The 54,287-nt window shown below is 69.8% G+C and carries 40 protein-coding genes and 1 pseudogene; 21 read left to right on the top strand and 20 right to left on the bottom strand.

Annotated elements, in window-relative coordinates; all coding sequences use genetic code 11:
- Nucleotides 1-386 precede the first annotated feature (386 nt).
- Nucleotides 387-1,565 (top strand): benzoate/H(+) symporter BenE family transporter, encoded by a 1,179-nt coding sequence (locus tag FHR66_RS20630; RefSeq protein WP_160968487.1) that lies wholly within the window; start codon nucleotides 387-389, stop codon nucleotides 1,563-1,565.
- Between the two features lie 21 nt (nucleotides 1,566-1,586).
- Here FHR66_RS20630 and bphP read toward each other — a convergent pair whose 3' ends face one another.
- From bphP to FHR66_RS20600, 6 genes are all read right to left on the bottom strand, one after another.
- A complete protein-coding gene (bphP, locus tag FHR66_RS20625; protein ID WP_160968489.1) occupies nucleotides 1,587-3,497 on the bottom strand; it encodes a bacteriophytochrome BphP in 1,911 nt (636 codons plus the stop codon).
- Nucleotides 3,494-4,093 carry a biliverdin-producing heme oxygenase gene (locus tag FHR66_RS20620; protein WP_160968491.1) on the bottom strand — a complete coding sequence of 200 codons (600 nt, stop codon included), beginning with the start codon at nucleotides 4,091-4,093 and terminating at the stop codon, nucleotides 3,494-3,496. The genes bphP and FHR66_RS20620 overlap by 4 nt, the downstream gene beginning before the upstream one ends.
- 156 nt (nucleotides 4,094-4,249) lie before the next feature.
- Nucleotides 4,250-5,500, bottom strand: a complete 1,251-nt coding sequence (locus FHR66_RS20615; protein ID WP_160968493.1) for an MFS transporter — start codon at nucleotides 5,498-5,500, stop codon at nucleotides 4,250-4,252.
- A 425-nt stretch (nucleotides 5,501-5,925) separates the two neighbouring features.
- Nucleotides 5,926-8,229 (bottom strand): lytic murein transglycosylase, encoded by a 2,304-nt coding sequence (locus FHR66_RS20610; protein ID WP_343160679.1) that lies wholly within the window; start codon nucleotides 8,227-8,229, stop codon nucleotides 5,926-5,928.
- Nucleotides 8,230-8,396: 167 nt separating this feature from the next.
- Nucleotides 8,397-10,118 carry a GGDEF domain-containing protein gene (locus FHR66_RS20605; protein WP_160968495.1) on the bottom strand — a complete coding sequence of 574 codons (1,722 nt, stop codon included), beginning with the start codon at nucleotides 10,116-10,118 and terminating at the stop codon, nucleotides 8,397-8,399.
- A gap of 78 nt (nucleotides 10,119-10,196) precedes the next feature.
- Nucleotides 10,197-10,589: a YchJ family metal-binding protein gene (locus FHR66_RS20600; RefSeq protein WP_160968497.1), complete on the bottom strand. Its 393-nt coding sequence runs from the start codon at nucleotides 10,587-10,589 to the stop codon at nucleotides 10,197-10,199.
- Between the two features lie 96 nt (nucleotides 10,590-10,685).
- Between FHR66_RS20600 and FHR66_RS20595 the strand changes: the two genes are divergently transcribed.
- Entirely contained in the window at nucleotides 10,686-11,459 is a 774-nt protein-coding gene (locus FHR66_RS20595; protein WP_160968499.1) for a sulfite exporter TauE/SafE family protein, read from the top strand.
- On the opposite strand, the pseudogene FHR66_RS20590 reads toward FHR66_RS20595, so the two are convergent.
- The 5 genes and pseudogenes from FHR66_RS20590 to FHR66_RS20570 all read right to left on the bottom strand — a co-directional run.
- A pseudogene (locus FHR66_RS20590) lies at nucleotides 11,383-15,356 on the bottom strand (ATP-binding protein); the annotation flags it as partial. The gene FHR66_RS20595 and the pseudogene FHR66_RS20590 overlap by 77 nt on opposite strands.
- Before the next feature lie 95 nt (nucleotides 15,357-15,451).
- Nucleotides 15,452-16,135 carry a DUF4194 domain-containing protein gene (locus tag FHR66_RS20585; RefSeq protein ID WP_160968503.1) on the bottom strand — a complete coding sequence of 228 codons (684 nt, stop codon included), beginning with the start codon at nucleotides 16,133-16,135 and terminating at the stop codon, nucleotides 15,452-15,454.
- Nucleotides 16,122-17,591: a DUF3375 domain-containing protein gene (locus FHR66_RS20580; protein WP_160968505.1), complete on the bottom strand. Its 1,470-nt coding sequence runs from the start codon at nucleotides 17,589-17,591 to the stop codon at nucleotides 16,122-16,124. Before FHR66_RS20580 ends, FHR66_RS20585 begins: the two co-directional genes overlap by 14 nt.
- A 31-nt stretch (nucleotides 17,592-17,622) precedes the next feature.
- A complete protein-coding gene (gene folE, locus FHR66_RS20575; protein WP_017909619.1) occupies nucleotides 17,623-18,222 on the bottom strand; it encodes a GTP cyclohydrolase I FolE in 600 nt (199 codons plus the stop codon).
- A 167-nt stretch (nucleotides 18,223-18,389) separates the two neighbouring features.
- Nucleotides 18,390-19,739 (bottom strand): MFS transporter, encoded by a 1,350-nt coding sequence (locus FHR66_RS20570; protein WP_160968507.1) that lies wholly within the window; start codon nucleotides 19,737-19,739, stop codon nucleotides 18,390-18,392.
- 542 nt (nucleotides 19,740-20,281) lie between these two features.
- Here FHR66_RS20570 and FHR66_RS20560 point away from each other — a divergent pair.
- The 4 genes from FHR66_RS20560 (at nucleotide 20,282) to FHR66_RS20545 (ending at nucleotide 26,470) form a co-directional block, all read left to right on the top strand.
- A complete protein-coding gene (locus FHR66_RS20560) occupies nucleotides 20,282-22,390 on the top strand; it encodes a methyl-accepting chemotaxis protein (protein WP_160968509.1) in 2,109 nt (702 codons plus the stop codon).
- Between the two features lie 232 nt (nucleotides 22,391-22,622).
- Nucleotides 22,623-23,528 carry a type II toxin-antitoxin system RelE/ParE family toxin gene (locus FHR66_RS20555; protein ID WP_167088067.1) on the top strand — a complete coding sequence of 302 codons (906 nt, stop codon included), beginning with the start codon at nucleotides 22,623-22,625 and terminating at the stop codon, nucleotides 23,526-23,528.
- A gap of 628 nt (nucleotides 23,529-24,156) precedes the next feature.
- Nucleotides 24,157-24,612, top strand: coding sequence for a hypothetical protein (locus FHR66_RS20550; protein ID WP_160968513.1), 456 nt, complete (start codon nucleotides 24,157-24,159; stop codon nucleotides 24,610-24,612).
- Between the two features lie 595 nt (nucleotides 24,613-25,207).
- Nucleotides 25,208-26,470, top strand: coding sequence for an alpha/beta hydrolase (locus FHR66_RS20545; RefSeq protein WP_160968515.1), 1,263 nt, complete (start codon nucleotides 25,208-25,210; stop codon nucleotides 26,468-26,470).
- 287 nt (nucleotides 26,471-26,757) lie between these two features.
- Here the strand turns inward: FHR66_RS20545 and FHR66_RS20540 are convergent, their stop codons facing one another.
- On the bottom strand, nucleotides 26,758-27,459 hold the full coding sequence (locus FHR66_RS20540) for a DUF2306 domain-containing protein (protein ID WP_160968517.1): 702 nt from the start codon (nucleotides 27,457-27,459) through the stop codon (nucleotides 26,758-26,760).
- 341 nt (nucleotides 27,460-27,800) lie between these two features.
- Between FHR66_RS20540 and FHR66_RS20535 the strand changes: the two genes are divergently transcribed.
- From FHR66_RS20535 to FHR66_RS20525, 3 genes are all read left to right on the top strand, one after another.
- Nucleotides 27,801-28,037, top strand: coding sequence for a hypothetical protein (locus FHR66_RS20535; protein WP_160968519.1), 237 nt, complete (start codon nucleotides 27,801-27,803; stop codon nucleotides 28,035-28,037).
- 192 nt (nucleotides 28,038-28,229) lie between these two features.
- Nucleotides 28,230-29,513: an AAA family ATPase gene (locus FHR66_RS20530; protein ID WP_160968521.1), complete on the top strand. Its 1,284-nt coding sequence runs from the start codon at nucleotides 28,230-28,232 to the stop codon at nucleotides 29,511-29,513.
- A complete protein-coding gene (locus FHR66_RS20525) occupies nucleotides 29,510-30,040 on the top strand; it encodes a hypothetical protein (RefSeq protein WP_160968523.1) in 531 nt (176 codons plus the stop codon). The genes FHR66_RS20530 and FHR66_RS20525 overlap by 4 nt, the downstream gene beginning before the upstream one ends.
- A gap of 44 nt (nucleotides 30,041-30,084) precedes the next feature.
- Here the strand turns inward: FHR66_RS20525 and FHR66_RS20520 are convergent, their stop codons facing one another.
- Both FHR66_RS20520 and FHR66_RS20515 read right to left on the bottom strand, forming a co-directional pair.
- A complete protein-coding gene (locus tag FHR66_RS20520) occupies nucleotides 30,085-30,348 on the bottom strand; it encodes a type II toxin-antitoxin system RelE/ParE family toxin (protein ID WP_202394863.1) in 264 nt (87 codons plus the stop codon).
- A gap of 111 nt (nucleotides 30,349-30,459) precedes the next feature.
- Nucleotides 30,460-30,804, bottom strand: coding sequence for a type II toxin-antitoxin system Phd/YefM family antitoxin (locus FHR66_RS20515; protein ID WP_160968525.1), 345 nt, complete (start codon nucleotides 30,802-30,804; stop codon nucleotides 30,460-30,462).
- 279 nt (nucleotides 30,805-31,083) lie between these two features.
- On the opposite strand from FHR66_RS20515, the gene FHR66_RS20510 reads away from it, so the two are divergent.
- Nucleotides 31,084-31,416 carry a hypothetical protein gene (locus FHR66_RS20510; protein WP_160968527.1) on the top strand — a complete coding sequence of 111 codons (333 nt, stop codon included), beginning with the start codon at nucleotides 31,084-31,086 and terminating at the stop codon, nucleotides 31,414-31,416.
- A gap of 227 nt (nucleotides 31,417-31,643) precedes the next feature.
- Here the strand turns inward: FHR66_RS20510 and FHR66_RS20505 are convergent, their stop codons facing one another.
- The gene (locus FHR66_RS20505) at nucleotides 31,644-32,210 is read right to left on the bottom strand and encodes a TetR/AcrR family transcriptional regulator (protein WP_160968529.1); all 567 of its coding nucleotides are present in this window, start codon (nucleotides 32,208-32,210) and stop codon (nucleotides 31,644-31,646) included.
- Between the two features lie 85 nt (nucleotides 32,211-32,295).
- Between FHR66_RS20505 and FHR66_RS20500 the strand changes: the two genes are divergently transcribed.
- Nucleotides 32,296-33,039 carry an SDR family oxidoreductase gene (locus FHR66_RS20500; RefSeq protein ID WP_160968531.1) on the top strand — a complete coding sequence of 248 codons (744 nt, stop codon included), beginning with the start codon at nucleotides 32,296-32,298 and terminating at the stop codon, nucleotides 33,037-33,039.
- Between the two features lie 301 nt (nucleotides 33,040-33,340).
- Here the strand turns inward: FHR66_RS20500 and recD are convergent, their stop codons facing one another.
- Genes recD through recC form a run of 3 tightly spaced genes read right to left on the bottom strand, consistent with a single transcriptional unit; the run spans nucleotide 33,341 to nucleotide 42,617 of the window.
- A complete protein-coding gene (gene recD / locus FHR66_RS20495) occupies nucleotides 33,341-35,359 on the bottom strand; it encodes an exodeoxyribonuclease V subunit alpha (RefSeq protein ID WP_160968533.1) in 2,019 nt (672 codons plus the stop codon).
- On the bottom strand, nucleotides 35,356-39,213 hold the full coding sequence (recB, locus tag FHR66_RS20490) for an exodeoxyribonuclease V subunit beta (RefSeq protein ID WP_160968535.1): 3,858 nt from the start codon (nucleotides 39,211-39,213) through the stop codon (nucleotides 35,356-35,358). Before recB ends, recD begins: the two co-directional genes overlap by 4 nt.
- Entirely contained in the window at nucleotides 39,210-42,617 is a 3,408-nt protein-coding gene (recC, locus tag FHR66_RS20485; protein ID WP_160968537.1) for an exodeoxyribonuclease V subunit gamma, read from the bottom strand. The genes recB and recC overlap by 4 nt, the downstream gene beginning before the upstream one ends.
- A 214-nt stretch (nucleotides 42,618-42,831) precedes the next feature.
- Between recC and FHR66_RS20480 the strand changes: the two genes are divergently transcribed.
- The 6 genes from FHR66_RS20480 (at nucleotide 42,832) to FHR66_RS20455 (ending at nucleotide 47,067) form a co-directional block, all read left to right on the top strand.
- Entirely contained in the window at nucleotides 42,832-43,623 is a 792-nt protein-coding gene (locus tag FHR66_RS20480; protein ID WP_160968539.1) for an ABC transporter ATP-binding protein, read from the top strand.
- Entirely contained in the window at nucleotides 43,623-44,372 is a 750-nt protein-coding gene (locus tag FHR66_RS20475) for an MlaE family lipid ABC transporter permease subunit (RefSeq protein ID WP_017909945.1), read from the top strand. Before FHR66_RS20480 ends, FHR66_RS20475 begins: the two co-directional genes overlap by 1 nt.
- A 103-nt stretch (nucleotides 44,373-44,475) precedes the next feature.
- On the top strand, nucleotides 44,476-45,015 hold the full coding sequence (mlaD, locus tag FHR66_RS20470) for an outer membrane lipid asymmetry maintenance protein MlaD (protein WP_017909944.1): 540 nt from the start codon (nucleotides 44,476-44,478) through the stop codon (nucleotides 45,013-45,015).
- The gene (locus FHR66_RS20465; RefSeq protein WP_160968541.1) at nucleotides 45,012-45,677 is read left to right on the top strand and encodes an MlaC/ttg2D family ABC transporter substrate-binding protein; all 666 of its coding nucleotides are present in this window, start codon (nucleotides 45,012-45,014) and stop codon (nucleotides 45,675-45,677) included. Before mlaD ends, FHR66_RS20465 begins: the two co-directional genes overlap by 4 nt.
- Complete coding sequence (locus tag FHR66_RS20460) at nucleotides 45,667-45,984, top strand: STAS domain-containing protein (protein ID WP_160968543.1); 318 nt, start codon at nucleotides 45,667-45,669, stop codon at nucleotides 45,982-45,984. The genes FHR66_RS20465 and FHR66_RS20460 overlap by 11 nt, the downstream gene beginning before the upstream one ends.
- A gap of 3 nt (nucleotides 45,985-45,987) precedes the next feature.
- Nucleotides 45,988-47,067 (top strand): MlaA family lipoprotein, encoded by a 1,080-nt coding sequence (locus FHR66_RS20455; protein ID WP_160968545.1) that lies wholly within the window; start codon nucleotides 45,988-45,990, stop codon nucleotides 47,065-47,067.
- A gap of 1,133 nt (nucleotides 47,068-48,200) precedes the next feature.
- Here the strand turns inward: FHR66_RS20455 and FHR66_RS20450 are convergent.
- Both FHR66_RS20450 and rmuC read right to left on the bottom strand, forming a co-directional pair.
- Entirely contained in the window at nucleotides 48,201-48,743 is a 543-nt protein-coding gene (locus FHR66_RS20450; RefSeq protein WP_160968547.1) for a glutathione peroxidase, read from the bottom strand.
- A gap of 405 nt (nucleotides 48,744-49,148) precedes the next feature.
- A complete protein-coding gene (gene rmuC / locus FHR66_RS20445) occupies nucleotides 49,149-50,750 on the bottom strand; it encodes a DNA recombination protein RmuC (RefSeq protein ID WP_160968549.1) in 1,602 nt (533 codons plus the stop codon).
- A 384-nt stretch (nucleotides 50,751-51,134) separates the two neighbouring features.
- On the opposite strand from rmuC, the gene FHR66_RS20440 reads away from it, so the two are divergent.
- The 4 genes from FHR66_RS20440 to FHR66_RS20425 all read left to right on the top strand — a co-directional run bounded on the left by FHR66_RS20440 (nucleotide 51,135) and on the right by FHR66_RS20425 (nucleotide 54,051).
- Nucleotides 51,135-51,461, top strand: a complete 327-nt coding sequence (locus FHR66_RS20440; RefSeq protein ID WP_160968551.1) for a hypothetical protein — start codon at nucleotides 51,135-51,137, stop codon at nucleotides 51,459-51,461.
- Nucleotides 51,462-51,589: 128 nt separating this feature from the next.
- Nucleotides 51,590-52,318, top strand: a complete 729-nt coding sequence (locus FHR66_RS20435; RefSeq protein WP_160968553.1) for an MgtC/SapB family protein — start codon at nucleotides 51,590-51,592, stop codon at nucleotides 52,316-52,318.
- 45 nt (nucleotides 52,319-52,363) lie between these two features.
- The gene (locus tag FHR66_RS20430) at nucleotides 52,364-53,434 is read left to right on the top strand and encodes a sensor histidine kinase (RefSeq protein ID WP_160968555.1); all 1,071 of its coding nucleotides are present in this window, start codon (nucleotides 52,364-52,366) and stop codon (nucleotides 53,432-53,434) included.
- Nucleotides 53,431-54,051, top strand: a complete 621-nt coding sequence (locus FHR66_RS20425; protein WP_160968557.1) for a response regulator transcription factor — start codon at nucleotides 53,431-53,433, stop codon at nucleotides 54,049-54,051. Before FHR66_RS20430 ends, FHR66_RS20425 begins: the two co-directional genes overlap by 4 nt.
- The last annotated feature ends 236 nt before the right edge of the window (nucleotides 54,052-54,287 follow it).

The following is a 54,287-nucleotide window of genomic DNA, read 5'->3' as shown; positions in this document are numbered from 1 at the left end:
TTTCGTCGAACCGAGCCGCCCATCATAGCGGCTTTTTTCTTGCCGTCAACACCTTGTTGATCAAGGCCTTGACGCCGCTTCTTCGTCCAAACCCGTAGGCTTTTCCTCGAAGCGAGCCGGCCATATTAGCCGACTTTTTCACGCTGTCAACACCCGATGTTCGCTAGGTGTTTCCGGCCCCACCTGCCTCTGTCGTGCCGAAGCTCGGCAGTTGCGTAGCGGGCCGCGCAGTTTAATGGCACGGGAAAAAAGGTCAACCGTTTTTTGCGGCTGCCCTGCAGCGCCGCGTCCCTGCCGCGCTCTTCTCTCTATTAGTGCGGACTTGGCGCGGCCGACCGCCGGCATTTGGCCGAGAATGCAGCCTGCGCTCCACCACAGGGTTCCGCATGACCGCTGCTGCACGCTCGCTCTGGCGCGACGCTTCACTGCCCGCGCTGATCGCCGGCTTCGTCACCGTCCTGGTCGGCTTCACCAGTTCGGCGGCGATCGTGTTCGAGGCCGCGCGCAGCGTCGGCGCCTCGCAGGCACAGATCGCCTCGTGGATGTGGGCGCTGGGTCTGGGCATGGGCCTGACCTGCATCGGCCTGTCGCTGCGCTACCGGATGCCGGTGGTCACCGCTTGGTCCACGCCCGGTGCCGCGCTGCTGATCGGCAGCGGCGGCGGACTGCCGTTGTCCGATGCGATCGGTGCCTTCGTGGTGGTGGCGGTGTTGTCCACGCTCGCCGGCTTCTCCGGGCTGTTCGAACGCCTGCTGCGGCGCATTCCGCTGTCGCTGGCTTCGGCGATGCTGGCCGGCGTGCTGCTGCGCTTCGGCCTCGACGTATTCGTGGCGATGCAGCACCAGCTCGGCATGGCGCTGGCGATGTTCGCCACCTACCTGCTCGGACGCCGCGCCTTCCCGCGCTATGCGGTGATCGCCACGCTGCTGGTCGGCATCGCGGTGGCCGCGGGCAACGGCGCGCTGCATCTGGAGGCGGCGCAACTGCGCCTGGCACAGCCGGTGCTGGTGTGGCCGACGCTGTCGTGGCAGGCGCTGTTCGGGATCGCACTGCCGCTGTTCGTGGTGACGATGACCTCGCAGAACCTGCCGGGCGTGGCCGCGATCCGCGCGTCCGGCTATGCGGTGCCGATCTCGCCCACCATCGGCTGGATCGGCGTGGTCAACACGGTGTTGGCGCCGTTCGGCGCCTACGGGCTGAACCTGGCGGCGATCACCGCCGCGATCTGCATGGGCCGCGAGGCGCAGGAGGATCCGCAGCGCCGCTACATGGCCGCGGTGTTCGCCGGGGTGTTCTATCTATTGATCGGCGTGTTCGGCGCCACCGTGGCCGCGCTGTTCGCCGCCTTCCCGAAGGAACTGGTGATGGCGATCGCCGGCATCGCCCTGTTCGGCACCATTGGCAACAGCCTGGCGTCGGCCTTGCGCGAGGAACACGAGCGCGAACCGGCGCTGATCGCGTTCCTGGTGACCGCCTCGGGACTGTCGCTGTTCGGCATCGGCGCGGCGCTGTGGGGCCTGCTGGCCGGCGCGGCGACACTGGCGCTCTGGCGGCGCAGCCGCTGAGGCTGCGCTGCCGGACAGGACTCAGCGCGGGTCGCGCAACTGCAGCAGCCAGTGGCTGGGCACGCCGGAGGGATCGGGCAGCGGTTCGAAGTCGAACTGACGGTGCACCGCGATGGCGCCGTCCACCCGCAGCGGCAGGGTGACGTAGGCCGCACGTCCCTGCCGCAGCAGGGTATCGATGCGCTGGGTCTCCGCCAGTACCGCGTCGCTGGCGTACAGCCGCTCCAGATCGCAGCCGATCAGCTCGGCGACCTCGCGCTCGAACAGCGCGGCGAAGGCCTCGTTGACGAAGGCCAGGCGGCTGCGCCGCAGGCCCTCGCCGCGCTCGACGATCGCCACCGGCTCGCGCAGCCGCGACAGCGACGTTTCCAGCAGCGCGAAATCCTGCTGGAAACGCTTGCGTTCCATCAGCTCGATCAGCACCCGCAGGCTGCGTGCCGATTCCAGGCTGATCGGCGACCAGGGCTGCGCGCGCCCGCGCACGGTCTCCTGCCACAGGTCGAAGCTTTTGCGCGGCGACAGCCGCGAGCCGGCGATGTCCTGCAGCTTGGCCAACTGCGGGTTGCCCGCCCAGTTGACCGTGCGTACCTGTTCGCGACGGGTCCACAGCAAGGCACTGCGCGCCTGCGGCATCAGCGGCACGAAGATGAAGCCGGCCGCCAGCGGGGCCAGATCGGCCAGCGCCGGGAAGGTTTCGCCGATCTGGTCCGAGTGCAGGGCGCCGACCGCGTCGTGGCGCAGCGCTTCGTGATGGGTGGACTCGATCTGCTCGCGGATCCGCGCCAGATCCTCGGTCGCCGGCAGCATGCCGTGGCGGGTGACGTGATCGCCGTGGAACACCGCCACGCCGTCGGCATCGACCACGTCGAGCAGGTCCGAGGCCATCTCGTCGAGCATCGGCGCGGTCAGCATCTCGGCGTCGTTGAAGTTGGTGATCAGCTTCTCGCGCACGGTCAGCAGCACCGACTCGGTGCGCGCGCGCGCCACCGCGGTGATCGCGCCGATGCGCCCGGCCAGCGCGCGGCTCAATGCGTCGGCGACATCGCGCATTTCGTGGTTGCAGAAGTACGGGCGGTAGTGGTGGCAGGCGATCAGCCCCCACAGCGCGTCGTTGACCACGATCGAGGCCACCAGGGTGGCGGTGACGCCCATGTTGGCCAGGTATTCCAGGTGCACCGGCGAGACGCTGCGCAGGCTGACGTCGCTCAGGTCCACCGGCGCGCGCAGGCGCGGATGCAGGGTGGGCTGGATCGGCGACGGCACGTAGCCGACGTTGGCGATCTGCCGCACGCGGTTGCGCAGGTACAGCGCGCGGGCCTGCGCGGGAATGTCGCTGGCCGGATAGTGCAGGCCGAGATACGGCTCCAGTTCCTTCGCGCGCGCCTCGGCGACCACATCGCCGTTCCAGTCGTCGTCGAAGCGGTAGATCATCACCCGGTCGTAGCCGATCAGGCTGCGCAGGCTCTTGGCGGCGCGGTGGCAGGCATCCTCGATGCTGTGTTCTGTCTCCAGCCGGCGCAGCACCGGCAGCGCTTCGCGCAGGGTGGCGTCGGCCAGCGGCGCGTCGCGCGGCTCCAGTTCCAGCAGCCACTGCTCCGGATACAGATGCCAGGCGCCGACCCAACGCTGCGTCGAGGCCGCGGCGGTGACCTTGAGTCCGATTTCGACATAGGCCAGGTCGCTGCGCTCTGCTCCATCCGACAGCCGCCGCGTGCGCGGATCCTCCAGCACGAGCAGGGCGTCGTAGCGCTGTCCGAGCAGTTCGTCCAGCGGCCGGCCGAACAGGTCGGCGGCACTGGCGCTGGCCTGGACGATGCAACCGTCCTGCGGCTCGATCACCAGCAGCACACCGTGCGGCTGTACCGAGCCGGGGATATGGATCGGCTCGCGCGCGCATGCGTCCATGTCCAGGGGCACGACGATGTCGCTCATGCGGCGATCTCCAGGGCGAAATGGGTATGGAAGTGCGCGAACATGGCACGGGCGCCGTCGACCGCGGCCTGGCGCAGCGGCGCACTCGGCAAGGCCCGCTCCAGGCGCTGCTGGAAATGCCGCCAGGCGGCCGGATCGGCATGGCCGAGTTCGAAATAGGACAGCGCCGGCACGGCCGCGGGGAGGGTCTGGCGCAGTTGCCGGGCGATCACCCGCCCGCCCAGGCGCGAGCCCTCGACGACATAGAGCATGCCCCAGCGGGTACCGGCCTCGGCTGCCGGCGGCAGCGGTTGCGGCGCCGGCGGGGATGCCTGCAGCGCGTGCAGATCCTGCGCCAGCAACGGCGTGCGTGGCTGGTACTGCCACTGCGCATCGCCGCAGTCACGCAGCCAGGCCGCTTCGCGCTGCTCCCAGCCGGCCAGCACCGCGTGATGGCGACGCAGCACCTGCACGTAGTCGGCCAGCGACAGCGCCGGGTCCATCAGCGTGCGCATCGCCGGCAGGTCTTCCACGGCCTGATGCTGGTGCGCAGTGGCCTCGCGCAGCAGGCGCGCAGCGGTCAACGGCAGGGCGGTTCCGTCGGGAGGAGACATCATGCAGGCGACTGGTACAGCAGCCGGCCGGCCGCGACGAAAGAGAGGGCACAGCGTAACAATCGCGACCGCGCGGTGCCAGGCGAGGCCGCATAGTCCATGCCGTCGGTGCCTGCGCAAACTGAGTCGTTCATTCCGTCCGCGCTGTCCGTGCCGCCCTCAGCGACCGGGAACAGCGGCGGCAGGCACGCGCGCGCGCCGCCAGGCCACGATCCAGCCGCCGCCCAGCAACAGCGCCGCCAGCAGCCAGGGCGCACCGGGAAAGTGCAGCAGCGCGCGCGGGCCGATGAAGGCGGCGAATACCCACGCGTAGAGCAGCGGCCCGATCACCCCGGCCAGGCTGACCAGGCTCATCAGCGCGCCCTGGACGCGGCCCTGCGCGTCGGCGCCGACGTGGCGGGTGACGATCGCCTGCGCCGCCGGTCCGGCCACCGCCCACAGTGCGCTGATCGGCACGCCCAGCAGGAACAACGCAGCGCTGCCGGCCACGCTGTAGATGGCGAAGCCGATCACGCCGCAGCCCAGGCCGAACAGCAGCGCCCCACGCTCGCCGAAGCGGCGCACCATCCGCGCCACCAGCACGGCGTTGACCACGATGCTGCACACGCCGACCAGGGCCAGCACCCAGCTGACCTGCTTCGGCCCCCAGCCGAAGCGGTAGTCGGCGAACAGCACGAAGATGCTCGGGTAGACGTAGTGCGCCAGGTTGGCCAGGAAGATCACCGCGGCCAGCGCGAACACCTGCGGATAGCGGCGCAGCAGGCGCAACGCGCCGAACGGATTGGCGTGCGCCCAGTCCACCCGCGCGGTGCGTCGCTCCGGCGCCAGCGATTCGGGCAGCACCCACAGACCGTAGAGGAAGTTGAGCAGAGCCAGCCCGGCGGCGAACCAGAACGGCGCGCGCAGGTGCAGGCTGCCGAGCCAGCCGCCGAGCAGCGGACCGACCACGAAGCCCACGCCGAACGCGGCGCCGATGATGCCGTAGGCCTGGGCGCGCTTGTCGGCCGGGGTGATGTCGGCGATATAGGCGTTGGCCGAGCTGAAACTGGCCGAGAACACGCCGGAGACCATGCGCGCCAGCAGCAGCACCGGCAGGCTCTGCGCCAATGCCATCACCATGAAGTCCACACCCAGTCCCAGGCACGAGGCCAGGATCACCGGGCGCCGGCCGTAGCGGTCGGACAAGGCGCCTTGCAACGGCGAGCTGACGAACTGCAGTGCGGCGAACAGGAAGCCGAACCAGCCGACCCACCTGGCGGCGGCGGCGAAGTCGCCACCGGTGAAGCCGCGCACCAGCGAAGGCAGCACCGGAATGATGACGCCGAAGGACAGCACGTCGATCAGCAGGGTGACGAAGATGAAGGCGACCGCGGCGCGGCGCGCGCGGACGGCGGGAGTCGGAGCGTGCACGGCAGGCCTCCTGGCGGACGCGGCAGTGTAATCGGCGCACCTGGTCAGCGGCGCACCGGCGGGTGTCGGAGGTGCGGGAGTGGACCGGGTGTGGTGTCTGCCACACCGTGGTGGCTTGGCGGTTGTCGCGAGAGCAGTTTCAACTGCGGCCGGTGGGGATCATCGCGTCGGGACTGAAGTCCCTCCCATAAAAAAAGCGTCGGGGCTGGCTGATTGCATCGGGACTGCACTTCACCCTGCACCAAGCGACTCCCCTCTCCCGCCGGGAGAGAGGTTGGGGGTGAGGGTCCGGCCCCAGCGACAGGGGTGAGTATGGCCGCGGCGACATCGGCCACCGCGCACCAGTCAGTGGCGCTGTCAGCAGCGGACCAGGGGAGTCGTCCACCCACCGAGCCGCAGCAGGCGGCACCCCCACCCACCAGCGATCACAACGCCGCGACGGAGATGGTCTGCTGCAGCACGTGCTGGGCACCGGGCGCCAGTTCGATCACCTCAGGCCCGGCATTGGCCGCTTCCAGGCACACGAACTGGCGCCAATGCGGGCCGACGTCGGCCATCTTCTGCGCGCCGGCCTCGCCCGGGTTCCACGCCACCAACGTGCGGCTGCCGGTGGTGGCGATCTCGATGCGGCGCTGCAGGCCCGGGTCCAGCAGGGTGTAGCGGCCGCCGGCCTCGGTGTAGATGCGGTCGCTGCGGCCGGGATCGCGCGGATCCTGCAGGCTCCAGTCGCCGTGCTGGCGATGCGGCGTGGCGTAGTTCTCGAACTTGTCCAGGTAGTCCAGGCCGTCCAGGCCCTGCACGCGCACCTGGGTGGCGTCGGCGACACGAAAATAGTTGTGCAGCGCCTGGGTGAAGCGGGCCGGTGCGGTACCGACATTATCGGTGACCAGGCGCTGCTCCAGGGTGGCGCCGATGCGCAGTTGCATGCGCAGGCGCAGCGGCAGGTCGTCGAAGTCGGGCGGCGCCAGGGTCAGGACCAGGCTGCCGTCGGCCTCGCGCCGCGCGTCCTGCAATTGCCAGGGCACGGTGCGCACGAAGCCGTGCGCAGGCACGGCGTCGCTCTGGCCCTGGCGACCGAAGTACGGCCAGCACACCGGGGTGCCGCCGCGGATCGGGGTCGGCGTGGGCTGCGCGCTCGGCGACAGCCACAGCGCGTCGGTGCCACCCTTGGGCACGAACGACAGCACCTGGCCGCCGAACAGGCTGATCGCGGCGGTGGACTGCGGGGTCTCCACCAGCAGCGAGGGGTAGCCGTGGAAGTCGCCTGTGCTCAGGCCGGGGACGTCGGACATGGGGTGGATGCTCCGTGGCGCGGGGGATTGGGCGAAGGCCGGGTAGGCGGCCGGCAGCCGGAACGCGGTGGGCGGCGTGCCGCCGAACGGCGTGGTTGCGGGCGGGGGTGTGGGTGCCGGCGTCGATGTGGGTGCGGGTGCGGGCGAAGAGGCCGGTGCAGGCGGCTGCGACTGCGGCGGCGTGGCCGGTGTCGGCGCGGGTGTCGCGGGCGCGCCGCCGGCCTCGCGGCGCAGCGCGTCGAGGATGCGTTGCCCGGCGCGGCCGTCGGCCGGCTGCAGGCCCAGGCGCTGCTGCTCGGCCTGGATCGCGCGACGGGTGGCGGTGCCGATGGCGCCGTCGGCCTGGCCGATGGCGTGGCCGCGCGCCAGCAGCAGGGTCTGCAGTTCGCGCCGCTCGGGGCGGCCCAGGCCGGGGTCGTCGGTCGGCCAGGCAGCGACCAGCCCGGGCTTGCCGCGCAGTCGGTCGGACAGCAGCGCGATCGCCAGCGCGTAGCTTTCGGCGGCGTTGTAGGCGTAGATCGCGTCGTAGTTGCGGAACACCAGGAACGCCGGGCCGTGCACGCCGGCCGGGATCAGCACCGCCGCCGGCGTCTGCGCGGCCAGCGCCGGCAGCGCGCTGCCGTCGGCGGCGGTCAGGCCGCGCGCGCGCCAGTCCGACAGCGGCCGGCGCTGGGTGCGCCCGGCCAACGCCGGGTCGAAGCCCGCCGGCAGCTTCACTTCCAGCCCCCACGGCTGGCCACTTTGCCAGCCGGCCAGCTTGAGATAGTTGGCGGTGGAGGCCAGCGCATCGGGGATGCTGGCGACCAGATCGCGGCGGCCGTCGCCATCGCCGTCCACGGCGACGCGGGCATAGGTGCTGGGCATGAACTGGGTATGGCCGAAGGCACCGGCCCAGGACCCGGTCAGGCCCTCGGGCCGCAGGTCGCCGGACTGCAGCAGCTTCAGCAGCGCGAACAGTTCGCTGCGGAAGAACGGCTGGCGGCGGCCTTCGCAGGACAGGGTCAGCAGCGACACCAGCAGCGGACGCTTGCCGGAGATGCGGCCGTAGTCGCTCTCCACGCCCCACACCGCGACCACCGTCTCCGGGTCCACGCCATATTTCTGCGCCACCTGCGCGAGCAGGTCGCGGTGCGCAGCCAGCATGGCGCGGCCGTCGTCGATGCGCTGGCTGTCGACCAGGCCGGCCAGGTAGTCCCAGATCGGCGTGGTGAACTCGGGCTGGGCGTCGAGCAGCGGCAGCACGCTCGGGTCCGGCTGCAGGCCAGCGGTGAAGCGGTCGAACGCGGCGGCGGTCACGCCGCTCTTGGCCGCCGTCGTGCGCAGCGTGGACAAGCAGCCGACGAACGCGGGGTCGGGCGCCACCGGCGGCGGCGCGGGCAGGGTCTGCGCGGCGGCGCAAGGCGCGGCCAGCAGCAAGGCCCAGGCGAAACGCTTCATCGGAGTTCCTCGCCAACAGCAGGCCGGACATCATAAACAACCGTGGGCAATGGCTGCTCACGTGGCCGGATGCGCCCGCGCGGTGGCGGTCTTGCAGGGGTCGCGGGCCGGTGTGGAGTACGGTCGCCACCCGCACCGATCCCGACGCGCTGCGACACGGCGCGCATTCAATGCACGGCGACCACGCGGTTGCGGCCGCCGCTCTTGGCCGCGTACAGCGCCTCGTCGGCACGCTGCACCAGGCCGTTGGCATCGTCGGCGGGGCGCAGTTGGACCACGCCGATGCTCACCGTCGGCTGCAGTTCGGGAAACGCCAGCGCGGCCTGGACACGGAAGCGCTCACGGATGCGTTCGGCGATCGGGGTGGCCTGCACCGCATCGAGGCCGGGCAGCGCGATCACGAATTCCTCGCCGCCGTAGCGGCCGATCAGGTCGTCGCCGCGCAGCTCCGCGCGCAGCGCCTGGGCCAGCGCGCGCAGGCCGTCGTCGCCGGCACGATGGCCGTAGCGGTCGTTGAGCCGCTTGAAGTGGTCCACGTCCAGGAACATCAGCGCCAACGGTTGCCGCCGGCGCCGGCTGGCCTCTTGCAGCGCGGTCAGGCGCTCGTGCCAGGCGCGGCGGTTGAGCAGGCCGGTCAACGGATCCAGGTCGGCCAGTTGCCGCGCCTGGTCGCGGTCGCGGCGCAGCGAGGCACTGCGCTCGGCCAAGCCCAGCGACAACACCAGTGCCTCGAACGCGCCGGCCGCCAAGGCGGCCTCTTCGCTCCAGGTCCAGTGCGCCACCATGCCGAAGCCCTGCAGGCTGCCGAGCGCGGTGACCACCAGCAAAGGCGTCCAGCCGAGCAGGAACAACCGCGCATAGCGCGCGCCGCGCCACGCCGCCGCCACGGCGACACCAAGCAGCAGCGGTCCGCCGAGGATCAGCAGCGGGTTGACCAGCGCCCGGCCGAGCGCGTCCAGCCACGGCAGCGGCAGCAGCGCCGGCAGCGCGACCAGCGCCACCAGCAGCGCATAACCGCGCAGCCAGCGCCGCGCGCGCGGCAGGTACTGCCCCAGGTCGGCGAAGCGTTCCAGGAACAGCACCGCCGCCACGATCGACGTGGCGACGCCCAGACGACCCCAGAAACGCGCGGCCTGGCCGAGCGTTTCCAGGCCCAGCGGATGCACCACGTAACCGGTCTCCAGCGCCATCACCAGGCCGTAGCCGAGCACGTAGACGGCGTAGTACAGGAACGTCGTCTCGCGCAGGCGCCAGGCAAACACCAGCGCCATCGCCGCCATGCTCAGCATGATCGCGAAGCTCAGGCTGGCGACCACCAGCCAGCGGCCGTCCTGACGCAGGTAGTCGGACTCGCTGCGCAGCTGGAAGCGCAGCGCACCCGCCATGACCCCGCGCTGGTCCACCCACAGCCGCAGCGGTTGCCCGGCGGGTGGGGAGACGTCGATACGGAAGCCGAGACGTCCATTGCCGGGCAACGCCTGCGGGTCGTCGCGCATCAACCAGCGCTGCCGCGGCGCCGCGCCGGCCACCGGCGCAAACAAGGTGACCCGCTGCAACGCAGGACTGGGCACCTCCAGCACCCATGGCGCCGGCGGCCATTGCCCCTGCGCCGGCGACAACAGCACCCAGACGCCTGCCTCGCCGCCTTGCAGCTTGGTCAACCGGCTCGGATCGAAACGCTGCAGGGCCGGATCGGTGGGAGATGGCGGCACCCCGCGGTCGGTCGCGGCGACCGGGCGCCAGGCGCCTTCCAGCGCCGGCATGGGCGTGGGCGTGGGCGCCGCCATGGCGCCCTGGCTGGCGAGCAGCAGGCAGCCGCACAGGACTGCGTGGCCATGGCGACGCCAGCGGCGCAACCGGGCGAAGCGCGCGGGAAACACGAAAGGCATCACGACGGCAGGCTCGGCGAACACGACAACCCGTCTCGGCCAGCGGGCGGAACTCCGATGCCACACCTGGCCATGGCGTCAGTCCAGCGCGTCCAGGTAATACCAACGCCCGTCCTCGCGCACGAAATGGCTGTGCTCGGTCATGCGCACGGCGCTGCCGCCGCCGATGCGATAGCGCGCCAGGAAGGCGACTTCTGCGCTGTCCGCGCCGGTCTGCAGCACGCGCTGCACGGTAAGGCCGAGCCAGACCGTGCGCGGGTCGATCTCCACCTGCGGCGGGCAGGTCGACGGATGCCAGCTCGCGCGCAGGTAATCGGCATCGCGGCGCACGTAGGCGCTATAGCGCGAGCGCATCAGGCTTTCGGCATCGGGCGCGGCGGCGCCGGCATGGTGCGGCCCGCAGCACTGCGCATAGTCGCGCGGACGGCCGCAGGGGCAGGGATCGGCAAGGCGCGGGGCGGACGGGGGCATGTGCCGATTGTGCCGGCTGCGGCGACCCAGCGCACGCCGCGCACGCGCCGCGGCCGGTGGCGGCTATGCTTGCGGCCCCTTGCGCGGAGCGCCGGCGTGCTCGAATCGATCCCCACCGAACTGCCCTGGCTGCTGTGCATCGCCTTCGTCGCCGGGCTGGTGGACGCGGCGGTGGGCGGCGGCGGCCTGATCCAGTTGCCCGGGCTGTTCGCGACCTTGCCGCAACAGGCGCCGGCGGTGGTGCTGGGCACCAACAAGTTCAGTTCCATGGCCGGCACCGGCGTCTCCGCCTGGCGCTATGCGCGCCATGTGCGCCTGCCGTGGCGGCCGGTGCTGTATGCGACCGCCGCCGCGTTCGTGTTCGCTTTCCTCGGCGCCACCGCGGTGAGCCTGCTGCCGAAACAGGCGGTGCGGCCGCTGATCCTGGTGCTGCTGATCGCGATGCTGGGCTATACGCTGGTCAAGAAGGACTTCGGCGCGCTGCACCGCCCGCGCCATGTCGGCCGCCGCGAACTGGCGATCGCGCTGGCGATCGGCGCGGCGATCGGCTTCTACGACGGCTTCTTCGGCCCGGGCACCGGCAGCTTCCTGATCTTCCTGTTCATCCGCTTCTTCGGCCTGGATTTCCTGCGCGCGTCGGCCGCGTCGAAGGTGGTCAACCTGGCCACCAACCTGGCGGCGCTGTGCTTCTTCGTGCCCAGCGGCAAGATCCTGCTGGCCGCGGCGGTGCCGATGGCCGTGGCCAACGTGGCCGGTGCGGTGACCGGCACGCGGCTGGCGCTGCGCGGCGGCACGCCGCTGATCCGGCAGTTGTTCCTGGTGCTGGTAGTGGTGCTGATCGGCAAGATGGGCTGGGATTTGCTGCACTGAGTGCCGCGCGCGGCGCTGTACGGTCGCCGCGTCCCTGCCCTGCCGCCGTGCTGGCGAGCGCATGTGCCCGATGGGCACGCGCGGCGCCAGCGCCGCTCAGCCGCCGCGGCGTTTGGCGCTCGCGGGGGGCACCCTGGGCGCCGCCGCCTTGGCCGGCTTCGCAGGTGTGCTGCCTGCGGCGGCTTTCGCGGTCTTCGCCGACGCCGACCGCGTGGCCGGCCGGGTGGCCGTGGACGCAGGTGCCACGGCCGCGGCGGCCTTAGGTGATGTCTTCGGGGCCTTGGCCGCAGGTGTCGCGGCAGCGGTGCGGGCGCGTTTGCCGGGCGTCGCTGGCGGCGTCTTGCGCGTGGTCGGTGGTTTGGCGGCGCTATCGCGGCCAGCGCGCGCCTTGCCGGACGCGCGCGCCGGCGCGACGGCGTCTGCGACGGGATCCACGGTTGCGGCAGCAGCCGGCGGCGGCGGCAGATCGGCGCCGGCCTGGGCCACCACCTCGGCCGATTCCACCGCAGGTGTCGTCGCCTCGTTACGGCTGCGCTCGGGCAACTTCAACCGGTGCGCCTGCTCGTCGTATTCGATCAGCAGCACGCCGGAGTTGTGGCGGCCGCTGATCTCGACGAAACAGGCGCCGCCGATGAACGGCTCCAGCGTCATCACCGATTTCAGCGGCGTGGCCACCACCATCTGGAAGCCGAAGTTCTCGAAGATGTTCATCGCCAGCGCGGTGAACTCGTTGTCGGCCTTGTCGAAGGCCTCGTCCAGCACCACCGCGGCGTAGCGCGGCAGTTCGCCGTCCTCGCCGCCGAGCTGGTAGCGCAGCGCCGCGGCCAGGCAGGTGGTGGCCAGCTTCTGGCGCTGGCCGCCGGACTTGCCGGCGCCGCTGCGGTAGATCTCCACCTGCGTGCGGCTGTCGGCATCCAGTTCCACGCCGACGAACTCCACGTGCTGGCGCACGTCCAGCACCTGTTCGCGCCAGCGCCGCAGCTCCGGCTCCTGCGCGCCGAGCCGCTGCACCAGCCCGCGCAACATCGCAAACTGCGCCTCGGCCAGTGCGCGGTCCTCCGTCTGCTGATGGCCGAGCACCGCGCGCAACTGCTGCTGGAACTCCTGCACCTCGAGCAGGCGCCGGTCGCTGACCTCGATGGTCAACAGGGTGCCGCGGTTGAACGGCACCTGCTCCAGGCTGGCATTGACCTCGTCCATGCGCTGCTTGATCGCCTTGTGCGCTTCGGCGGTGTAGCGCTGCAGGGCCAGCAGGTTGTTCTTGCTCTGGGTCTGCAGCAGGTCGAAGAAGCGGCCTTCGTGGCGCGGCAGGCCGTCGCTCTCCAGCCGCTGCAGGCGCGCCAGGAAATCGTCGGCGCTGGCCAGGCTGACGGTGAAGTCGCCGCTGTCCTCCGGCCACTGCTGGCAGTAGCGGCGGAAGCAGTCCAGCACCTGCTGGCTCAGCCGCGCGTCCTGCGCCTGGCTCTGCGCCAGCTGTTCGCCGAGGCCGCGCTCGACGCTGCGCAGATGCGCTTCCAGGTTGTCCAGGCTCAACGGCGGCAGCGCCGCCAACCGTGCGTCCAACCCCGCCACCTGCGCCGGGCCGATCACCGCGGTGGCCACGCGCGCGGCGCAGGTCTCGCGCTGCGCTTCCAGGCGCGCGCGCTCGCGGCTCACCTGCGCGCGCTCCAGACGCACGTCCTCGTAGGTGCGGCGGGCCTGGTCGCGGCGCGCGCGGACGGTGGCGATCTGCTCGCCCAGCGCGCGCAGCGCGGTGTCGCCCTCGCGCAGCTGCAGCAGTTGCGCGGCGATGTCGCTCAGGCGCTGCAGCTTGGGCGCGACGTCGATTTCGTCCCACTCGCGCTCGGCCAGGGTGTGCGCGGCCAGTTGCCGTCCCTGGTCCTGCTCGCGCTGCTTGCGCAGGGCGGCGACGTCGGCATCGCAGGCGGCGATGCGCTGCGCCAGGGTCTGGCCCTCGCGCTCGAAGACCTTGAGCTTGTCGCGGTTGTCGTAGCCGAGCAGCCAGCGCTTGCGGTCGCCGACGGCGTGGCGGTCGTCCTTCTCGTAGCGGTCGCCCGGATGCTTGACCTGGCCTTCGCGGGTGATCGCGCGCTCGGCGTCGCGCAGTTGCGCCACGGTGTCCACGCAGGCGTAGTCGAAGCGCCGCGCCAGCTCCTGGCGCAGCCACGGCGCGTAGGCGTGGTCGCGCAACTCCAGCTTGCGCAGCAGCGACTTCGCATCGGGCTCGCGGTGCTGCAGCGGCGCGTTGTGGCGCACCCGGAAGTACACCAGGCGGGTGCCGAGCTGGGTCTTGTTGACCCAGTCGGCGACGCTGGCGTAGTGGCGTTCGTCGACCAGCAGCGACTGCGCGAAGCCGTGCAGCACGCGCTCGATCGCGCCGCGCCAGGCAGCCTGGTCGGCCTCCACCTGCACCAGTTCGCCGACGAACGGCAGGGCCGCTTCGGACAGGCCGGTCTCGGCGCACAGCCGCGCGCGCAGCGCCTGCATCGGCGCGGGAATGCTCGAGGGCGCCTTCAGCAGCGCCTCGATCTCGGCGCGGATGACCGCGAAGCGGCGTTCGTCCTCGCGGCGCTCGGCCATGCGCTCGGCGATCGCCTCGTCCAGGCTGCTGGCCTCGCCGGCGACGCCGTCGCGCAGCGCGCGGGCCTGCGCCACCTGCTCGGCGAAGCCGCTGGCGCTGCCGGCCAGGCCCATGCCGAGCTGGCGGCAGGCCTGTTCGACCTGACTGCGGCGGCGCATGCGCTCGTCACGCTCGCGCTCGACGCGGCCGTGCTCGCGCTCCAGCGCCTCGACCTGCTCGCCGCCCTGCGCGCGTTGCTGCGTCTCCAGCTCGGCCAGGGTCTGCTCGTGGTTGTCCAGTGCTTCGCGGCGCTGCCCTTCCTCGCCGGCCAGGCCGCGGTCCTGGGTGTCCAGTTCCTGCAGGCGCGCGTCCAGCAGCGCCAGGCGGCGCTGCTCGCGGTAGCCGTCGATGCCCAGCTGCAGCTCGCGCAGCTCGCCGACGCCGCGCCGCAGCGCCAGCAGTTCGGCGTGGTAGTCGCGCGCCGGGGTCAGGGTCTCCACCTGGCGCCGCGCGGTGACCACCGCATGATGCGCGCCGTCGAGTTCGGCGAAGTCCTCGACCAGGCGGTCGGCCGCCTCGAAGGTGCGCGGCTCGTCGAGCATGAAGCTGCGCAGGAAGGCGTTGAGATCGCCCAGGTTCTTCGCCGACTGGGTCTTGTGCAGCAACCGCAGCGCCATCTCGTTGCCGATGCCGAGCAGGTGGCGGAAGCGCTCGGCGTAGCCGGCGAAGCTGTCGAAATGGTGCACGTCCTCGCCCAGGCGCAGCTTGAGTCGGCGCAGGTCCAGGTCGAAGCCGTCCAGTTCGGCGGCCACGTCGAAGCCGCGCGGCACCACCATGTAGTGCTTGCGCACGTCGGCCGCGGCGGTGCCGCTGCCGGCGATCCAGAACAGCCGCACCAGGCTCACCGCCTGGCCGTGCGCGTTGCGGTACTCCAGCGCCAAGGCCGACCAGGTCGCGCCCTTGCGCAGGTACTGGGTGGCGATCTCGCCGGAGGCGCTGTCCTGCTGGTCGGCCCAGGCGCCGCGCACGTAGGAGACCAGGCTGCGGTCGCGGCCGCTGCGTTCGGCCTCGCGCGCGGCGGCGTTGAAGTCGACGATGCTCGGTGGCGTCAGCAGGGCCGACATCGCATCGAGCAGGGTCGACTTGCCCGAACCGGAGCGGCCGACGAACAGGAAACCCTTCTCGGCGATCGGCACGTCGGTGAGGCCGTTGAAGGTGCCCCAGTTGTGCACCTGCAGGCGGCGCATGCGGTACTGCTGCGCGCGTTGCTCGGCCAGGGTCTCGGCGAACAGGGACGGAGCGACGGGGACGGTGGACGATTCGGACAGGGACGTCATCGGGAACTCATCGGAAAACGGGGACGGCCGCCATGGCGGCCAGCGCACGGAGCCGGGGCGACGCTAGGCGCGGGCGACGCGCGGGCGCAGGCCGGTCATGGCGCCGTCTCGGCCGCGCCGTCGCGCAGGCCGCGGTAGGCCGCCGCCAGCGCCTGCACGTCCTCGGCCGAGAACAGCAGCTTCAGCGCGGGCGAGACTTCGTAACGGTCCTCGCTGCCGCGCAGCTTGGACAGCAGATGGTTGTCGCGCATCTTGGCGATCGCCGCCAGCACCCGCCGGGCGAAGCCGGCGCGGTCGGTGGACACGTTCTTCTCGTACACCGTCAGCACTTCCAGCAGTTGCGCCTCGTCGACCACCGCGCGCTCGCCGCGGGTGTCGGCCTCGGCCAGTTGCTGGCGCAGGAACAGCAGCAGCACCGACTCGATGAAGGTCAGCGGCGCGGTGCGCAGCAGCGCCGGGGTCTCCAGCTCGCCGGTGTCGGCCTGGCGCGCGAATGCCACGCCGCCGTCGCGGTCCAGCACCAACTCCAGGAACAGCTCGCTCAGCACGCGGCGGATCGCCACCTCATGGCGCAGCAACGCCTGCCATAGCGGGCCGTGCCGGTAGGCATCGACGCTAGGGCCGGACAGCAACTGGCACAGCGCGCGGCGCGCTTCCAGCGGCAGGCTGCCGCTGTCGCCGGCGAACAGCGTAGTGCCGGCCTCGGCGGCGGTGGCGGCGGCCGTGGCGACATCGCCGGCATCGGCCTGGTGGCCGTGGAATTCGTCAGACCAGTTCATTGCGTTTTTCCTTGGTGAACCACACCAGCGGGATGCGCGCGCGCCGCACCTGGCCGTCGCCGCCCTCCCATTGCACCGCTTCCCATTCGCCATCGACGACCACGCCGTGACGGGTGCCCAGCGCCAGGTAGCCGATCACGCTGCCCAGGCCCTGCGCCGCCGGACGCTGCCGCAGCGCCTCGCCGATGCTCAGCTGCGGCTGCCGGCCGAGCAGGTCGTGCAGGTCGTTGCGCAGGCCGCGCAGATCGATCTCCGACTGCGCCACCAGGTCGCCGACGCTGTCCAGCGAGATCGTCGCCGCCTCGGCCGCCTGCACCCGCCCGTCCACCTGTTGGCTGCGCGGGTCGTGCAGGCGCCACTGCGACAGCGAGCGCAGTCGCGCGCTGCTCAGCGGCAGCACGTAGCCGGTGGCGGCGGTGGCGTGCAGATGGTCGCGCAACTGCAGTGCCTCGCCCTGCGCCTGCTTCAGCAACTGGTTGAGCCGGCGCTGTTCGAGGTAGCCGCGGCTCTGTACGAACCCGCGCAGGCTGCGCGCGAAATGCTGCATCACCTCGTGCACCTGGCCGCCGCGTTCGAGCAGGGTGCCGGTGAGCCCGCGCAGGAAGGCGCGCTCGTGGCGGTCCAGGCGGCGGGCGAAGCCGCGCGCCAGCAGCGCCTCCAGCGCCACGTCCAGTTGCACGCTCTGCTCGGCGTCGTTGAGCAGGCTCCAGAACGCCTGGAAACTGCGCCCGGCCTCGCTCTCGCCGATCACGTCGATGCCGGCGAACAGCTTCTCCAGCACGTCGCCGCGCGCGCCCTCGTCGTCGATGATGCGCTCGCGGAACTCGCGGTTGAGCCGTTCGAAATCGTCGCGGACGCGGCGGAAATCCTCGGTCAGGTCGTCGGACAGACGGATGATGTCGCGGGTGCGTTCCAGCGCGCGCTTGCCGTCCAGCGCGGCCAGCTTGCCGGCGGCCACGCGCTCGATCTCCGCGTCCAGGCGCTCGCGCTCGGCGCGCAGCGCGGCCAGGCGCGCGTCCGGATCGGTCTCGGTCTGCCCGGCCAGTTGCACCAGTTGCTGGATCACCAGCGACAACCGGCTCTCGGTGGCCACGCTGGCGCTGTCGCGCACGCCAGCGATGAAACGGATCGCCTGCGCCGCCTGCCGCGACAGTTCGTATTCTTCCTGCGCATCGCCCTCGGGCAGGCGCCGCTCCAGCCAGCCCTGCGCCAGCCAGTGCGCCACGTAGGCCTGCGCGGTGCGCGGCAGTTCGCGCGACAGCTCGTCGTCCTTCAGCGCATCGAGCTGGCGCTGCAGGCGCTCGTGCAGCACGTCGGCCGGCAGCCGCCGCTGGGCGTCGCCGAGCAGGGTCTGCAGCAGGCCGATCAGCTCCGGGGCATGGTCGGCGGCGAGCAGCTTCCACAACGGCTGTTCGCGCAACTGGCGATAGCCGGCGATCCGGACATGCGGCTTCATGCAGGAACCGACCGCCACCGCATCCGCAAACTCAGCGCACGCGCTCGATGAAGCGCAGGAACTCGGCGCGGGTGCGCGCGTCCTCGCGGAAGGTGCCGAGCATCTTCGAGGTGACCATGCTGACGCCGCGCTTGTGGATGCCGCGGGTGGTCATGCACTCGTGCGCGCCTTCCACCACCACGCCCACGCCCAGCGGCTGCAGCACGTCCTGGATGCACTGGGCGATCTGTGCGGTCATCTTCTCCTGCACCTGGAAGCGCCGCGCATAGGCCTCGACCACGCGCGCCAGCTTGCTGATGCCCACCACCTTGCCGCGCGGCAGGTAGCCGACGTGGACCTTGCCGATGATCGGCGCCATGTGGTGCTCGCAGTGGCTTTCGTACTCGATGTCGCGCAGCACGATCAGCTCGTCGTAGCCTGCCACTTCCTCGAAGGTGCGCAGCAGGTACTCGCGCGGGTCGGCGCGGTAGCCGCTGAACCAGTCGCCATAGGCCTCGGCCACGCGCCGCGGGGTGTCCAGCAAGCCTTCGCGGGTGGGGTCTTCGCCGGCCCAGCGCAACAGGGTGCGCACTGCGTCTTCGGCCTGCGCCTGGGTCACCGGGGGAGTGGAGCTATTGTCGGAATCGGCCATGGGGGAACGCCCGTGAGGGGGCTGCATGGTACCCGAGTCGCCCGGCAGCCGCCGCATGGCGGCCCCCGCGTGGCGGGGCGACCCGGCCGCGACCGGGTGCGCCGTTCAGCGTCCATCTGCTCAGCGTCCGGGCGGCGCGCGCACCGCCCGGGCCGACGCGGCGCCGGTCAGCGCGAACGCGTCCGCATCTCGCCCTCGTGGTCGAGCCAGTTGGAGCCCTTGTTGGTCAGGAAGAACATGTACACCACCAGCGACACCGCGATCACCGCCGTGGCGTACCAGACGAAGGTGGTGACATGGCCGGTCTTCAGCGAGGCCTGGTACAGCAGCGGCGCGGTGCCGCCGAAGGCCGAATTGGCCAGCGCATAGCCCAGGCCCACACCCAGCGCGCGGATGTGGGTGGGAAACAACTCGGCCTTCACCACCGCGTTGATCGAGGTGTAGCCGGTGAGGATGACGAAGCCGGCGGTGAGGATCGCGAACGCGCTCAGCCAGTCGCTCTGCTTGGGCAGTTCCAGCACCAGGAACCAGGTATAGAGCACGCCGCCGATGCCGAAGAACACCAGCAGGGTCTTGCGCCCGATGATGTCCGACAGCCAGCCGCCCACCGGCTGCATCAGCATCAGCACGATCAGCGCGACCAGGTTGATGATGGTGCCGGCCATCAGGTCGTCGCCGGCGAAGGCGGTCTGGATCATCTTCGGCCCGGTCACCGAGTAGGTGTAGAACGCCACGGTACCGCCAGCGGTGATCAGGAAGCACAGCAGCAGCGGGCGCCACTGGTGCACGAACAGCTCGCGCAGCGAGCCGGAGGACGTGTCCTTGCCCTGCTTGGCCGCGGCGATGGACTCGGCCGTCAGCGACTCGTCCATCGTGCGGCGCAGCCAGAACACCACCAGCGCGCCGATGCCGCCCAGGCCGAAGGCCACGCGCCAACCCCATTCGGAGACCTGGCCCTTGTCGAAGAAATGCAGCATTCCCAGCAGCACCGCCTGCGCCAGCACGTGGCCACCGACCAGGGTGACGTAGTGGAACGAGGACAGGAAGCCGCGACGCCCGGGAATCGCCGCCTCGGACATGTAGGTGGCGCTGGTGCCGTATTCGCCGCCGGTGGCGAAACCCTGCAGCAGCCGCGCCAGCAGCAGTACCGCCGCCGCCCCGCTGCCGATGCTGGCCACGGTCGGCGTCACCGCGATCAGGAACGAACAGGCGGCCATCACCGACACCGACACCGTCAGCGCCAGGCGGCGACCGTAGCGGTCGGCGAAGCGGCCGAAGTACCAGGCGCCGATCGGCCGCATCAGGAAGGTCACCGCGAAGATCGCCCACACGTACAACGTGGCGTTCTTGTCCTCCTTGGAGAAGAACTGCGACTCGAAGTAGGTGGCGAACACCGAATAGACATAGACGTCGTACCACTCCACCAGATTGCCGGCCGAGCCCTTGAGCGTGTTGGACACCGAGCGGCGCAGGCTGCCCGGTGCGGCGGCGGCGGACGAAGAGGTGGATGCACTCATGCGGCGGGCCTCGTGGATGGACGTCACGGAGTATAGGCACACACGTGCGAGGATCCTGTCGCGGCAGCGCGTGTGCCAGGCGCGCGCCTCATTGTGCCTGCGGCGCAGCGAATGCCTTGCCGTACCTGCCCGAGCGATCGGAGCAGCAGACCTGGCGCTTGCCCGCGGCAAGCATGTCGCAAGTGCTGGAGATGCGCTTGACCTGTGTCTGCGCCTGCTTGCTGCGACGATCCAGAACACCGCGCCACGGCGGTCGATATGTTCCAGGCGGCGCGAGCCGGGCCGTGCCGGTCACCGCCGCGCCGCGCACGGCCTGACGTGGCCGGCGGCCATCGCCACGCAGACAGGCACCCCATCACGTTCCCCGCACTGCGCCGCCGGCGCCCAGGCCACATCCCTTCAGTTCGACCGGGTAACGCCGCTATCCATGCGCCGGCCCGGGGACCAGCGCCCTGCGCGCGTCACGCGGGCGCAGGCAACCTGCCTGCCCGTCCGCCGTCACCTACCGTCATCCCTCTTCCTTCCCCCATTCCCCCGATCCCATGCACGCCCTTTCGAATCTGCGCATCGGCCAGCGCCTCGCGCTCGGCTTTCTCACGATCATCGTACTGATGGTCCTGCTCACCGTGGTCGGCATCCAGCGCGTGCACAGCATCGACCGGCGGCTCACCGCGATCAACGAAGTCAACAGCGTCAAGCAGCGCTACGCCATCAACTTCCGCGGCAGCGTGCACGACCGCGCCATCGCCTTGCGCGACGTGGTGCTGCTGGACGATGCCGCCGGCCGGCAGGCGACCGAGCAGACCATCGACAAGCTGGCCGGCGACTACGCGCGTGCCGCGCAGCCGCTCGACGCCCTTCTGGCCGCCTCCACCGACGCCCAGGAGAAAGCCATCCTGCAGCGCATCCAGGGCATCGAACAGCGCACCATGCCGCTGATCGCGCAGGTCCGGCGGCTGCGCGATGCCGGCGACACCGTGCAGGCGCAGGCGCTGCTGCTGCAGCAGGCGCGCCCGGCCTTCGTCGACTGGCTGGCCAGCATCAACGCCTTCATCGACCTGCAGGAAGCCAAGAACCGCCAGGCCGCCAAGGAGGCGATGGCCACCGCGCGCGGCTTCGCCCTGCTGATGATCGGCTGCACCGTGCTGGCGCTGCTGCTGGGCTCGCTGATCGCCCTGTTGCTCACCCGCCGCGTGGTGCGCCCGCTGCGGCAGGCGCTGGGCCTGGCCGAGCGCATCGGCGCCGGCGACCTGAGCAGCCCGGACACCGCCACCACCCACGACGAGGCCGGGCAGTTGCTGCGCGCCATGCAGCAGATGCAGCGGCGCCTGCACGAGGTGATTTCCGCGCAGCGCGAGATGGCCGCGCGCCACGACGCCGGCGCCATCAGCTATCGCATGGACGCACAGCGCTTCCCCGGCGAGTACGGGCGCATGGTCGCCGACACCAATGCCCTGGTCGATGCGCACGTGCAGACCCAGCTGCGCATCACCGAGGTGATGGGCCGCTACGCCATCGGCGACCTCAGCCAGGACATCGCCCACTATCCCGGCGAGAAAGCCGCGATCACCGCGGCGATGCAGCAGGTCAAGCAGAACCTGCACGCCATCAACGTGCAGATCCAGACCCTGGCCGAGGCCGCCTGCGCCGGCAATTTCGCCCACCGCGGCCAGCCGGAGAAGTTCGAGCACGCCTTCCGCACCATGGTCGAGAACCTCGACACCATGATGGCCACCGCCGACGCCAACCTGGCCAAGTTCTCCGCGCTGCTGCGCTGCATCGCCGACGGCGACCTCACCGTGCGCATGAGCGGCAACTTCCACGGCGTGTTCGCCGCCATGCGCGACGACGCCAACAGCACCGTGCATCGCCTCACCGACATCGTCGCGCACATCCAGCGCACCACCAACAGCATCGGCTTCGCCGCCGAGGACATCGCCAGCGGCAACCAGGAGCTGGCCAAGCGCAGCGAACAGCAGGCCGCCAGCCTGGAAGAGACCGCCGCCTCGATGGAGGAGCTGACCTCCACCGTGAAGCAGAACGCCGAGCACGCCCAGCGCGCCAACCAACTGGCACTGGGCGCGGCCGGCGTGGCCAGCGAAGGCCGCGACGTGGTGGGCCAGGTGGTGGAGACCATGGATGGCATCCAGGCCGCCTCCAAGCGCATCGCCGACATCATCGCGGTGATCGACGGCATCGCCTTCCAGACCAACATCCTCGCCCTCAACGCCGCAGTGGAAGCCGCGCGCGCCGGCGAGCAGGGCAAGGGCTTCGCGGTGGTGGCCGCGGAGGTCGGCACGCTCGCGCATCGTTCGGCCGGCGCCGCCAAGGAGATCAAGACCCTGATCGACGACTCGGTGCAACGCGTCGCCCACGGCGCCACGCTGGTGCACCAGGCCGGTGCCACCATGGACCAGGTGGTGGCCAGCGTGCAGCACGTCACCGACCTCATGGGGCAGATCTCCGCCGCCTCGCACGAGCAGGCCAACGGCATCGCGCAGGTCAACCAGACCATCGCGCGCATGGACGAGACCACCCAGCAGAACGTGGCGCTGGTGGAAGAAGCCAGCACCGCGGCGCGCTCGCTGGAAGAGCAGTCGGCGCAGCTCACCCAGGCGGTGGAAGTGTTCAAGGTCGGCGCCTACGTCTGACCTGCGGGGGCCGCGCCGCCGCGTTTCCCACGCCGGTTCACGGCGCGGGCGACCCGCGGCGGCCGCGGGCCGGCAGCGACCCAGCGCGTGAACGGCAGGTGTCGGCCGATGCCGGCCGTCGCATCGGCTGCCATGGCCGTTGCCGGCGCAGGCGGTACGATGGCGGTCTCCCACGTTCGCCCCCTCCCCGGAACCGCATGAAGGCTGGCCTCCCCGACGGCGCCGCGACGGCATGAGCCGCGCGTCGCACCGCGCGCCCGTCGCCGCCGAGACCCGCAGCGAGCGCTGGCAGCGCTGGATCGCCTGGGTGCTCAGCGCGCTGCTGCACGTGCTGATGGCGCTCGCCCTGCTATATGCGGCCAAACCCACCATGTCCACGCCGCAGGGCGCGGCCGGCGGCAGCCGGATCCGCGTGGACTTCCTCGGCGAAAGCGACAAACCGGCGAAGCCGCTGCCACCGAAGCCGACCCCGCCACCGGCCTCCGCCACGCCCAAGCGTCGCCACGCCACCACCACCGTGCAATCCACCCTGGTCGCGCAGTCCGACGACCCGGTGCCGCCGCCCGATCGCGCCGACACGCCGAAAGCGGCCGACACCCCGCGGACCGCCCCGGCGCCGCAGCCGCGCCCGGCACCCCCGGCACCCACCCCGCCCGCGGACGCCCCGGCGCCGAGTCCGGCGCAGACCGCCGACAGCAATCCGCCGCCGCCGACCGAGCGCCGCCCGCAGACCTGGACCGGGCGCCCGCCCGGCGCGCTCGACACCGACACCGCGCCGGACAACAGCGGCCTGGCCGCCGGCCCCGGCAGCCGCGGCAATCGCCATGATATGGACGCGGCCCAGCCCAGCCTGGAGGTCGGCGGCTACCTGGTCTATTACGACCTGGGCAGCGAGAGCCAACTGCGCGCCTGGCAGCAACAGGGCATGAAGGAGCTTTTCATCCTGCTGCCGGGCACCGAGTACCGCATGGTCTGCCCGCTGGAGATCGCCCTGACCCGTGGCTCCGGCAAGTGCCGCGCACTGCCGCCGGACTCGCCGGAACTCAAGGGCATCGGCGACGCCCGCCAGGTCATCACCATGCTGCAGGTCTACCACCAGGGCGAACTGGTCTGGCGTGGGCCGGGGCCGTATCGCTGAGCTGGTGTGCGCGGGCGATCGGTGCGTCCACCTGACTGCAGTCGGGACTGAAGTCCCTCCCACAAGGGTGGCCAGCCTTCAGCGCGGCCGTCAGCATTTGCCGGAGACACAGGCGTTGTCCCTGTAGGAGCGGCTTCAGCCGCGACGGGCGAAGCCATCGGTCGATCCAAACTCACTGCAGTCGGGACTGAAGTCCCTACCACAAGGGATTGCCGGCCTTCAGCGCGGCCGTCAGCATTCGCCGGAGACACAGGCGTTGCCCCTGTAGGAGCGGCTTCAGCCGCGACGAGCGAAGCCAGTGGGCCATCCGATCCCACTGCAGTCGGGACTGAAGTCCCCCCTACAACGGATTGCCGGCCTTCGGCGAGGCCGCCAGCGCTTGCGCAAGACATCAGGCGATGCGGCGACTATAGGAATGGGGTTAATCGCGACTTAGGCGATGCGAGACGAAGGCGGGGCGGGGGTCCGCATCCGCATCCGTAACAGTCACCGCTCACACCCTCACGCCCGCTTTGCATTCGCCGCCGGCACCGTTGCTAGAGTCGGCCCGCGCCGCCGTGGCCGCCTGTCCCCCGCTTTGCAGGGACCGGCCGGCCCGGCGTCTTTCCTCCATTGAAGGAGTCTCGACATGCCCTGGAAATTCCCTCTCGCAACGCTCGCCCTCGCCGCCGTCGCCCTGCCCGCGCTGGCCCAGTCCGACCGACAGGTGGCCGAGGACATGCTGACCCGCTCGGCCAACGTCTGCCCCGGCCACAGCACCGACCGCACCTCACCGACGGTGAAGGCCGTGCCGGTGGGCGCACTGCGGGTGATGCTCGACCGCGGCCTGGTGATGTGCCCCGACCGGCGCCTGGACGCCGCCGCGCCGGCCGTGTTCTACGGCAGGCTCGGCGTATTCGCCTGGAACCCCGAGGTCGCCGCCGGCTCCAGCGTGATCGTCAAGCAGATCGATGCGATGACCCGCAAGGACGAGTACCCGTCCGAAACCCTGGTGTGGGACGCCAAGGGTACGCCGCTGAAGCAGCAAACGGTGCCCGCGTTCGAACCCAAGCCCGGTGCCACCGTGCTGTACCAGGTGCGCTGACCCTGTTCCGCTGGCGCCGTGCAGGGCCAGCAACATCGACCGTAGCCGGCGCGACCCCGCAGGGTCCGCCGGCTTTTTTACGCCACATGTTGCTCGTCGCGACCGCATGGCAACGAACAAGACCCGCTGTGTCGTGCAGGACATCGACCATGTCCTGCTTCTGTCCTGTCACCACCCACTTCGCCCCAGCATCGGACAACGATCGACAAAGCTCAGGCAATTATCTCGTGTCGCGACCCGATTATCTTAAAATCAAGATTATTAACTTCTGAAAAGTCCGCTTCAGAAGCGTAGACAAATGATCGCAACGTGCGTGCAGCCAGCCGAAACAGTCGAATTCGGCTGGATTCCTGCGAAACCATGCGGATGTTTCATCCTTTCCTCGTCGCCACTGTGGCGTAGCGCACGTCGCCGCATCGATGCATCGCTGGGTTTTCCAGCGCGATGTGTCGCGTAATGCCGTCGCGTGCGACGCGAATCAATACCGCAGATAAATATTATCTCCGCGTGTCGCGAAAATAATGCAGGCGACATAGTAGCGTCTGCGACCTCCCCCACCCCCCGGGCGACCGGGATTCAACACGAGGATGTTTCCATGGCCACACAGCGGAATCGGCTGACGCTGCGCGCACTTTCCCTCATCGGCATTGCGGGCGCATTGCTCCCCCTGGCCGCATCGGCGGCGCCAGCGCGCGGCACCGTGCTCAAGAGCAACGTCCTGACCAGCTACACCCGCCAGGCGATCGGCACGCTGCTGGCCAACGCCCAGTCCAGCGACCAGGCCAAGTGCGACGTGCGCGTGGCCGAGTTCACCTACGCCACCATCGGCGTCGATGGCGAACCCACCACCGCCTCGGCGGCGCTGCTGGTGCCGGGCGGCAGCCAGTGCCCCGGTCCGTTCCCGCTGGTGAGCTACAGCCAGGGCACCGAGTCGCAGCGCCGCGCCGAACAAGCCAAGGAAATCCGCGACGACAAGGGCGACGACACCATGGTCACCCACCTCGCCACCCAGGGCTACGTGGTGGTGAGCAGCGACTACCTCGGCATCGGCCAGTCCACCTATGCGTTCCACCCCTACCTCCACGCCGCGTCCGAGGCCAGTGCCACCATCGATGCGATGCGTGCCGCGCGCCAGGTGCTGCAGCGGCTCAACACCCCGCTGTCGGGCAAGGTCATGCTGACCGGCTTCTCGCAGGGCGGGCATGCCGCCATGGCCACCCAGCGCGAGATCGAAGCGCACCTGTCCAACGAGTTCGACCTGGTCGCCAGCGCGCCGATCTCCGGCCCGTATGCGCTCAGCCAGACCTTCCGCGACAGCTGGAGCGGCCGCAACGCCGTGGGCGAGAACACCTTCGGCATCGTCCTGGCCAGTTACGCCATCGTCGGCATGCAGCACACCTACAAGAACCTCTACCTCGACCCGTCGCAGGTGTTCCAGGATCCGTGGGCCAAGCAGGTGGAGAAGCTGTTCCCCGGCAACCAGAGCCTGACCGACCTGGTGCTCGGCGACACCCTGCCCGGCGTGGACAAGATCCGCCAGTACTTCCAGCCCGGCTTCTACAAGGACTTCGCCAGCAACGCCAACGATCCGTTCCTGCGCGACCTGGAGCGCAACGACCTGCTCGACTGGGCGCCGCGCACCCCGACCCTGCTGTGCGGTTCGGACAACGACGCCACCGTGCCGCTGAAGAACGCCACCACCGCCATCGCCGCGTTCAAGGCGCGCGGCAGCAACCAGGCGACCGTGCTCGACCTGGGCAACGGCAAGCCCAGCGACAACAGCGCGGTGGAGCACCTGCTGACCGAAGACGCCTGCGCCGTGGCCGTGCGCCAGCAACTGTTCGACAAGCTTCGCTGAGGTCGCGGCGGACGACAACGCAGGCGCACTCCCTCCCCCGGCGCCTGCGATCGTCCGTCCCGCTGGCTGCCACGCCTGGGCGCAGGCGTGGCAGTGTTTTTTGTGCGGTGCGAGTGCAAAACGATGCCGGCGCTGGCAACGATGATGACCCCGCGTTGTGCGTGGCTGCGCGACAGCGCATGCGCGAGCGGTGGCACAACTGACTCAGATTGGGATGACGGCAGATCGGCATGACGATACCGGGAGCGTCATTCGTAGGCTGGCATGCAATCCGCTGAACTTGGGCGTCATCCCGCGCCGAGGCCGGCTCCTCGCGGCACGATCGACACCTGCTTGCGTCGGCCTCGCGCATCGGCGATCACCCGCCCCACGCCGTACACCGACAAAGGCACCACCCAACTGGCCCACAGCAGCAGCGCGATCAAGCCCGGCGATGGCGTCATGCCCAGGCCGATCGCCGACGGCAACGCCAAGCGGAACACCACCGGCGCCAACGTCGCCAGATAGGCCCGCACCATCCAGCGCTGGTGCCGCAGCACCTGCCCGCGCCAGATCGCCACCAGCCCGACCGACCCGGTGACCAGCCACGCCAGCGCCGTGGCCGCGAATGCCACCCGGATCGAAGGCGGCGCCGGCGAGGTCGCGATCAGCCCCACCACTCCGATCATCGCCACCACCATCCCCGCGAAGTACACCCGGCCCACCCAACGATGCAGTTGCGGCCAGCGCCGCCACCGCTGCGTCGCGAACTGCAGCGCCCCCAGCAACAAGCCGACCGCCCCGCCACCCAGATGGCACCACAGCCACCCGCGGCGGGTCATGAACATCGCATAGGCCGGCGACTGCAGCGACGCGTACTTCAGATACACCGAGTGCACGAACTCCGCGGCGAACAGGGCCAGGGCGAGCCAGAGCAGCCACCAGGCCAAGCCCACGATTGGCGTAGTGCGTGGTGCCGCAATGTGGCGGCGCGTCGGCTCGCTGTTCATTCCCTGCTCCAGGCTGTGCCGGACCCTCTCGGCAGCGCGACGCTAGCATGGAAGTCTCGGCGCCACGGAAGGCGGCGACGGGCGGCAGACATGGGGTGTCCGGCAGCGCTATGGCGCACGGCGCTTCGCCTATCGGCGCAGGCGATCCGGCTACCGGTCGCGACGCCACCACTAGGCCTTAAATGCGGATTGTGTCTCGCCTTGTAGACGACACGGTTAACAGTACAGACATCCGCCGCGCGCAGGTCTATGGTCGATCAGGGGACGGGGGTCGCATGGGACGCAGACAGGGGAAAACCGGATTCGACGCGCTGGCGGCGTTGGCGTGACCAGTGGGAGTCATGGCCGGCATCGCCGGCTTTTTCGCCTTGCGCGACGGCATCCCCTGGTGGTTCTCCTGCCATGATGGTGTGCGGTCGCAAGCCATCGCACAGCAATCGGAAGACGCATTCGCTCAACTGGCGTGCATTCTGTTGCTTTGCTGGGCGGCAGCGCTCGCCTCGTTCCTCAAAGAATCTTATCGCCTGCACTTGGCTAATACCGACACCAGCTTTTTGGCGGGCGTATCTGCTGCGTGAATTCAACAAAAGAGGAATTAGCGTCCCACGAAGTTGGACTATGCTGTTACGTTCCGCCATAACCTATTTTTTGTTTTAATTTTAAATTTCGGATTCTAGATAGCCAACTTGGTGATAAATAATTATTTATAACTTGGGTTTTACACACCAAAATTTATAACTTAATTTCAGTCTGCCGTGAGGAAAAGCCATATGCAAAGGCTAACCGTAAAAGATTTTTCATGCATAAAATCAGCAAACTTAGAAATCGCACCATTGACATTGATAATAGGTCCCCAGGCTAGTGGCAAAAGTGTAATATCAAAACTTATTTACTTCTTTACATCGATCATCTCTGATTATGATCAAACGGCCATAGAAGACAAGCTAAATCTAGATGCCTTAGTAAAAAGAGTAAGTAATACCTTTTACGAGTGGTTTCCTCCCTCAGCCTGGGGCGCTAAAAGATTTGCCATTAAATTTAGCTTGGGGCGGTTCGAAGTTGAGGTAAAACGAATCGCAAAGTCCGATAGAATTCGGATTATATTTTGCGATGAATTCTCACGCTTCTATACTGCTTCTCATGAACAGTACGCAACTGCATTGCAAAAAGCTGAGACCAAGACGCAGAAAGAACTTGATCTGTTCGAGTATGAGGTGCAGTGGCAACTCAAAAGCATTGCCACAACCAATCTAAGAAAATGGATTGGACCGGCCTTAATAAACAGCCAACTGTTTATCCCGGCAGGCAGATCTTTTTTTACAAGTATAGGTCGGGCGTTAGTCGCTTTTGAACATAGCGGTATCTTAGATCCACTTACGCTCCAGTTTGGTCGCAGGTTTTCTGCGCTACGAGAGCGGCAGCTTCGTAGATTTCCTAACGATCAAGCTGGGTCATTGACCAGTGCTATTTTTTCAGAAATTCTCGGTGGCCAATTAAAAAATGAAGCAGGAAAGGACTACATTGAAACTAGTGACGGCCGCCTCATACCTTTCTCAGCTTTATCGTCAGGGCAACAGGAACTTCTGCCTCTTGCCGTTATGATTCGCTCCATGCTAATGACTGGACCAAGAGCAAGGGTTACGGAAAATATTTCGCGCAGGACAATATATATAGAAGAACCTGAAGCTCACCTTTTCCCAAGAGCGCAGAATAGATTAGTTGAGATACTGGCGACCTTAGTTGCTAGGCGTCGAGAAAACAATCTGCTTTTGACAACACACAGCCCTTATGTCTTGGCAAAATTCAACAATCTAATTAAAGCAGGAGATATAGCTCGCCCTTCAAAAAATGGTGCTGATGTTGAGGTCGCAAAAATAATTCCCTCAACATCTTGGCTTAATTCAAAATCAGTCAATTCATACGCAATTGTAGATGGAATAATTGTTAATATTATGGATGACTCAGGACTAATTGCTGCAGATTATTTGGATGATGTATCTGGTGACATTGCTAAAGAGTTTTCACAGCTTCTTCGAATAGAGGTCAGCCGATGAATCAACGTAAGAATCCGGCCAAAGCAAATCGAATGAGCCAGAGTAGAAAAGGGAAACCATCGGCGGGCAATAGTCGCTTGGACAAACACTGTGAAAAAGTAAGCAACCCTAGAATAAAACTCATTGACAAAGGCAGTTCAAGGCAGGCAATCATCCTTAATCCGACACGCGCAAATCACTTAAAAAGGCGCATGGATGGCGGATATATAAAAAACTCTACTGCGGCGGATTGGATGCTATCCAAGTCGGGAACAGGAGACATATTTCTGGAGCTTAAAGGTTGCGATGTAACGCGAGCAATTGAACAAATAATAGCAACAGCTGAGTTCGCACTACTAAATAATCTTATCTCCGGTAAAGTTGGCGCTCTAGTTCTATGCACAGAGCACCCAGGATTCAACACAAAAATGCAAAGAACAATGCAGGAATTTTCAAAGAAGTTTAGGGGGCCAGTTCATGCCCGCAGTAGAAGCGGAGAATTTGTTTTTGAGCATATTCTTAGTTTTAATGGCCCTGAGAAGCTTTAATAGCTAATTTTAGCGAAACAGGCGGCGGAGCGCTATTTGTATCCTTATGCACGAATCCACAACCCAACGGAATCGAACGAAAGCTGCCGATGGTGGCGAATGGAGAGCAGATACACGATGGCGGATGCTTCTATCGCCGCGTACAGCATCAAGTAGTCGCCGTGCAGGTAGATGCGCAACGCATCCGGTGCTCCCGCCGGCAATGCGGCCAGTTGCGCCAGCGCCTCGGCCGATTGCGGCGGAGTGTCCAGGTAGGGCCGGCCGATGCGGGGGAAGCGCCGCAGGTTAGGGACCACGGTCGCCCGCAATTCGGCGAGCAGGTCACCGAAGGCCGCAGCGGCATCGGCGTCCAGCAGGAGCGCTTATATCGCGTCGAGGCTCGCGAGGAAGCTCTCCGTCAATTCGACGCGATGCGATGGTCAACCCCGCTTCTTGGCCGCGCGCTTGCCTGGGCTCACCCCGTCGGGTGTCTTGATCGCAGCGCGCCGCTGCTGCAGTTGATCGATAGCGGCATCGGCGTCGACCGTGCGGCCGGCGGCGATGTCGGCCAAGCCGCGCTTCGCATCGTCGAGCAACAGCAGGTGGATGCGCTCGCGCTCGAGCCGGTGATAGTAGTCCAGCCGGTCGGCGTCGATCAGCGCGACGTAGCTCTTGCCGTTCTTGGTGATGATCTTCTCGGCGCCGGCCTTCGCCTGGTCGGCCAGTTCGGAGAGATTGGCCCGCGCCAGAGTGAAAGGCACCACGTCGTTGACGGAAAAGCCCATGGTCGGCTCCTTTCACTATTGATTACAGCATTCTGTACAGGCTATCGCCTGCATGGTGTTGCTGCCAGCGCACACGGAAGCGCATCCGGGCGAGGCCCAATGTTTGGCATGGCGATGGACATGGCCGCACCAACGCGGGTCGCGCGCCCCTCCTGAGCGCTTCGGGCGCTCCAGCCCGCCGACCGGATTTCTGCGGCTCCATCCTTTCCCGGAATCTTGACCTCCCATACATCAAGCCCGCCGCATCCTCGCCCCGATTCCAACACCGGAGGCGGGGACATGACGAAGTGGATGGGGGTGGCACTGGCCGCGGCGATGCTGGTGAGCGGCTGCGCCAGGGTGGAGGGCGAGAAGTTCGTCGGCCACTGGGTCAACGTGGAGTCGAAGGACGACACGATGGACATCGAACGCAACGGGGAGTCGTTCATGGTGCGCAACACCACGCCGCGCTTCTTCAGCCGCAAGCCCAAGACCGAGAGCTACCCGGCCATCTACAAGGACGGCGTGCTGCAGGTGACCAACGACGGCGAGACGGTGAACTTCGCCATCGACGAGGCCGATGGGCACCTCAACACCGGCAGCGACGAGTACCAGCGGGTGCCGGCCAAGTAAACGCGTCACCGGCGTGCGTCGTCCCGGATGACGCTACGCCCACCGTGAGATCCGCACTGCGTGCTGCGCCAGCGCGGCGCGCAGCGTCGTCTTGCTTGCCACTCGGGGCAGCGTCTGACGCGCACGAGCGCGGATCTCTGAGGTTCTTGCCGCTTGCGGATGGACCTCACGCATCACACCGGTGGCACCGCTGGGGCCCTGCCTACACGCCGCGGCGTCACAACCGGCTAGGCGCGCGGCGCGGGCGCGGCGATGCCGTCGACGAACAGCCCGATCAGGTGCGCGATGCGCGTCTTCGGCGAGCCGAGCTGCTCGGTGGCCAGCGAGGTCGCGGTGGCAACGACCACGAGATCGTCGAAGGAAACGTCGCGCCGGACGACGCCGGTCTTCTGCGCGCGCCGCAATAGCTGATGCCCTTCCTTGCTGACAGCCTCGCAGCCCGGCGTGCCGCTCTGCAGTACCGCGCCGAGCGAGGCGGCAAGCCCGCGGTAGACGCCGGTATGCAGCGCCAACTCCTCGAGATACGCGCGCAGCGCGGCCAGCGCATCGAGCGTGCCAGCGCGCGCGTGGCTGGCCGCGGCGAGCGACAGGAAGCGTCCGCTGTAGGCCGCGGCGAACAAGGACTCGCGCGTGGGGAAGCGCCGATAGAGCGTGCCGATGCCCACGCCGGCGCGCTTGGCGACGTCCTCCATCGACGCCTCGGCGCCGCGCTCCAGGAACACTTCCTCCGCCGCCGCGAGCAGGCGTTCGCGGTTTCGCTGGGCATCGGCGCGCAGGGGGGTGTCGGCGGTCAACGGGGCTTTCCGGCGTGGCTTGTGGAAACGGAGGCTACCTCCGTATAGTAAGTGGAGCAATCCTCCACTTATCAAAGGAAGCGAGATGGACAAGCGATTCGAGGGCAAGGTGGTCGCGATCACCGGCGGCACCGACGGCATCGGCCTGGTGACGGCGAAGGCGTTTTCGCGGGAAGGCGCGCAGGTCTACATCACCGGGCGCCGGCAGGACCGGCTGGACGCCGCCGTGGCGGAGATCGGCGGCGGCGCAGTCGGCGTGCAGGGCGATGTCGGCGTTCCCGAGGACATGGCTCGGCTCTATGCGCGCATCCAGCAGGGCCATGGCCGGCTGGATGTCGTCTTCGCCAACGCGGGCGTGTCCGAGTCGGCTGCGCTTGGCGAGATCGACGTCGCGCACCTGGAGCGCCTGCTGGCGACCAACATCAAGGGCACGGTCTTCACCGTGCAGAAGGCGCTGCCGCTGATGACGACCGGCGGCGCGGTGATCCTGGCGGGCTCGGTGGCCGGCAGCAAGGGAATCGGCGCGCTCTCGGTGTACAGCGCGACGAAGGCGGCCATCCGCTCCTTCGCGCGCACCTGGACGACCGACCTGAAAAGCCGCGGCATCCGGGTGAACGTGGTGTCGCCCGGCATGGTCCACACACCGGCCATGCAGACCTACCTGGAAGCGAATGCAGAGGCCGAGGCGGCGTTCAAGCAGATGATCCCGTTCGGCCGTCTCGGCGACGCGGAGGAGATCGCCGAGGCGGTGTTGTTCCTGGCTTCGGACGCGTCCAGCTTCATCGCGGGGCACGAACTGTTCATCGATGGTGGGGTCATGGCGATCTAGGCCTGCATACGAGCGCGTGGTGGTCGGCGAGAACGCGCGCCCGCTCCATCGCTCGCGCGTGGCGGTTGTCGACATTCTCGCCATCGTGCGTGGCGCGCGTGGCATGGCATGGATGCCTGCGCGCGGTGAGGGTCGGCCAAGCCGACAGCGTCACGGACGATCAAGCCAGAGATCTGCGCGCGCGCTTCGGTGCTGGCTCTTGTTCAGTGTGGCGCGCGGGCCGCACAGCGCGTGATAAGCGGGCGTTTCAAAGACGTCCGCTGCAACCAGACCAAGCGCGCGTTGCAACGCGCCGGAGCAGTCAGAACAACGAGCCCTGCCTGGGGACTGGCTCGCCCTTCGCCGGAGGCGTTGTCGGCGGTGGTGGTGCCGGATCGACACTTGGCTCCACCCATCCCAACCGCCACGCCAATCCCGAGATCCGCGCCGCATGCCGCGCCAGCGCGGCGCGCAGCACCGCTTCGCTGGCGGCGATGTGCAGCGCGCGGCGGGCGCGGGTGATGCCGGTGTAGACCAGTTCGCGGCTGAGCACGCGGGCGTCGCAGGTCGGCAGTTGCAGCCAGACTTCGTCGAATTCGCTGCCCTGGGCCTTGTGCACGGTCATGGCGAAGGCGCTCTCGTGCGCAGGCAGCGCCGCCGGGTGGAAGCCGCGGACCTGGCCGTCGCCGGCACCGTCGAACCAGGCGACCAGGGTGCCCTGCGCGTCGCGCAGGCAGATGCCGACGTCGCCGTTGAACAGGCCGTGGCGGTAGCTGTTCTCGGTGATCAGCAGCAGGCGGCCTTGGAACCAGGGCGCGGCAGCGCCGAGACGGCGCGCGCCGCTGGCGGTCTCGGCCAGCAATTGCTCGATACGTGCGTTGAGCCCGCGCGCGCCCTGCGGGCCGGCGCGCACCGCGGTGAGCAGGCGCAGGCGCGCAGCGGCGCGCAGGGCCTGGGCCGGATCGTCGGCATCGCCAAGGGCGCGCCAGTGCGCGAGCAGGGCGTCGCCGCCGGCGGCGAGCGGATCGTCGACGCCGTCGTGGAAGTGCACGCCGGCGAGCTGGCCGTCGCGCAGCAGGCGCAGGGCGCCGTCGGCATCGCCGCTGCGCACCGCGTCGGCCAGCGGCGCCAGGGCGAAGTCCTGGGCCTGACGGTAGCCGCGCAGCAGGTGCACGCGGTGCCCGGCCAGGCCGCCGTGGTCGTGCTGCGCGACCGCGCTGTCGCCGAGCAGCGGCTGCAGCGCCTGTGCGTCGTCGGCCTGCAGCGCGTCGCCGTGGCCGGCCGCCTGCAGGATCGCGGCGAGCACGTCGCCGGCTTCCACCGAGGGCAACTGGTCGGCATCGCCGAGCAGGATCAGTTGCGCGCCGTCGGCCACGGCTTCGACCAGCTTGCACATCAGCGGCAGGTCGACCATGGAGGCTTCGTCGATCACGATCAGGTCGAACGGCAGCGGGTTGTCGGCGTCGTGGCGGAAGCGCGGCAGGTCGGGGATGACGCCGAGCAAGCGATGCAGGGTGCTGGCGCCGGCCGGCAGTGCTTCGGCCAGGGCCGGGTCGACGCCGTCGGCGAGTGCACGCGCCACCGCGGCGCGCAGGCTCTCGGCCATGCGTTCGGCGGCGCGGCCGGTGGGCGCGGCCAGCGCGATACGCGGCGGCGGCAGGCCGGTGGCACGGGCCTGGGCGATACGCAGCAGCAGCAGGCGGGCGATGGTGGTGGTCTTGCCGGTGCCGGGGCCGCCGGTGACCAGCAGCAGGGCGCGGCGCAGGGCGAGGGAGGCGGCTTGGGCTTGGCGGTCGGGTTGGCGATCGCCCGCTGATTGGGGATCGCCAGCGGTCGTACCCTCATCCGCCCTGCGGGCACCCTCTCCCGGGGGGAGAGGGAAGAGCTGGGCGAACAGCGGTGCGAGGGCCGACAGGTCGCTGTGTGGCAGCGGCTGCGTGGCCAAGCGGCGCAGGCCTTGGGCCAGGCGTCGCTCGTACTCGCGGTAGCGGCGCAGGTAGAGCAGGCCGTGTTCCAGCACCAGCGGGCAATCGGCGCTGGCGGCGTCCTCGGCAGCGGGTTGCGCGACCCAGCGCGAGGCGGCCAGGGCGCGGCGCCAGTCGTCCGCGGTGGGCAGCGTGGGGGCGGCGCCGTCGCGGCTGTCGAGCAGGAGGCTGGCGTGTGCCGGGTCCAGGCCGGCGTGGCCACTGGCGACTGCCAGCGAGGCCAGGGCGGCGCCGGCGAGGACCAGGTCGGACGTGTCCGGGTCGAGGCGGCTCAGGCTGTGCGCGAAGGCGTGGTCCAGCGTGCGCAGGGCGCCGTGGCGGTAGAGGGCGGTGAGGAGAGGGCTGGGTTGACTCACGGGGTGTGGGCTCCGTGGGCGGACGGACCCTCACCCCAACCCCTCTCCCGGGAGGAGAGGGGCTCGAGCGGGGCGCCGGCGAAGAGGGCGTCGACGCCTTCGATCAGGTCCGGGTCGAAACGCCAGGCGTGCACGCCTGGCGACGGGTCGCGTGCGGCATCGAGGCCGCGGCAGAACAGGTAGCGCACGCCGCCGAAGTCGCGGGCGTAGTCGTAGCCCTCGCCCAGGCGGAAACGCAGCCAGCGGTGCAGCGCCACGGTGTAGATCAGCGCCTGCAGGGTGTATTCGCTGTGCGCCATCGCCCGCGCCAGTGCGTCGGGATCGTAGGCCGGCAACCGGTTGGACTTGTAGTCGAGCACGTACCAGCGACCGTCGTGCTGGTAGGTGAGGTCGATCAGGCCGGTCATCAGCCCCTCCAGGCGCTGCCGCGCGCCGAACGCCTGGCGCTCGCCGGCCACGCCGAAGCGGTGCAGCAGCGCCAGCAGCGCATCGACCCGGGTCGGGCGCATGGCGAAGTGGAATTCCATTTCGTTGCGCCGCTGCTCCCCCGGCACCGCGGCCAGGCAGGTGCCTTCGGGCAGCGCGACGGTGAGGGTATTGCCGACCAGGGCGGTGAGCATGGCGGTGCCGTCTTCCAGCTCGTCCTCGGCATAGCCGCCGCGCTGCAGCGCCTCGACGATGGCGGTGGTCTGCCCCCCCGGCGCCGGCTGGCCCGGCCGCCAGCCGCGCCAGGCGGCGAAGTCGCAGCGCTCGAACACGTCGTGCATGGCCACGCCGAAGCGGTTGCCGACGAAGCGGCGGTCGACCATGTCCACTTCCACCGCGGCGTTGACCGGCTCGCTGGTGGCGGGTTCGTCGCTGCCGCCGCTGCTGGGCACGGTGGCGCTGGCCATCGGGTCGCTGCCGGCGTCGGCATTGGCCAACTGGGTGAAGCTGTACACCCACCACTCCGGCAGCACGCGCCGCTGCGGCACGCGGGCCGGCGGCACCGGCGGCGCCGGCTCGGGTGGCAGCCGCGGCAGTTGTGCCGGCGGCGGCGTGGTGTCGAGGGCGATGGCGCCTGGGCCGGCGGCGGCCTGCAAAGCGTCGAGGTCGCGCAGCATCGGTGCCAGCGCAGTGCGTTCGTGCTGCGGGAAGGCGCCGGTGGCGATCCACAGCGCGTGTTCGGCACGGGTGAGGCCGACGTAGAGGAGGCGCGCGTCCTCGGCGCGCTGTTCCTGTTTCCACGCGGCTTCGGCGGTGTCCCAGGCCGGGTCGGATTCGCCGCCGCTGCGGCCGGTGTTCCACTGCAACTGGCGCCCGCCCTGCGGCGCCGGCACCACGCAATGGCGTCCGGGGCTGCGCTCGCTGCGGCCGATGCCGGCGTACGGCAGGAACACCAGCGGATACTCCAGGCCCTTGCTCTTGTGCAGGGTGACGATCTGCACGCGGCGCGCGTCCGACTCCAGGCGCAGCTGCTGCGCTTCGTCGCTGTCGTCGGCATTGGCGATACGCCGCGCCAGCCAGTCGACCAGGCCATGCGGACCGAGCGCGCGGGTGTCGGCTTCCTGCAGCAGTTCGGCCAGCTGCAGGTAGTTGGTGAGGCGGCGCTCGCCGTCGACCAGCGCCAGCAGGCGCTGCCCGTGCGCGGCGCCGAGGTCGCCGATCAGCGCCAGCGGGCCGCCGCGCTGCCAGCGCTCGCGCCAGTCCAGCGCCTGTTGCTGCCAGCGGCGATGACGCTCGCCGTCGTGGTCGAGCGCGGCGATGGCCGCGGCGTCCTCGCCGATCAGCACGGTGGCCAGCGCCGCGCGCAGGCGGCCGTCGTCGCCGGGGTCGAGCAGTGCCTGCAGCAGCGCCAGCAGTTCCAGTGCCTCCTCGGTGGCGAACAGGCTGCGCCGCCCGGCGGCGACCGCGGGAATGCCGGCCACGGCCAGCGCCTGCTGGATGCGCGTGGCCTCGCCGTGACTGCGCACCAGCACGGCGATGTCGCCGGCCTGTACGGGACGGCCGAGCAAGCTGGCGCTGCCGTCGCGCGCCTCGGCCAGCCAGCCGCGGATGGCCGCCACGCAGGCGGCGGTGCACAGCTCGCGGGCGCGGCCGGCGCTCCATGGCTTGGACTTGCCCGGCTTGGCGGTGGCCGGCGGCGGCGGCTCCGGCGCGCGCCACACGGTCAGCGCCGGGGCCGGCACGCCGCCGCGTTGCAGGTCGGCATCGACGCGCTTGCTGCCCGGCTGCACCGGGTGGAAGGCGATGCCGTCGGTGAGGAAGGCCTCGGCGTAGCCGGCCTGCGCGTACAGCACGTCGATCGCCGCCAGCAGCGCCGGGCGCGAGCGGAAGTTGTGCGCCAGCGGCGGCGCGCGTTCGGCGTCCGCGGCGGCGGCCAGGTAGGTGCGCACGTCGCCGCCGCGGAAGCCGTAGATGGCCTGCTTGGGATCGCCGATCAGCGCCAGCAGCGGTGGCGTGTCGTCCGGCGCGAGCAGCGATGGCGCGATCACATCGCCCTGCGCTGCAGCGGGGCCGGCCGTCTCCGGGGCGAACACCTTGCGGAAGATCGTCCACTGGCGGTCGTCTGTGTCCTGGAACTCGTCGACCAGGGCGACCGCGTACTGCGCGCGCAGGCGCTGCGCCAGTGCATCGCCGTGCGGGCCTTCCAGCGCGCGCGCCACGCCCTCGACCAGATCGTCGTAGGTCTGCACGCGGCGCTGGCGCTTGAGATAGGCCAGCCGCTCGGCCGCGTCGGCACGCAGCGCGTGCAGCAGGCAGATGCGGCGTTGCGTGCGCCATTGCGCCAGCTGCGCCAACGCGGCCAGGTAGCCGTCGATGGCATGACCCAACGGCGAGGCCGGGGTGCGCTCGGCGTGCTTCTTGTTGGTGCCGGCGGCCAGCTCGGCGGCGGTGAGCTTGACCAGCTTCGGGTGCGGCGGCGCGTCCGGCGCCGGCGCCGCGGCGAACGCGTCAAGCCAGTGCCACAGCGCGGTCAACCAGTCGGGCTTGTAGCTGACCTTGCTCAGCACGCCGGCCTCGATCGCTGCGGCGATCGCCTCGAAACAAGCGGTGCCGTGTTCGCGAAACGCTTCGGCCAGCGCCGCGCCGGCGCGCTGCACGGCCTGCTGCAGCATGGCGCCGTCTTCGGCGGCGAAGACCGGCGCGGCCGGCAGCAGGGTCGGATGCCGCACCAGTTCGCGCAGATCGATGGCCATGCCGTCCGGCCCGCCCGGCCACAGCGCCACCAGGTCCTCGGCCATCGCCGCATCGGCGGCGCGTTGCCGCCACAGGTCGGCGGCGACGTCGCGCAGCAGTTCGCGGTCGTCGGTGAGCAGTTGCGGTGCGGCGAAGGCCTGGCCGCTTTCCAGCGCGTGCTCGCGCAGCACGCGCGCGCAGAAGCCGTGGATGGTGAAGATCGCGGCGAGGTCGATGTCCTCGGCGGCCTGCTGCAGGCGGCGGCGCAGGGCGGCCGGGGTTTCGGTGCCGGTCGCCAGGTGCGCGCCCAGGATGGCGCGGGTCAACGCGACATCGGGCGGGTCTTGGTGCGAGCGCGACGGGTCGTCCGCGCGTTCGGTCGCGGCCGATCCCGAACCGGGGACCAGCGCCGCTCCTACCGCGTCACGATCCGTGTCCGACCCAGTTCCGGCCGTCGGCACCAGCGTCGCCGCGAGCGCCAGGCGCTCGCGGATGCGCCGGCGCAGCTCCTGGGTGGCGGCCTCGGTGAAGGTGACGGCGAGGATCTGGCCCAGGCGCAGGCCGCGCTCGACCACCAGGCGGGTGAACAGGGTCGCCAGGGTGAAGGTCTTGCCGGTGCCGGCGCTGGCCTCGATCAGGCGCACGCCGTGCAGCGGCAGCTGCAGGTAGGGGTCGCGGTCGGGCGCGGCGCTCATTCGGCGTCCTCCTGCAAGCCGCGCCAGCGCTGCCAGCTTTCGCTCAGCCGTTCGGGATCGAGCGCAGGGCCGGCGTCGCCCTGTTCGAGCAGGCCGAACACGCGCTGGCTAGTGGCGGCGAAGTCGGCGAAGCGCTGCGCGTCGGCGAACGGGTCGCGGCCACGGCCGACCAGGCGCAGTTCCGGGCTGTCCGCCTCGCTCCAGCCGAAGCCGGCCTGCCACTGCGCGGCGGCGTCCTTGATCGCCTTGTCCAGATCGCCGGCGCGCGCGGCCTGGTAGTACTTCCAACTGCTGTACGGCGCGAACGCCAGCGGCGCCTGGCGGCCGTGCCGATACAGCTCCAGCAGTTCGGCCAGCGCTCGCTGCGCTTGCGCGGTGGCCAGTGGTTCGCGGTCCATGGGATGCGGGCCGAGGCCGTCGTCGTGATCGAAGAAACGCACGTAGGGCACCGCTTCGCCGGCGGCGCGCAGCAGCAGCCATTCCAGGCCATGGCGAATCGCGCTGCGCCCGCTCAAGGCGCCCACTTGCACGCGCGCCACGCCAGGCGCGTACCAGCCGGGAAGGCGGCCATGCAGCGCGGTGCCGTCGAGGTCCACCTGCAGCCGCGGCGCCAGCGGTGCGGCGTCGCCTCCGCGCCACTGCCGGAACGCCTCGGCGTAGGGGCGCAACTGGCGCACGCGCTCGTCGAGCTGGCGCCGGCCCAGCGGCCCGGACGGCAGCAGCGCGCGGGCGCGCAGGCGCTCGTACAGGGCGTCGGTGTCCTCGCGCAGCACCGCCTCGAACACCTGCTGCTGCAGGCCGTACTGGTCGAGCCCGCGGCTGGCTGCCAGCAGCGGTTCCAGGTCGCTGTCGGCCTGTGCCGGATCGGGCAGGCGCAGGCCCAGGCGCTGGCGCAGGAACTGCCCGGCCGGATCGACCAGCAACCGGCGCAGGTCGTCGATGGACAACTGCGCCGGCGGCGCGTCGTCGGCCGCGGCCGGCAGCGCGTCGATCCACGGCGCCAGCGGCTGGCGCTGGCCGACCAGGCTGTCCACCGCCGGCCGCCACTGCCGGCGGTAGCTGAAACGGCGCGGGTCGGCATCCTCGGCACCGGTGGCGCCGAACGCGGCGGCGGCGAACGGCTGCAGCGGATGCCGTACCACCAGCGCCGCGGCCGCGGCCGGGTCGGCGTGGTACTGCGCGGCGCAGGCCAGCAGTTCGCCGACCAGCGGCGAGGGTTCGCGCACGCTGCCGTCGCGCGCATCGGCGCCCAGGTAGCTCAGGTAGAACACTTCCTGCGCCGAGGCGAACAGCTGCAGGAACAGGAAGCGGTCGTCCTCGCGGGTGGAGCGGTCGCCGTGGCGGCGGCGCGTGGTGCCCAGTTCGGCGGTGAGGCGGTTGAGCCCGGCGGCCGGATCGCGGCGCGGGAAATCGCCGTCGTTCATGCCCAGCAGGCAGATGACCCGGAACGGCAGCAGCCGCATCGGCACCATGCGGCCGAAGCTGATGCCGCCGGTGAGCAGCGGCGCGCGCGTGTCCGATTCGCCCAGCACCGCGGCGAAGTGCGCGCGCACCACCTCGGCCGGCACCGCGTCGGCGTAGTCGGCGCGGGCGGCGTCGCGCGCGAACTGGTCGATCAGCGCGCGCAACCGTTCCAGCGCGCGCTGCTGGCGCGGCGCCGACGGGCTCTGCGGCAACAAGGCCTCGAGCAGCCCCAGCAGCACTTCGCGCCACTGCGCCGGCGGCATCGGCTCGGCCAGCGCGGCCTGGTGGCGGTCGAGCACGCGCAACAGACGCAGCAGCGTGTCCAGCGCGGCCAGCGCGCTGCCTTCCAGCTGCGGCCACGGCGCCACGCCGTCGATGTCGTCCTCGGCGCCGCTGGCGTGGCCGAGCAGCAGCCGGTCCAGGGCGAAGCGCCAGGTGTAGGCGTCGTCGGCCGGCGCCTGGTGACGCTGCCGGTGCGCCGCGTCCAGGCCCCAGCGCGCGCCGGCGGCGTGCAGCCAGCCGCGCAGGCGTTCCAGCCCGGCCTCGTCCAGGCCGGCGGCCTCGGCGATCGGCGCACTGGCGAGCAGGTCCAGGATCTCGTGCAGGCCGAACCGCGCGATCGGCAGGCCGAGCAGCGCCAGGAACACCTCGGCCAGCGGCTCGCTGGCCAGCGGGCTGGCGTCGGCCAGCGCATAGGGCAAGGGGTCGTCGCCGCCATGGCTGCCGAACACCGCATCCAGATACGGCACGTAGGGGTCGATGTCCGGCGACAGCACCGCGATCTCGCGCGGCTGCAGCGGCGGCTCGAAGCGCGGGTCGTCCAGCAGCGCGCGCAGCTGGTCGTGCAGCACCTGCAGTTCGCGCAGGCGGGTGTGGCAGGCGTGCACCTGCAGGCTGGGATCGTGCGGATCCACCGCGGCCAGCGGCGCCGGCCGGGCCGGCGCGCGGCGATGGAACAGGTCGCTCTGCATGCGCCGCAGCAGGCTGTCGCCGAGGCCACCGTCGGCCAGCGCGCGCCGGCCCGATTCCAGCGGATCGGCATAGACCGCGATCTCGGCCAGCGGATGCACCACCTCGTAGTCGCCGATCAGCGCCATGAAGTCGCGCCCGGCCGCGCCCCAGGCCTGCAGCAGCGGATTCTCCTGCACTTGGTCGGCGAACAGGTCCACCGCTCCGCCCTCGCGGCGGCGCTGCCACAGCGTCTGCAGGTCGCCCCAGTAGCCCTGGGCCGGGGTCGGCAGGTAGAAGTGCAGCGTGCCGGCGCGCGCCTGCGTGGCCAGCACGCGCAGCACGTCCGGGGAGATATTGAGCACGGCGAAAGCGAACAGCCGCCGCGGCAGGCCCTGCGGCAACGGCCCATCCCGGCGCGCGTAGCGGTCCAGGTACTGGCCGATGCGCCGCGCGCGGTAGGCGCGGCCACTGGCGATGCGCCGCCACAGCCGTGCCTGCGGATCGTCCGGGTCGGCGCCGCCTTCCCAGCGCAGCAGCCAGTCGCGGCGCCAGGCCTGGTACTTCTCGAACACGTTGCTCAGCTCGCCGGCCAGGCTCCACGGCTTGAGCGCATCGCCATCGGCCAGATAGCCGGCCAGCGGCGCCAGCGCGGCATCGGTGCCCAGGTCGCCCTGCAGCGCGGCATACAGGCGCCAGTGCATGGTCGCCATGTCCAGGTCGTCGGCCGCCGCGCCGAGATTGCGCTCCAGCGCGCGCGCGACGAATTCGCCGGGGGTGAGGAATTCCAGGTTCGCCGCCACCCCGTGCACCGCGGCCAGGGTCGACTGCAGCCAGCGCCGCATCGCCACCTGCGGGATCAGCACCACCTCCGGCGCCAGCAAGGGCTGCTCCGGCGGCGGCCGGCGCAGTTCTTCGGCAAGCAGGGCGGCCAGGGTATCCAGCGCGTTGGACGGATACAGCCGGAAATCGGGCGCGGACGGGGCAGGCATGTGCCGGGCATTGTGCCGGATGCGTCCCACCCGCGCCGGCCCGCCTCGCATGGCGTGACGGACAGGCCGCCAAACGCGACACGCTGTTGCGTAGACGGGCATATGCGCCGGGCGCGCACAGGGGCGTGAGCAGTGCCACAATACTGCACGGGCCAGTTCGGTTAAGTTCAGCCGAACGGATCGATCCTATGTTGTATTTTCGTTAAAGGCCGCAATGGCGTCTTCCGAATCCAATCTGGTGCAGTTGTCGGGTGTGCGCATCGACCGCGGCGGCCGCGCGATCCTGCGCGACGTCTCGCTGAGCGTGCCGCGCGGCAGCATCACCGCCGTGCTGGGCCCGTCGGGCAGCGGCAAGTCCACGCTGCTGGCGGCGCTGACCGGCGAGCTGGTACCGGCGGCCGGCACGCTGCAGGTGTTCGGCAAGCCGTTGCCGCGCGGCAGCCGCGCGCTGCGCGAGACGCGCAAGAGCATCGGCGTGCTGCTGCAGGGCAATGGCCTGCTCACCGACCTGAGCGTGGCCGAGAACGTGGCGCTACCGTTGCGCGCCCACACCCACCTGCCCGAGCCGGTGCTGCAGCGGCTGGTGGCGCTGAAGCTGCATGCGGTGGGCCTGCTGGCCGCCGCCGACGCCTGGCCGCGCGAGCTGTCCGGCGGCATGGCGCGGCGCGTGGCGCTGGCGCGGGCCCTGGCCCTGGATCCGCCGCTGATGATCTACGACGAACCCCTGACCGGCCTGGACCCGATCGCCTCCGGCGTGATCATGAGCCTGATCCAGCGCCTCAACCACACCCTGGGCCTGACCAGCATCATCGTCAGCCACCACGTCCACGAGACCCTGCCGATCTGCGACCAGGCCGTGGCCATCGCCAACGGCGGCGTGGTCTTCGCCGGCACCCCGCAGGACCTGCAGGCCAGCAGCGACCCGCTGCTGCAGCAGTTCCTGCACGGCCGTCCCGACGGCCCGATCCCGTTCGATGCGCCGCAGCGCGCGCGGAGCGCCGCCTGATGGCCATCGTTGCCCCGATCCGTTCCCTGGGCCGCGCCGGGCTGTTCTTCCTGACCGTGCTGCGTGGTTCGCTGCCGACCCGCGACCTGCTGGCCGAGCTGATCCGCGAGATCTACAAGGTCGGCGCACGCTCGCTGCCGATCATCGCGGTGGGCGGCGCCTTCGTCGGGCTGGTGCTCACCCTGCAGGGCTACCGCACGCTGCAGACCTACGGCGCCTCCGATGCGTTGTCGACCCTGCTCGGGCTGTCGCTGTACCGCGAGCTGGCGCCGGTGCTGACCGCGCTGCTGTTCATCGGCCGCGCCGGCAGTTCCATCGCCGCCGAGCTGGGCCTGATGCGCGCCACCGACCAGATCAAGGCGCTGGAGCTGATGGCGATCGACCCGGTGGCCAAGGCGGTGGCGCCGCGCTTCTGGGCGGCGGTGCTGACCGTGCCGCTGCTGACCGGCATCTTCTGCTCGCTGGCGATCAGCGCCAGCTACTTCGAGGCGGTGGCGGCGCTCGGCCTGGACCGCGGCACGTTCTGGTCGGCGCTGTCGAGCAGCGTGGATTTCTGGGACGACTTCGGCGTGGCGATGCTGAAGTCGGCGGTGTTCGGCGGCACGGCGGCGCTGGTGGCGGCCTATGTCGGCTTTCATGCCGAGCCGACCATCGAGGGCACCTCGGTGGCCACCACCCGCGCCGTGGTCAACGCCTCGCTGCTGGTGCTGATGTTCAACTTCGTCATGTCGGCGCTGCTGTTCCGCTGAGCGGCGCCAACGCGGAGCCGGCCGGCGACGGCAGGCCCCGCGGCAACATCCCGGTCGCGGCACTGGCGCCGCGGCCACGCTGAATCAACAAGGTAGACACGTTATGGCTCTCCGTGGTCCCCGTCTCGAGTTCGCCGTCGGCGCCTTCCTGCTGCTGGGCCTGGCCTCGCTGCTGGTGCTGGCGCTGGCTTCCACCAACCGCCAGTGGGGCTTCGGCGGCCACCGCTACGACCTGGTCGCGCGCTTCTCGCAGATCGGCCAGCTGCGCGCGCAGGCGCCGGTGAAGATCGGCGGCGTCATCATCGGCCAGGTCGCCAAGATCGACCTGGACCCGACCAAGTTCGACTCGGTGGTCACCCTGTCCATCGACGACAAGTACAAGGACCTGCCGGCCGACACCTCGGCGGCGATCCTGACCAGCGGCCTGCTGGGCGAGAGCTACGTCGGCCTGCAGCCCGGCGGCGACCCCGACACGCTCAAGCCCGGCCAGGAAATCGCCTTCACCCAGCCGGCGGTGGACCTGATCCAGCTGGTCGGCAAGTACATGTTCGGCGGCGGCAGCGCCGGCGGCGACAAGAACGCAACGCCCGCTGCCGCACCCTCGGCCGACCCCACCACGCCCGCAACGGAACCCAAGCCATGACGATCAAACTGCTTTCCGCCGCTCTCGCCGCCGCGCTGGCCGTGGCCGCGCCCTCCGCCGCCCTGGCCCAGGCCGCGCCGGCCGCCGCCGCCGCCCAGGCCGGTTCGGCCAGCAAGGTGGTGCTGGAGAACAGCACGCGCATCCTGACCACGCTGGAACAGCGCCGCAGCGAGTTCAAGAGCAACCCTTCCGCGCTGCGCCAGTTCATCGACAGCGAGATGAACAAGTCCTTCGACCGCGACTACGCCGCCCGCCTGGTGCTGGGCGTGCACGGCCGCGGCGCCTCCGACGGCGACGTCAAGCTGTTCGGCGACGCGATGGCCGACAACCTGATGCAGCGCTACGGCACCTCGCTGCTGACCTTCGAAGGCAAGCCGCAGGTGCGGGTGAAGTCGGAAACCCCGCTGCCGGGCGGCCGCGGCGTCAAGGTCTCCACCGAGCTGCTGCGCAGCGGCGGCGACCCGGTGCCGGTGGACTACCTGCTGCGCAACACCGGCGCGGGCTGGAAGATCTTCGACGTGATGGTCGAGGGCGTGTCCTACGTGCAGACCTTCCGCAACCAGTTCGACACCCCGCTGCGCAACAAGTCGATCGCCGAGGTCGCGGCCGAGCTGCGCAACGGCACGCTGCAGGCGGCACCGGCGAGCAACAGTGGCAAGTGATGCGCCGCAGGTGCGCCGCGACGGCGACACGCTCGCGCTGAGCGGCGTGCTCGACCGCGCCGCGGCCACCGCGTTGTGGCCGGCGGCGCTGCGCGCGCTGCCGGGCGCACGCGCGCTGGACCTGCAGGCGGTGTCGCGGGTGGACAGTGCCGGCCTGGCACTGCTCGCCGAACTCGCCGCGCGCCTGCGCACCCAGGGCCAGGCCGAGGTCGCCATCCATGGCGCCCCGGCCGGCCTGACCGACCTGAGCGCCGCCTACCGGCTGGCCTCGACCCTGGACTTCCACTCTCCCCCTGCGGCGAGCTGACACATGAACGTGCTGCGTATCCTCACCTCCCTGACCCTGGCCGCCGCGCTTGGCGCCTGCGCCGGTGCGCCCAAGCGCACCCCGCCTCCGCCGCCGACGGCGCAGACCGCGCCCGCCGCCAGCGACAGCGCCCGCACCGCCGACGCGAACGCCATGGCGGCGTCCACCGACAGCACGACCGGCATGGACGCCAGCGCCACGCCGGCGCCGTCCAGCGCGGCGGCGGCCATGCCTCCGGCGAACGCCACCGGCACGGCGGGCGCCAACGGCGCACCGACCTCGGCCGAAGACGACTACGCCGCGCTGTACGGCAGCGATCCGTACAACCCGGTGGCCGATCCGACCTTGCCGGCGGGCGTGCAGGCGCCGCCGAGCTACGACCCGTGGGAGAAGTACAACCGCAAGGTGCATGCCTTCAACAACGTGGTCGACCGCGCCGTGGCGCGGCCGCTGGCGCGTGCCTACGTCAACGTGGTGCCACGGCCGGTACGGCTGGGCGTGACCAACTTCTTCGACAACCTCAGCTCGCCGCTGACCATGGTCAACCAGCTGCTGCAGGGCCGTCCGCTGCAGGCGGGGCAGACCCTGAGCCGGTTCCTGATCAACAGCACGCTGGGCATCGGCGGCATCTTCGACCCGGCCACCGACGCCAACCTGCCGCGACGCAGCGAGGACTTCGGCCAGACCCTGGGCGTGTGGGGCTGGCGCCGCTCGCGCTACCTGGAACTGCCGCTGTTCGGTCCGCGCACGGTGCGCGATACCTTCGGCCTGGTCGGCGACGCGCCGCTGTCGCCGCTGCAGCAGATCGAGGAAGACCGGGTACGCGTCGGCCTGCAGGGCCTGCAGTTGGTCGACACGCGCGCGCAGTTGCTGTCGCTGGACAGCCTGCGCGACCAGGCACCGGACGAGTACCAGCTGACCCGCGATGCCTGGCTGCAGCGCCGCAACTATCAGATCGAGAGCGACATGCGCGGGCACAAGCGTCAGGACGACGATCTGCCGGCCTACTTGCGCGAGGAAGAGACCAACCCGACGGTGCCGGTGGACGCGATGCCGGTCCCGGAGTGGCGCGGCGGCCGCTGAGTCCGGCGGACCACGCACCTACGAAAAACCCGGCCTCGGCCGGGTTTTTTGTGTCTGCAGCTTTTGCTGGCATCGTCTGTGGGGGCCGCGCGATGCGGGAATGAGTGCTCGGTTTGCAGCAGGTGATCCAGTGTCGCGGCGAACTACAGGTGCAGCCGGCTTTGCTGTTGCTCCTCCTGTTGCTGTTGATTTATCGGGGTCCCCTCGGCGCGGCAGCCCCGGCGGGGAAAAACCCGAAGGGCGGCGCACATGGACGTGCGCCGTTCGCGGCAGGGGCAGGATGCCCCTTCCGCGAATCCCCGTCGGGGCTGCGGACCCGGAGCGCGCAGCGCGGAGGGCGTGCCGCGGGGTGTGCTTTCTTTTGGTTACTTTTCTTTGCACAAGCAAAGAAAAGTAACTCGCCGTCAGGCGAAAGCCTTGCTCTTGCACTTGCTGCTGTGGCGGCGGCCGCTGGATGGTAGGAGCGACTTCAGCCGCGACAGGCGCTACCAATCATGTGGGTCGCGGCTGAAGCCGCTCCTACAGATCTTTTCGTCCGACAGACAAACTTCAATCAACAGCAGTAGCAACAGCAAAAGCTTTAAAGGCTTTCGCCCTTGCGGGCGAGTTACTTTTCTTTGCTCGCGCAAAGAAAAGTAACCAAAAGAAAGCGCGCCCTGCCTACGCGCCCTCCGCGCTGCGCGCTCCGGGTCCGCGTCCAGCCCGGGGATCCGCGGAAGGGGCATCCTGCCCCTGCCGCGGACGGCGTACATCCATGTACGCCGCCCTTCGGGTTTTTCCCCGAGCTGGCCGCCGCTTCGGAAGGGAACCCGGTAAGTCAAAAGCACCAGCAAAAACAACGGCAATGGCAATGGCAATGGCAATGGCAGCGGGCAGCGGGCAGCGGGCAGCGGGCAGCGGGCAGCATGGAACTGCAAGCCTCGCGTAGAGCGCTAGCCCCTTTCCCCTCGGGAGAGGGGTTGGGGTGAGGGTGCGGGGCGAAGCCCTCGGCTTCAGCCGCAATAGACGCCCCAAAATCACAACGGCACCGACAACGTTTCCGCTCGGTCAACAACTCCCTGGGTGCCCAAACGACGCCTTCAGGTCACAGGCGCCGCCTCGTGGCCGCTCGTGGCCGCGAGCACCGCGAGCCGTTACGCCAGCGCCGCGTCGATCGCCGCGCGCAGGCGCGGATCCTCGGCGGTGACGTCCGGGGCGAAGCGGCCCAGCACCTCGCCGTCGCGGCCGACCAGGAATTTCTCGAAGTTCCACAAAACGCCCGGCGCCGGATTCGGCTCGATACCGTAGCCGGCCAGCTTCTCGCGCATCGGGCCCTCGCCCTCGGTCTGCGGCTGCGCGGCGATCAGCGCGCGGTACAGCGGATGCGTGTCCTCGCCGGTGACGGCGATCTTGGCGAACATCGGGAAGGTGACGTCGTAGGTGAGCTGGCAGAACTGCTGGATCTCCGCCTCGCTGCCCGGCTCCTGGCCCTTGAAATCGTTGGCGGGGAAACCGAGCACTTCCAGTCCCACGGCCTGCTTCTCGCGATACAGCGCTTCCAGGCCGGCGTACTGCGCGGTGAGGCCGCACTTGGAGGCGACGTTGACGATCAGCAACACCTTGCCGGCGAACTCGGCGAGGGTGGCCGGCTGGCCGTCGATGCGGGTCAGCGGGATGGCGGTCAGCGACTCGGACATGGGGCATTACCTCGGTCGAAAGAGAGCGCCAGCATAGTCGCTGCCGAGACCGTCGACAGGGCATCGCCCGCCCTCCGCTCAGCCCGCCGACAGCCGGATGCGTGCCTGCTTCTGGCGGCGTGGCAGGGGTGGCAACGCGCACGCGGCAGACGCTCGCGTCGCGACAGCGCAGGCCCAGGATGCGTCTACCACATGCCGCGCGCTCTGCGACACGCTTCGATGCGTCTGCGCGACGCTGGCTGCACCCGCGCCGGCGACGCTTAGCCTGCCGGAAAGCCTCCCTGGTCGGCGCGAGCACCATCAAGGCGCGCAGTGCTGGCGCCGCGAATCCCCGGCCTGTCAGCAGCAGAATGACTGATCATCCCCAATCCCGAATGCCCAATCCCGGCCGCGCAACGCGCGGCCTTACCCCTGCTCGTCGCGCGCCGATTCCTCCGCGTCGGTGTCGGCCTCGGCATCGTCCAGCGGCAGCGATAGGTCCAGCAGCGGCGCGGCCTGCGCGTCGACCAGGGTCTCGACGCCGCGCAGGCGGCGTTCGATGGTGCGGGTCTTGCGGCTGGCCTCGCCCAGGCTCTTGCCGACGGTGCTGATCTGCTTCTCGGCCTTCTCCAGGATGCCGGCGAACTTGCCGAACTCGCTCTTGACCGCGGCCAGCACACCCCACACCTCGCTGGAGCGTTTCTCAATGGCCAGGGTGCGAAAGCCCATCTGCAGGCTGTTGAGCAGCGCGGTGATCGTGGTCGGACCGGCGACGACGATGCGGTGTTCGCGCTGCAGCAGGTCGGCCAGGCCGGGGCGGCGCAGGGTCTCGGCGTACAGGCCCTCGGTGGGCAGGAACATCACCGCGAAGTCGGTGGTGTGCGGCGGGGCGATGTACTTGTCGCAGATCGACTTGGCCTGCACCCGGATCGCGCGCTCCAGCTGCACGCCCATCGCCTGCACCAGCTCCGGATCGCCCTGCTCCTGCGCGTCGAGCAGGCGCTCGTAGTCCTCGCGCGGGAACTTGGCGTCGATCGGCAGCCACACCGGCGTGTCCTCGTGGCCGCGGCCGGGCAGGCGCACGGCGAAATCGACCATCTCGTTGCGCTCCGGGCGCACCCGCACGCCGCGTGCGTACTGCTCCTGGGTCAGGGTCTGCTCGAGGATGTTCTCCAGCTGCACCTCGCCCCAGCCGCCGCGGTTCTTGACGTTGCTCAGCACGCGCTTGAGGTCGCCGACGCCGGTGGCGAGCTGCTGCATCTCGCCCAGGCCGCGCTGGACCTGCTCGAGCCGTTCGGAGACCAGCTTGAACGAGGCGTCCAGGCGCGTATTGAGGGTGGTCTGCAGTTTCTCGTCGACGGTGCCGCGCATCTGCTCGAGCTTGGCCGCGTTATCGGCCTGCAGTTCCTTCAGCCGCTCTTCCAGGGTGCCGCGCATCTCGCCCAGGCGCTGTTCGTTGCGCTGGACCAGCTCGCTCAGACGCTGGCCGAGCGCGTCGGCGAAGCGCTGCTGCGCGTCCGCGCCTTCCTGGCGGCCCTTGCGCGTGTCCTCGAGCAGGGCCTCGCGCAACGCGCCCAGTTGCGCGTCGATGCGCGCGATCAGTTCGGCCTGCTGCTGGCCGAACTGGGCCATGCGCGCATCCTGCTGCTGGCCGAAGGCATCCAGCTGGCCGCGGATCTCGACCAGGCGCTGGCTCAGCAGCTCGGCCATGCGCTGCTGCGCAGCGCCGGCCTCGACCCGGCCACGCCGCGCGTCCTCGGTCAGCGCTTCGCGCAGCAGGTCCAGGCGCTGGTCGGTGCGGGTGGAAAGATCCGCCAGGTTGCGGGCGAAGCCTTCGCTGCGCGCGTCCTGCTGGCGGGCGAGGCTGTCGAGTTGCTCGCGCAGTTCGCCGCGGCCGCTGCGCTGCTCATCGCGCAGAGCCGCCTCCAGCGCGGCGTGGTTGCTCCGCCGCAGCAGCACGGCCAGCAACAGGACGATGACGGCGCACAACAGGCCGGCGAGGATCAGGAAATGGGCATCGTTTTGCATGCGGCCAGTGTAGCCGGCCGCGTCTCAGTCGCTGCGCCACGCGCCGGTAGGCGGACGGGGCCGGGATATACCTTGGTATCGCCGCCATGGCCTCATGCAGGCTGGTGCGCCCAGATGCCCCATGCCAAGCTTTGCGCCACCCGCTCCTGGCCCGGCCAGTGGGCGGCGCCGCGGCATCAGGCCGCGCCAGACCGTCGCGTACCGCGCGATCCGTTCCCCTGACACCGGAGGCGAGCATGGACCCCGATCCGCATCGACGCGGCGTCAGCGCCGCATTCCACTGCCATTCCCCCCGCCTGGTCGCTGCCTGGCGCTGAGCCGGAAGACGCCCGCCGCATGCACGCCGCGACGTCCTTGCCGGCCACGCGCCGCAAGGAGGTCGTCATGTTCGCGTTCTCGCTGTTTTCCCGCCGTTTCCGTCTGCAGCGCGGCCTGCAGCGCGCGCTGCGCGCCGCGGTCGCCATGCGCCGCACCGAGGCGCTGCGGCATCTGCTCGCCGCCCACGGCCCCCGCGCCTTCGCCCTGGCGCTGTCCGCACAATCGCCGCGGGTGATGGCCGATGCGCTGTCGCAGCTGCCCGTCGCCGACCGCATCCGGGTCCGCGCGCGCTTGCCGCATGCGGCGCAGCGGCGCCTGCACGAGGCCGGGGCCAACGCCCCGGCTGCACACTGGCTGCATGTCGCGCTCGCGTGGTGGCCCGAGGTGCGCTGAGCCGCGCGCGCCTGCCACCGCGGTGTTGGACGCCATCTTGCCCCGGCATCATGCGCTCCCCTGCATCCGCTCACTCCCTTTCCCGGAGCCGCCATGATCGCTCCCCTCGCCTACCGGAACGCGCCCTGATGGAAGCCCTGCGCCTGTTCAATCTCGGCTCGCTGCTCGACACCCTGGTGAGCCTCACCGCCGCCTTCGTGCTCGGCGCGATCATCGGCTTCGAGCGCCAGGTGCGCCAGCGCACCGCCGGGCTGCGCACCAACACCCTCGTCGCGGTCGGCGCGGCGATCTTCGTCTCGCTCGGCGACCGCCTGTTCGAAATCCACGGTGGTACCCAGGGCGCGGTGCAGGTGGTGGCCTACGTGGTCTCCGGCATCGGCTTCCTCGGCGCCGGCGCGATCATGAAGGAAGGCGCCAACGTCACCGGGCTCAACACCGCGGCCACGCTGTGGGGATCGGGCGCGGTCGGCGCCTGCGCCGGTGCCGGGCTGGTCGCCGAGGCGGTGCTGGCGGCCATGTTCGTGCTGCTCAGCAATACCCTGCTGCGGCCGATGGTGAACCGGATCAACCGGCATCCGCTGAAGGAATCCTCGCTGGAAGCCACCTACATGTTCTACGCGATCTGCGCGCGCGAGGTGCACGGCGACGTGCGCGAGCGCCTGATCGAGCTGCTGGAGGAAGCGCATTACCCGGCGCGCGAAGTCGAGCAGCATCCGTTCGGACAGAAGGACGTGGAGATCGCCGCCACCCTGTACGCCACCGCGGTGCGTGCCGAGGAACTGGATGCGGTGGTGCAGCGCCTGGAGGGCGAACCCGGTGTACAACAGGCGTTCTGGAACGCCGGCGTCGAAGGCTGAGCCGGCCATGTCCCTCCCCGCGTCCTCCCTCACCCTGCGCCGCCGATGATCGTCTGGTTCAAGCCGCTGCCACCGCACCGCCGCCTGCTCGGCCTGGCCGCGCTGGGCCTGGCGCTGAGCGCGATCTTCATCGCCGACACAGTCACCGACTACGCGGTGGCCGCGGCGCTGTTCTACACCGTGGCGATCCTGGGCGCGGTGCGGCTGCTGGCGCCGGCCGGGCTGGGCGTGCTGGCCGGCATCTGCGTGGTGCTGGTCGTGCTCAGCTTCCATCTCACCCACGCCGGGGCCTATCACGTGGGCGTGATCAACTCGGCGATCAGCATCGTGGTGGTGGCGGTGACCGCCTCCATCGCGGTGCGCATGGAGCGCGCCAAGGCCGCCGCGCACGCGGCGCAGGCGCAGTTGCTGCGGCTGGCGCGGGTACGCAGCCTGGGCAGCCTGACCGCGTCGATCGCGCATGAGGTCAACCAGCCGCTGGCGGCCATCGTCACCAGCGGCAACGCCTGCCAGCGCTGGCTCGACCAGCAGCCGCCGAACCTGGACAAGGCGCGCGCGGCGCTGGCGCGCATCCTCGCCGACGCCGAACGCGCCGGCGAGGTGATCGCGCGGGTGCGCAGCCTGACCCGGGGCGAAGCGCCGCAGCAGCGCGTCTTCGATCTCAACGCCGCGGTGAACGAAGTACTGGCGCTGTCGCAGGGCGAACTGGAACGCAGCGCGGTCAGCGTACACACCGAGCTGTCGGCGCTGCTGCCGCCGGTATCGGCCGACCCGGTGCAGATCCAGCAGGTGATCGGCAATCTGCTGCTCAATGCGATCGAGGCGATGGCCGCCACGCCACCGGCGCAGCGCACGCTACGCATCGTCACCGCGCGCGAGGACACGCGCTCGGTGCGGCTGAGCGTGGCCGACAGCGGCGAAGGCCTGTCCGCGCAGGCGCAGGCGCACCTGTTCGATGCGTTCTGGACCACCAAGCAGGGCGGCATCGGCATCGGCCTGAGCATCAGCCGCAGCATCGTCGAAGCCGGCGGCGGGCGGATCTGGGCCGAACCCGGCCGGCCGCGCGGCGCGGTGTTCTGCGTGTGCCTGCCCACCGCCGGCGGAGCCAAGTCATGAACGCCGACGCGACCGCGCGCCCGGTGGTGTACCTGATCGACGACGACGCTTCGATCCGCGCCGCCCTGGAAGACCTGTTCGCCTCGGTGGACCTGCAGGTGCACGCCTTCGCCTCGACACGCGAATTCCTGGCGCATCCGCGCGCCGATGCGCCGAGCTGCCTGGTGCTGGACATCCGCATGCCCGGGCAGAGCGGCATGGATTTCCATCGCAACATGCACGAGGCCGGGCTGGCGCTGCCGACCATCTTCATCACCGGCCACGGCGACATCCCGATGAGCGTGGAGGCGATGAAGAACGGTGCCATCGAGTTCCTGACCAAGCCGTTCCGCGACCAGGACCTGCTCGACGCGATCGGCCAGGGTATCGCCCGCGACCGCGCGCGGCGCGCCGCCGATGCGGCGCAGGCGGAACTGCAGGCGCGCTGGGCGCGACTCAGTGGCGGCGAGCGCGAGGTGGTGGAACTGGTGGTGCAGGGCCTGTTGAACAAGCAGGTGGCAGCGCGGCTGCAGCTCAGCGAGATCACGGTGAAGGTGCGCCGCGGCAATGCGATGCGCAAGCTGGAGGTCGGCTCGCTGGCCGAGCTGGTGCGACTGGCGGAGCGGCTGGGGCGGTAGGTCGGTTGCGAGAACGCGCGGATTGCCGCGTGGCGGAACACGTCCTGACGCACCGGTATTCCGTAGATACCGTCTTACCCCCCTAGCAGGCAAGGCCCCTTTTCGGGTCGAACGCGGTGCCCGATTTGAGGACGCCATAGACGAGGTGCAGGAGCTTGCGCATGGCGGCGCACACGATCTGCTTGCCGGCTTTGCCGCGTTCGCTTAGCCGCTGTTTCAGCGCCCGGATGACCGGG

This window comes from Xanthomonas sp. F4 (assembly GCF_011761895.1).
Note: the sequence above shows the minus strand (reverse complement) of the source record. Positions and strands in the feature narration are given on the sequence as shown.

What these genes read in the sequence shown, in the direction of transcription:
- FHR66_RS20630 (WP_160968487.1), top strand. Translation starts at nt 387, where the DNA reads ATGACCGCTGCTGCACGCTCGCTCTGGCGCGACGCTTCACTGCCCGCG.
- FHR66_RS20545 (WP_160968515.1), top strand. Translation starts at nt 25,208, where the DNA reads ATGGCCACACAGCGGAATCGGCTGACGCTGCGCGCACTTTCCCTCATC.
- folE (WP_017909619.1), bottom strand. Translation starts at nt 18,222, where the DNA reads ATGGCCGATTCCGACAATAGCTCCACTCCCCCGGTGACCCAGGCGCAG.
- FHR66_RS20425 (WP_160968557.1), top strand. Translation starts at nt 53,431, where the DNA reads ATGAACGCCGACGCGACCGCGCGCCCGGTGGTGTACCTGATCGACGAC.
- FHR66_RS20585 (WP_160968503.1), bottom strand. Translation starts at nt 16,135, where the DNA reads ATGAACTGGTCTGACGAATTCCACGGCCACCAGGCCGATGCCGGCGAT.
- FHR66_RS20620 (WP_160968491.1), bottom strand. Translation starts at nt 4,093, where the DNA reads ATGATGTCTCCTCCCGACGGAACCGCCCTGCCGTTGACCGCTGCGCGC.
- FHR66_RS20450 (WP_160968547.1), bottom strand. Translation starts at nt 48,743, where the DNA reads ATGTCCGAGTCGCTGACCGCCATCCCGCTGACCCGCATCGACGGCCAG.
- FHR66_RS20605 (WP_160968495.1), bottom strand. Translation starts at nt 10,118, where the DNA reads ATGCCTTTCGTGTTTCCCGCGCGCTTCGCCCGGTTGCGCCGCTGGCGT.
- FHR66_RS20430 (WP_160968555.1), top strand. Translation starts at nt 52,364, where the DNA reads ATGATCGTCTGGTTCAAGCCGCTGCCACCGCACCGCCGCCTGCTCGGC.
- recB (WP_160968535.1), bottom strand. Translation starts at nt 39,213, where the DNA reads ATGAGCGCCGCGCCCGACCGCGACCCCTACCTGCAGCTGCCGCTGCAC.
- recC (WP_160968537.1), bottom strand. Translation starts at nt 42,617, where the DNA reads ATGCCTGCCCCGTCCGCGCCCGATTTCCGGCTGTATCCGTCCAACGCG.
- FHR66_RS20570 (WP_160968507.1), bottom strand. Translation starts at nt 19,739, where the DNA reads ATGAGTGCATCCACCTCTTCGTCCGCCGCCGCCGCACCGGGCAGCCTG.
- FHR66_RS20525 (WP_160968523.1), top strand. Translation starts at nt 29,510, where the DNA reads ATGAATCAACGTAAGAATCCGGCCAAAGCAAATCGAATGAGCCAGAGT.
- FHR66_RS20550 (WP_160968513.1), top strand. Translation starts at nt 24,157, where the DNA reads ATGCCCTGGAAATTCCCTCTCGCAACGCTCGCCCTCGCCGCCGTCGCC.
- FHR66_RS20580 (WP_160968505.1), bottom strand. Translation starts at nt 17,591, where the DNA reads ATGAAGCCGCATGTCCGGATCGCCGGCTATCGCCAGTTGCGCGAACAG.
- FHR66_RS20610 (WP_343160679.1), bottom strand. Translation starts at nt 8,229, where the DNA reads ATGAAGCGTTTCGCCTGGGCCTTGCTGCTGGCCGCGCCTTGCGCCGCC.
- rmuC (WP_160968549.1), bottom strand. Translation starts at nt 50,750, where the DNA reads ATGCAAAACGATGCCCATTTCCTGATCCTCGCCGGCCTGTTGTGCGCC.
- FHR66_RS20530 (WP_160968521.1), top strand. Translation starts at nt 28,230, where the DNA reads ATGCAAAGGCTAACCGTAAAAGATTTTTCATGCATAAAATCAGCAAAC.
- mlaD (WP_017909944.1), top strand. Translation starts at nt 44,476, where the DNA reads ATGGCTCTCCGTGGTCCCCGTCTCGAGTTCGCCGTCGGCGCCTTCCTG.
- FHR66_RS20560 (WP_160968509.1), top strand. Translation starts at nt 20,282, where the DNA reads ATGCACGCCCTTTCGAATCTGCGCATCGGCCAGCGCCTCGCGCTCGGC.
- FHR66_RS20440 (WP_160968551.1), top strand. Translation starts at nt 51,135, where the DNA reads ATGTTCGCGTTCTCGCTGTTTTCCCGCCGTTTCCGTCTGCAGCGCGGC.
- FHR66_RS20600 (WP_160968497.1), bottom strand. Translation starts at nt 10,589, where the DNA reads ATGCCCCCGTCCGCCCCGCGCCTTGCCGATCCCTGCCCCTGCGGCCGT.
- FHR66_RS20480 (WP_160968539.1), top strand. Translation starts at nt 42,832, where the DNA reads ATGGCGTCTTCCGAATCCAATCTGGTGCAGTTGTCGGGTGTGCGCATC.
- FHR66_RS20510 (WP_160968527.1), top strand. Translation starts at nt 31,084, where the DNA reads ATGACGAAGTGGATGGGGGTGGCACTGGCCGCGGCGATGCTGGTGAGC.
- FHR66_RS20540 (WP_160968517.1), bottom strand. Translation starts at nt 27,459, where the DNA reads ATGAACAGCGAGCCGACGCGCCGCCACATTGCGGCACCACGCACTACG.
- FHR66_RS20455 (WP_160968545.1), top strand. Translation starts at nt 45,988, where the DNA reads ATGAACGTGCTGCGTATCCTCACCTCCCTGACCCTGGCCGCCGCGCTT.
- FHR66_RS20535 (WP_160968519.1), top strand. Translation starts at nt 27,801, where the DNA reads ATGGCCGGCATCGCCGGCTTTTTCGCCTTGCGCGACGGCATCCCCTGG.
- FHR66_RS20500 (WP_160968531.1), top strand. Translation starts at nt 32,296, where the DNA reads ATGGACAAGCGATTCGAGGGCAAGGTGGTCGCGATCACCGGCGGCACC.
- FHR66_RS20465 (WP_160968541.1), top strand. Translation starts at nt 45,012, where the DNA reads ATGACGATCAAACTGCTTTCCGCCGCTCTCGCCGCCGCGCTGGCCGTG.
- FHR66_RS20435 (WP_160968553.1), top strand. Translation starts at nt 51,590, where the DNA reads ATGGAAGCCCTGCGCCTGTTCAATCTCGGCTCGCTGCTCGACACCCTG.
- FHR66_RS20475 (WP_017909945.1), top strand. Translation starts at nt 43,623, where the DNA reads ATGGCCATCGTTGCCCCGATCCGTTCCCTGGGCCGCGCCGGGCTGTTC.
- FHR66_RS20515 (WP_160968525.1), bottom strand. Translation starts at nt 30,804, where the DNA reads ATGGGCTTTTCCGTCAACGACGTGGTGCCTTTCACTCTGGCGCGGGCC.
- FHR66_RS20555 (WP_167088067.1), top strand. Translation starts at nt 22,623, where the DNA reads ATGAGCCGCGCGTCGCACCGCGCGCCCGTCGCCGCCGAGACCCGCAGC.
- bphP (WP_160968489.1), bottom strand. Translation starts at nt 3,497, where the DNA reads ATGAGCGACATCGTCGTGCCCCTGGACATGGACGCATGCGCGCGCGAG.